Below are 54,666 nucleotides of genomic sequence, written 5' to 3' on the forward strand. Positions count from 1 at the left end.
AGAGTCAGCTGCTCTACCAACTGAGCTAATCACCCGTACCGCTTGCTGGCGGCGTGACCGGGCATATAAATAGGATCGGTTTGATTGTCCAGCGGCCAGACGAATTTTCTTTGATTATTTGTCAAAAAAATTTCAGAGACCGCCGAAAAGCCAGCAAAATCAAAGCTCAAGAATTCCGGACCCGACGCGCACGGCCTGGCCGCCGATGCGGGCGTTGGCGATCAGGCCGTCGTCGACATCGAGGTGGAGATGAATCAGCGAGGGCCGTCCCATCTCGATACCCTGCTCTATGATGATGGGATGATGCCCGTCTGGGAGCGCGTCGAATTGATTGATCGCGCCCGACAGCGCCGCCACTGCCGAACCCGTCGCCGGATCCTCGACGATACCCATTCCCACGGGAAACATGCGCGCATGGAACTTGGCGGCATGATTCACGCCACCGCGACAATAGATGAAGGCTGAGGCCAGCGCGCCATCGACGAAGGGAACCGTCTTCTCCCAAAGCTGCAGATCGAATTCCAACCGCTCCGCCGCGCCGACATCATGCACCGGCACCAGCAGGAAAGGTACGCCGGCGCTCCAGATGGACGGCACGTGATTCTCGAAGCCGATCTCGGTGATCTTCAGGCTGAGCGCATTGGCGATATCGGCCCTGTCGAGCGGCAGCAGGATCTGCTGCGATTTCCTCGGCAGGTCGAACTCGGCAAAGCTCGCCTTGTCCTGACGCAGCCTGATCGCGCAGCGTACCGGCCCGACCCGTTCGTCCAACACGGAAACGAGATCGATGTCGCCGCCATGCGTGGCATGGGCCTTCTCAGCAAGTGCGATCGCCGTGCCCACGGTGGGATGCCCGGCAAAGGGAAGTTCGCGACCAGGCGTGAATATTCGCAGACTGGCCGTATGCGCCGGATTCTGCGGCGGCAGCACGAACACCGTCTCGGAAAGGTTCATCTCCCTGGCGATGGCCTGCATCGCCTCGTCGCTCAAGCCCTCGGCATCGAAGATGATCGCAAGGGGATTGCCCGCCAGCTTCCTGTCGGTGAACACATCATAGACACTGTAGCTGCGCGCCAATCCGGCCTCCATCCAAGTTTCCAGACTTAACCATTCATACCGGCAAGCGACTCCAGCGCAAGCCCAAGCTATTCCGCTTCGCCGAAGAACCAGGCGAGAATAGGCAGCATCGCAACATTGTAACGATGCGCCGTGGGATCGGCCGAGCGGATTGCGATCGCGCCGCCGATCTCATCCTCCTCGGCGACCAACATATGCGCTTCGATCCGCCGCAGCATCTCCTCCGCGGTCCATTGGAAGCGGAAAACGCGAAAAAGCGTTACGGAACGGTTCGCATGTGTAGCATAATAGCCAGGCTCGGCGGCTGCCTCATTCAGATCCAGGCCAGTTTCTTCCAGAACCTCGCGGCGCATGTTACCCTCGACATCGCAATGCCCATCCACGATATCGTTTTCATCCATCGATCCGGCGGCGCAATAGACCTGGCCCGGATTGGCCGTATGCGGCGCCATGCGAATCGCGATGATCGCGCCGTCGGACGACACCGCCACCGCAAATGCAAAGACGTGAAAGCCGCCCCGCTCCCTCTGCTTGCGCCACCAGAGGAATGTGGAAAACGGCGTCACATAGGCTTCCCCCTTCACCACACCATCGGCAAGCGAAAGCCGATGCTGGAAGATCATGCGGCCATCAAAGAGCGCAGGGTTGGCGGCGATCTCCTTCATCCAGTTCTCTCTTGCCGCTTCCAATTCGCTCAGATGGAAAGGATGCTCGCCAGGCAGCACGGCGAGATCGATCCGGGAAACTGGAAACACTGTACTTTCCGGCGGCCAGCCAGCCATGTTGCTCTGCAATTTCGGGGCGGTCATACGAGATCCAATGTGATGACAACGGGGCAATGGTCGGATGCCTTCGGCCGGTCCCAGCCGACGCGCGGATAGCGCTCCACCTCCTGTCCCGGCGGAAATATGGTCCGGAAAGGCTGGCCCGAGCGGACAATGTCGGGGACGCGCGTAGCATTGGCGCGCGCCAGAGCGGGAGACAGCCAGATGTAATCGAGCTGACAGAGCCGTTGCTCCTGCGGCCCCCGCGCATGATAAAGCGTCCAGCGGTCGAGCTCCTCCCGACGATGCATGACATTTTCGATAAAGCCGTCGCGACTGAAAACGTCGAGCGCACTTTCTCCTTTTTCTGTTCGGTACTCGAAACTATAACCGGTGCGGCGCGTGCCGATGACGTCGATCCACTCCTGATAGTCGTTCATGTCGCCGCAGATAGCGAAGTTCTTGGTCGCCGTATGGCCGGCGCCGAACCGGTCTTCGATGATGCGGCGAACGGCCATCGTCTCGGCACGGCGTATCGGTATGGTCGCCCGGCGGCCATCGACGCCCTCCCGCGCCGGCCCCATCGATTTCAGATGCACTACATAAAGCGAAAAAGGTACGCCGCCGATATGGAGATGGAGTTCCAGGCAATCGCGCTTGAAGATCTTGTCTTCCGAATGAAGGCCAAGTTCCGCCAACTCGTCATTGAAAAGGCCGAAATCGCCATAAGTCACCATGGCGTGACTCTTGATGTCATTAAGCACGATCGGCTGGCCGTCACGCGTTTCCTCGCGCATCATCACGGCGACATCGATGCCACGGCTGTCATTGCCTTCGATCAGGAATTTTTGCCGATAGCCATTGCCGACCATGCGGTAGAGATAGCCATATTCGAATGCCTGCAGCGCCGCCATGTTGTCGACCTCCTGCAGGCAGATGATGTCGGCATCCGCGTCGGCAATCGCGAGCGCCGTCATCTGCCGGGTGTCGTCAGCCGCGGCGACCACGCGGGCAGCTTCCAGCTGCTGATAGACATTCTCGTTGCGGACATCGAAGAGCTGCAACACGCGATCCTGGCGCAACTGATTGCGAAAGCCGGTGTAATCAAAACGGGTCAGCAGGTTTTCGACATTGAAGGTCGCAAGGCGCAGGGACATGAAGCATTCCAATTTCTGAAGAAGACTGAGAGCCGGCTTATCCTGCTCGCATTAGCCGGCCTTGGCGGTGACCGTCGATTTGAACTTACCCATGAGATAGGGGCCGGAAAGAACAGGTGCATATTTCGGCGCCTCTCCCGGCTTCAGGCACGAAGGCAGGCAGGCGATTTCGGCAAACCAGTTCGGCTGATGGAAGAATGCCAGCGACTGCCGCCGCTGCATACCGCCCTCTTCCGGCGGCGGATTGACGACGCGATGCACGGTCGAAACCCAGCGATCATTGGTCCAAAGCGCCATCAGGTCGCCGATATTGATGACGAAAGCTCCCTCCACCGGCGGCACCGGCGTCCAGCGACCGTCAGGTGCAATGATCTCCAGCCCCTTGGAACCCGGCTGCGGCAGCAGGATCGTCAGGCTGCCGTAATCGGTATGGGCGCCAGCACGCAGTTGGCCCGGCTGCGGCGGCACATGCTGCTCGGGATAGTTCAATGCCCTCAGCGCGCTGATCGGCGCGTCCACGTAAGTATCGAAGAAATGCTCGTCGAGACCGAGCGCCGTCGCAAACACCCGCATGATCCGCGCCGCCAGATCCTCCATGGAGCTATAATAGGCCTTCCATGCCTCCGTGAAACCCTCCGGTCCCTCGGGCCAGATCGTCGCGGCATAGCAGAAGCCGAGCGCCTCCGGATCGCTCATGCCTGATGGCACGGCGAGCGGACCGCCATTGAAGCTTTCCTTCAAGTCCGGCGGCGTGTCGACATTGCGCGATTTCGCGAGGGCTTCCGTGCCGGGGCCGAGATAACCGTAGGGATAGCCCGGATAGAGCGTCTTGGCCCGCTGCTTCGTCTCGGCAGGCAGATCGAAGAAACTGTGGGTCTTGTCCCAGACATTCGCAATCACCGCATCCGCGACGCCATGATTGGCAATCGCCAGGAAACCGGTCGAGCGGCATATCCGGTCCACCTCGGTCCCAAGACGTCTCTTGTCCTCGAGATGTGCCGCCTCGAAGGCGCCGAGATCGAAAATCGGGAAGCTCTGACTGGACATGCGCGACTCCCATTCGTGACATCGGTCAAATCAAGCATAGGCGGCGGCGGCGAACAACCATCTTGTCTCCCGCCGCACAATCAGAGCCTCCAGGCCGAGCGGATGGCGACGGGATAGACGTCACCCGCCTTTACCACCTCGCGGCTATAGGCCCTGAGCATCTGCCCGTCCGGCAACGAGAGCCGTATCGCGTAACGCTCGCCCTCATAGAGAACCGAAACGACCCGACAGGAAATGCCCTGCGCGTCGGCGATCACATCCTCCGGCCGCACAAGGATATCGGCATGCTCAGAGGCGCCCTCCTGTTCGTTCCAGATCTTCTTCAAGGCGGACCAATCGATGAGACGGGGCCGACCATCGGGCAGGATCAGCGACAGGATGGCGCCCTGCCCGACCAGGCTGCCGACCATCCGCCCTTCGGGCCGGGCATAGATCTCCGCCGGAGGCGCCACCTGCAATAGCCGCCCCTCGGACATGACGGCGACATCGGTCGCCAGCGCCATGGCTTCGCTCTGATCATGCGTCACGTAGACCATCGTGGCACCCGAGCGCTGATGAAATTCACGGAACGTCTCCTCCATTTCTTTCTTGAGATGACGGTCGAGATTGGCAAGCGGCTCATCGAGCAGCACGACGTCAGGCGATGTCACCAGGCAGCGCGCAAGCGCTACGCGCTGGCGCTGGCCGCCGGAGAGATCGGCGGGCCGGCGCTCGGCATAGTCGGCCAAACGCACCGTGGCGAGCGCTTCACGCACCTTCTCGCGGTAACGTTCGCCGGAGATGCCACGCACCTTCAGCGGGTAGCCGACATTGTCTGCGACGTTCATATGCGGCCAGAGCGCATAGGACTGAAATACCATCGCCATGTTGCGCCGCTCCGGCGGCAACATGTTCGCCGCATCCGCCAGCAATCGCTCGCCGAGATGGATGGAACCATCCGTCGGCTGTTCGAAGCCGGCTATCATTCTGAGCACGGTCGTCTTGCCGCAGCCGGAGGGGCCTAGCAGCGCCAGGAAACCGCCCTCGCGCACGTCGAGCGACAGTGCATTGACGGCGGCGCGGCCGCCCGTGCCGAAATCCTTGCAGAGGTGGTTGAGGATCAGCTTCGCCACGGCACCACTCCTTTCGGCAGGCGCTTGGCCATGACTTCGAGCAGCACCATCATGATCACGACCATGGCAATGACGATGACGGACATGGCAGAGGCAAGATCGGCGCTGCCGCCATCGTCGAGATTGTAGATGACGACGCCGAGCGTCTGCGTGCCCGCCGACCAGAGCAGCGCCGAAACCGTCAGCTCGTTGCAGGCAATGAGGAAAACCAGGATCACGGACGCGCCCGCCGCCGGCGCGATCAGTGGCACGATGATATCCGCAAGGCGGCGGAAGAAGCCGGCGCCCGAAAGACGCGCCGCCTCTTCCAGCGCCGGATCGAGCTGCAGGAAAGCACTCATGACCGGCTTCAAGCTGACGGCGAAGTAGGCGGAGAAATAGGCCAGCAGAATGATCCAGATCGTGCCGTAGAGCGTGACGTTGAGGATCGGCAGGGGTGCTGCAAACACCAGGATGAAGCAGACGGCGATGATGATGCCGGGGAGTGCGTAGGGTATCTCGATCAGGCCGCCGACGATGCGGCTCAGCATGTCCTTGCGCCGCGTCAGCGCATAGGCGGCAAGAATTGTCACCAGCAGGAGACCGAGCGCCGTCGTCGCGGCGAGAAACAGGGAATTGGAAAAGGCCGTGCGTGTCACCGTCTGCCGAAACAGGATTTCCACGAAGGCGTTCAGCGACGCCGTCTTGAACGTCAGCGGCACGCCATAGGCCGGCACCAACGCGCCTGCAACCAGCGCCAGAAAGGGCGCGACGAGCATAATGAACAGGATCGCCCAGAGCACCGGCACGGCAACATAACGCCAGCGGCCGAGCGAAAAGGCAGCGGACGCGCCGGAAAGGCCGATGACACGATAGTCCCGCCCTTTCAATGCCTTGGCCTGCACCGCAAGTCCCGCAACGGCGATGACGGCGATCATGGTCGAAAGCACGGCGATATCGCCGAAAGTCCGTGGGCCGAAATTGGAGAATTTGGTGAAGATCAGGGTAGAGAGCGTATAGATCGAGGCGGGAATACCAAGAATCGCCGGAATGCCGAAATTGCCGATCGAGGAGACGAAGGCGATTGCCGCACCGGCAATGACGCCGGGCAGCGACAGAGGCAGGATGATATCCCTGAAGACGCGCAGGCCCGAGGCTCCCGAAAGCCTTGCCGCCTCAACGCCATCGCGTGGGAGTGCCATCAATCCGGCCCTGAGCGCCAGATAGACCAGCGGCGCATGCTGCACGCCGTAGAGAAGCGCGATGCCGCCGATGGAATAGAGCGGCTGCGGCGAGCCGAGCGGCGGCGCGATATGCAGCGCCTTCAGCAGCGGGCTCGACGGACCGGACATCTGCACCCAGGCAAGCGCCGTCACCTGCGGCGGGATCATCATCGGCAGTACGAAGAGGAAGCGGAGCGCGCCCCTGCCCGGCATGTCGGTCAATGTCAACAGGAATGCGAAGAGGCAGCCGAGAGCCACGGAAATAATCGTGCCCAGCACGGCCGTTTCGATCGTGTACCAGCTGGAGCGCCATAGCGCGGGATCGGTGATGAGCTCATAGGTGCCGCCGCGCAGCAGCGCCTCGATGCCAACCATCGCCAGCCGCGCCAGCGGCAGAACGCTAAGCAGCAGCACGACGGCAACAACAAAAGGAAACAGCCAGGCCGGCTGGCTGTTTCCCTTACGCACATATCCGTACATTTAAAATCCGGGCCGGATCACTTCGACTTGAAGTAGGTGGAGAAGGTCTTCAGGTCCTGATCCGCATTCTTGAGAGCAGCGGCGGCATTCAACGGCAAAAGCTTGATGCTGTCACGTGCCGGAAAACCTTCCGGCAGCGGCGTACCGCTGCGGGCCGGAATATAGCCGAGCTTCAGGAAGCCTTCCTGGCCCTTTTCGGACAGGACGTAATCGACGAACTTCTTGGCGGCGTCGGCATGCTGCGTGCTGGCGAGGATGCCGACCGGCTCCGTCACGGCCGAAACGCCTTCGGTCGGGAAAACGAATTCCAGGGGTGCGCCTTTAGCCTTTTCGCGGATCGGCATGTAGTCGACGATCATGCCATAGGCCTTCTCGCCGGAGGCGACCGCCTTGAGCACTGCGCCGTTGCCGCCCGAAGCGATAGCGCCGTTGTCGGCAAGATTCTTGTAATAGTCCCAGCCCAGGCTGCCGACGCCGGCGAGCGTCTGTGCGTGAATGAGAGCGGCACCCGAAGCAAGCGGGCTCGGCATGGCGACGAGACCTTTCGCTTCCGGCTTGACCAGATCCTGCCAGCTGGCCGGCTTCATCGACGCGGCTGTGTTGTAGACGATGCCTGTGGTGATCAGCTTGGTGGAATAATAGTAGCCATCGGCATCGTAGAGTGACGCGTCGTAGTTCGCGGCTTCCGGCGACTTGTAGGCCAGCAGCTTGCCGGCTTCCTTCAGGCGCTCCAGCGTCACCGTGTCGGCAATCAAGAGAACATCGGCAGCGGGAGCGCCGGCCTGCATTTCCGCCTGCAACTTGGCGATGATCTGCGGCGTGCCGTCACGAACCCAATCGACCTTGATGCCCGGATTGGCAGCCATGAAACCATCGACGGTCGCCTGCGCGTCGGCGTTCGGCTGGCTGGTATAGAGGACGAGGTCGGCGGCGGTGGCGGTGCCGGAGAAAAGAGCGACGGCCAGCAGGCCGGCGAAGGCGGAAACAAAGGTCTTCATAAGACGTCCTCGGCTAGGTTGTAGGAAGGTTCCTTAGACGTGCGGCTTAACATGATTGTGACAGTTGAATTTGAAGAAGATGCGTTTCATATGATGATTAAACCTTGACCGTCGGCGCCTCACGCTATTTCTTGGCACTCGAATTTCAGATGGGATCCGGGAGGACATATCCATGGAATATCGCCTGCTTGGCCGCTCCGGCCTCAAAGTTTCCACCATCACCATGGGCACCATGACCTTCGGCGGGGTCGGCTGGGCAAAGACTGTCGGCGATCTCGGCGTCAAGGATGCAAAGAAGCTCGTGGACATGTGCGTCGATGCCGGCGTCAACCTGCTGGACACGGCCGATGTCTACTCGCAGGGCGCCTCGGAGGAAATCCTAGGCGAGATCATCGGCGGCCCGCGCAAGGACGGCGTGCTCATCGCCACCAAGGCCCGCTTTCCCATGGGGCCTGGTGTCAACGATGTCGGCTCTTCCCGCCAGCATCTGATCCAGGCTTGCGAGGCAAGCTTGAAGCGCATGAAGACCGATGTCATCGACCTTTATCAGCTGCATGAATGGGACGGTCAGACGCCGCTGGAAGAGACGATGGAAGCGCTCGATACATTGGTTCGCCAGGGCAAGATCCGCTACATCGGCTGCTCGAACTTTTCCGGCTGGCACATCATGAAGGCGCTTGGCGTCAGCGAGCGTGACAAGCGCGAACGTTTCGTCAGCCAGCAGATCCACTATACGCTGGAAGCCCGCGACGCCGAAAACGAGCTGGTTCCGATCAGCATCGACCAAGGCCTTGGCATCCTCGTCTGGAGCCCGATCGCCGGCGGGCTGCTGTCGGGCAAGCATCGCCGCAACCAGGCAACGCCTGAAGGCACGCGCCAGTTCGCCGGCTGGACGGAACCGCCGATCCGCGACGAGAACCGCCTGTGGAATATCGTCGATACGCTGGTGGAGATTGCCGATGGCCGCGGCGTCTCGGCCGCACAGGTGGCGCTCGCCTGGCTGATCGGTCGCAAGGGCGTGACCTCGGTCATCATCGGCGGCCGCACGAAAGCCCAGTTCCAGGACAATCTCGCCAGCGCCGAACTGAAGCTAACCGATGAAGAACGCAAGCGTCTTGATGATGTCAGCCTGCCGCCGCTGATGTATCCCTATTGGCATCAGCACAACACCGCCAGCGACCGTCTAAGCGAGGCCGACCTTTCGCTGATCGGCCCACATCTGGCGAAGTAAGAAACTGCTTCTCCCCCTCGGGGAGAAGGTGCCCAAAGGGCGGATGAGGAGGTGGCGCGGCACATTCAGCGTCCACCATAACGGTGCAGCGCCTTAACCAGCGCCCCGTCGATAAGCTGCGGAGCGCATCCTTCTCCCCATCGGGGAGAAGGTAAATCAGGCGGCCAATGCCCCGATCTCGCCTGATATCAACTTGCCGAGCCGCGAAATGCCCTCTTCGATCATCTCGTCATTGGCGCAGGAGAAGCTGACGCGGAATGTATTCGCACCAGTGCCGTCGGCGAAGAAGGCCTGACCGGGAACGAAGGCAACCTTCGCGGTTTCGAGCGATCTTGCCAGCAGCTTGGCGCCATCCATGCCCTTCGGCAGGGTGACCCACACGAACATGCCGCCCTGCGGCTTCGTCCAGCTCGTACCTTCAGGCATATACTTCGCAAGCGCCGCCAGCATGCAGTCGCGACGGTGGCTATAGGTCTTGCGGACCTTGGCAACCTGCGCATCAAAACCGCGTTCGGCGACCTGATGGATGGCGATCTGGTTGATCGTCGAGGAATGCAGGTCCGCCGCCTGCTTCATCAGCACCAGCTTGCGGATGACGGGCGCATTGGCAACGACGAAACCGACGCGAAGACCCGGCGCCAAGGTCTTGGAAAAGCTGCCGCAATAGATCGTCCGCGTGTCGTTGATATTCCCCTTGCGCGCGATCTCCAGCGCCAGGATCGGCGGGATCGCCTCACCATCGTAGCGCAGCGATTGATAGGCGGCGTCTTCGATGATGGCGATATCGAGCTCGTCGGCGAGGTCGATGAGTTTCTCGCGGGCAACCAGATCGACCGTTTCACCGGTCGGATTGGCAAAATCAGCCGAGAGATAGGCGAATTTGACCCTGCCTCCGGCCTTCGTGGCAGCGGCGCTATAGGAATCCGGCGTCCGGTTCCCGTTCGGCGTCAGCTGGTCATAGGTCGGCTCGTAAGCATTGAAGGCCTGCAGCGCGCCGAGATAGGTCGGCGCTGTCACAAGCGCCGTATCCTTCGGCGACAGAAAGAGCTTACCGAGATAATCGAGCCCCTGCTGCGAGCCGGAGACGATGAAGACGTTATCGAGTTCGCAGGGAACGCCGAGCGCCTTCATCTGGCCAACCAGCCACTCGCGCAGTGGTTTGTAGCCTTCGCTGACCGAATATTGCAGGGCGGCATTGACGGTCGGGCCGGAAAAAATATCGGCATAGGCCTGCTTGAATTCTTGATCCGGAAACAGCGCAGGGTCGGGAATCCCACCGGCAAACGAGATGATATCCGGCCGCTCCAGCAGCTTCAGCAATTCGCGGATTTCGGAGGCGCGCATACGGCTCGAGCGGGTCGCAAAGATATTTTCCCAATTCAACATGGGGCTTCCTCGTAATTTTTGGTCTTTCCGGCACAAGATCACGCAACAAAAGATAAGTCAACAATACTGACCTAATTTGTTTTCATTGCCTCTCAGAATCGCAATCTTTCCTGATAGGAATGAGCTTCTGAACCCGAGTAACAGAGTCAAAAGAGATCATGAGCACGGATCCGACATCATCGTTTTACGCCGACAACGCCGCCCTCTATGCCGCGCGTAAACGCAATCTTCCGACAAGCCGACTCGACGCGTTTCTTGCCGCCCTTCCGGCCGGAGCGTCTATCCTTGAGCTGGGATGCGGAGCCGGTCAGGATGCGGCCTACATGCTATCGCGTGGCTTCGACATCACGCCGACAGACGGTTCGGCAGAACTCGCCAATGAGGCTGAAAAGCTAATCGGCAGACCTGTCCGGATCATGCGGTTCGAGACCCTGGACGCCAGTGCCGCTTTTGACGGTATATGGGCGGAGGCCAGCCTCCTTCATGTACCGCGATCAGACCTCCCAAATATCTTCGATCGGATTCTACGTGCTTTGAGGGACGGCGGCATCTTCCATAGCAGCTTCAAGGCCGGCGCTGCTGAGGGGCATGACACGCTCGGCCGCTACTATAATTATCCTTCGGCCGAATGGCTGGGGGCTCTTCTGAATGAAGGCGGATGGAGAGATGTAGCGATAACCGAAGCCGATGGAGGTGGCTTCGACGGCAAGCCGACGAAATGGCTCTATGTTAGCGTACGGAAATAGAAATCGGTCTGAACTTAGTTGTTGCTCTCATCGCCCCAAGCGGCTTGGAGTTGGCTCTGTTGACCCAAGCAAAACTTGCCCTGCCGGCTACTCCAAACCTGCGTTAACGGCAGGGCATCGCACGCAAAAGGGCCAAAGCAGCCTCAATGGAATCGATGCGCCACATATCTCTATCGGCTACATTGTCGACAACCGCCACTATGGCAGCTTGCAATCCATCGCCGCAAAGCCAATCGGCGATCGTCCGCCTTGTCGCCAAATCAAGATCTTCCCAAAAAGAGCGACCATATGGCAGCCCGTCCGACCGACTGATGACGTCAGCGAGTTGAAGGGCAGAATTCGGTGTCAGATTGGACAGCCATGACTTCAGAACAGAATCAATATCCTTTTCGAGACGAATTACGCAGGCGAACCAATTCGTCGCATCGAACTCGTCTGGATGCTGCAATCGTGCCCAGTGCCACGACGCGCGATAAACGTTCTCGATCGCAGAACGCTCTGACACTGGCCATCTACGCCAGTTAGCATATTCCAGCTTCGACAAGATTATCAGCGGATCAAAGCCTGGCTCACTCGGGGTCAAAAAAGCGTGCTGCAGAATGCGCGGCAGATAATGTCTGTATTCCTTGACTCCCCCAACGGTGGTCATGGCGCTCGTGGCGTAGCCACTCAGAGCGTTCCCACTTAAGTTCGCTAAAGGTGCAGAACGCAATTCGAGCAAAATCTTCTCCGCGTCAAGCAATGGCGACGCATCCAGAATTTCAGGAGATGGATATTCAGCAAATGCTGCATAGGCTGCCTGCCAATATCCATGGAGCTTGGTCGCCGCTCGAGCCAAATTGGTTTCATCGGAGTTCATATACAACCCTATAGCGAATTCGCGAATAGCTCGCCAGCCCGGATTAGGTCGCAGAAAATGAAAGGCCGAGGAAGTTTCCCTCCTCGGCCCCGCTTTCAATGCTTCATCGTACGGAAAGCTTAGTTGACGCTCTTGTCGACCAGCTTGTTCTTGCCGATCCAGGGCATCATGCCGCGCAGCTTGGCGCCGACTTCCTCGATCTGGTGGCTGTCGTTGTTGCGGCGGATGCCCTTGAAGCGGGCAGCACCCGAACGGTATTCCTGCATCCACTCGGAGGTGAACTTGCCGGTCTGGATGTCTTTCAGGACGCGCTTCATCTCAGCCTTGGTCTCTTCAGTGATGATGCGCGGGCCAGTGACGTATTCGCCCCATTCGGCCGTGTTCGAGATCGAATAGTTCATGTTGGCGATGCCGCCTTCATAGATCAGGTCGACGATCAGCTTCACTTCGTGCAGGCACTCGAAATAGGCCATTTCCGGAGCGTAACCGGCTTCGACCAGCGTTTCGAAACCAGCGCGAATGAGTTCGACGAGACCGCCGCAAAGAACGACCTGTTCGCCGAAGAGGTCGGTTTCGCACTCTTCGCGGAAGTTGGTTTCGATGATGCCCGAACGGCCACCGCCGACGCCGCAAGCGTAGGAGAGAGCGAGTTCAAGCGCATTGCCGGAAGCATTCTGGTGAACGGCAACGAGGCAGGGAACGCCGCCGCCCTTCTGGTATTCGCCGCGAACCGTGTGGCCCGGGCCCTTCGGCGCGATCATGACGACGTCGACCGAAGCCTTCGGCTCGATGAGGCCGAAATGGACATTGAGGCCGTGAGCGAAAGCGATTGCAGCGCCGTCGCGGATGTTCGGAGCGATGTCGGCCTTGTAGATGTCGGCCTGCAGCTCGTCCGGGGTCGCCATCATCATCAGGTCGGCCCATGCGGCAGCTTCGGCAACGGTCATGACCTTGAAGCCATCGGCTTCAGCCTTCTTGATGGTCGGCGAACCGGCCTTCAGCGCAATCACAAGGTTCTGGGCGCCGCTGTCCTTGAGGTTCAGCGCATGAGCGCGGCCCTGGGAACCGTAGCCGATGACGGCGACCTTCTTCGACTTGATGAGGTTGAGATCGGCATCACGATCGTAATAGACGCGCATTGTTTGTCCTTCCCTTTGCTTGTCTGGGTATAATTTCGATGTCTCAGACGGTCGCCGCTGCTTCCGCCAAAACCTTTTCCGTGCCGTAAAGCTTGAGGAAGGCTGTAACAGCCCTCTCCGCCTGACGGCTGGAATCCTTCAAACCGGGCTCGCCGAGCAGCATGCGGACATGCAGATCGGAAACGATGAGCCCGTAAAGCGTGTGATATGCCTCGTCGGCATCGGTGAAACGGAGCAGCCCTGCCCGCTTGCCAGCGTCGATCAAGCCGCTGGCGCGGCGGTCGATCTGCCGGCGGCCGCGCTCCAGCAAAAGCTTGCCGAGCTTCGAGCCATCGCGGTTAGACTGGCCGATCGCCAGGCGGTTCAGCGCCAGCGAGACGTCGCCCGCCAGAACTTCCAGCAGATCGCGGGCGAAGACAACGAGATGATCATGCAGGCTCGACACCGTCAGCCGCTCGCCATTGCGCTCGAAGGTGCGCACCTTGCTCGCCTGATAGGCGATCATCGCCGACAGCAGACCGTCACGGTCGCCGAACCATTTATAGAGACTTTCCTTCGAGCAATTGGCGGCGCGTGCGACGCCCGAGGTCGTCAGCGCCTTTTCGCCGCCGTCGACGAGCAGACGCAGCGCCTGCTCCAGAACGGCGTTCTGGCGCGGCGAAAACTCGCTCGACTGTCCTACTTCGCTCAGCACGATGGCCACTCCCAAATGCGTACCGTACGGTACGGTTCGTGCCGCGTTATGCAGCACGCCGAAGCGGTCGTCAAGCGGAATTCGTTGCTGCACTGCGCCAAAAATCGGAGCGCGCTTGTCATGGCCGGCGCGTGGTGGATAGAGCTTGCCGGCACATCCGTTTCCTTTCGAGATCCTTTGATGAAAGCCGCGTTCAACCTTCATTACGAGACGTCACCTCCCCGCTTCCCGGCTGGCAGCGGCACGGGCGGGAGCAAACAGCGGGCACCTACCCGCATTGTAAGGATCTGCCTTGTGCTCGGCCTGTTTCCCCTTCCCCTGTTTCCCCTTACAGTGTCGGCACATGCAACGACAAAGCCGCTTACCGGACCCGACGGACATTATTGCGGCAAGCTTCTATCTAGTGGGTTGCTGGTGGATGTCGAGACTTCGCTACAGGCCGACCCAAAGGGCCACATATCGGGGACCTATCGCTTCGATGATGACGGCAATACAACGGCCGGCACCTTGTCGGAAATCGGGACAGCGCACGGCACCGCGCGAACGCTGCGTTGGTCCGACAAATATGGAATGGGTTCGCTGACGATCCGGTTCGATGCCGGCTACGGTCGTTTCGAGGGCCTGTGGGGACCTCAGGATGCCGTTCCCAGCTACACTTGGAACGGCGGCAATTGTGGCGCACCCATCAGCTAGGCCTATTCGGCCGCCACAGCATTATTGCGCATGGCCTCGACATCCTTGAGCGGCGGCAGGCCGTAGAGGCGGCTGTACTCGCGGCTGAATTGCGAGGGGCTCTGATAACCGACGCGATGGCCGGCCGAGCCGACGTCGAGCTGCTCGACGATCATCAGGCGACGCGCTTCGTGCAAGCGAAGCTGCTTCTGATACTGCATCGGCGACATGGCGGTGACAGCCTTGAAATGATGGTGCAGTGAGGAAACGCTCATGCCGACACGCTCAGCCAGTTCCTCGATGCGCAACGGCTGCTCGAAATTGCCGCGAAGCCAGGCAACGGCACGCGCCACCCGGTTGCTCTGGCTTTCCGCCATCGCGACCTGCAGCAGCCGGGGACCGTTCGGCCCGGTGAGCAGGCGATAAAGGATCTCCTGCTCGATCAATGGCGCCATGGCCGAAATATCCTCGGGCTGATCGAGCAATCTGAGCAGCCGCAACGAGGCATCGAGCAATTCTGGCGACGCCGCATTGACCGCAAGCCCACGCAAGGGCTCCGCCGTCACCGCTTGGCGTGGAACGTTGACGCGCGACAAAAGCTCCTTCAGGCGCTCACCGTCCAGCGCCATGCTGAAACAGAGATACGGCGTGTCACTGCGGACATTGGTTACCTGGCTCGATACGGGCAGGTCGAGGGCAGTCAAAATATACTCGCCGACACCGTAATGGTACGTATCAGTGCCAACAGTCAAAGTCTTCCGCCCCTGGACCACAATGGCGTAGCAAGGCCGATAAGCCCCATGCTGCCATACTGTCGCAGCCGACTGCCGGTATAGGTTGAGACCATCTATCGGCGTGCGGTATTCTCCGTCCTCCGTGGCGAAACGGGCAATGATGGATGCGAGTTCCTGATTGGGATTGAAGGGAAGTGTCATGCGCAACCAACTGTTTTTCGAGGAGCTGTTGAGGCTTATCTAGGGAACCTACCCCGAGTGCGAAAGGGTAGCCGCGCATTTAGATTCGCAGGATCGTACATAAAGCTTGCAGGATCGCTCTAACGCTCCGGTCCGCTCCCGATGCATAGTGCGCCATCCCAATTCCACTCCCACCCCATCCGAAAACAAGGAAGTCTCCCATGCCTATCGCAAAGGGTTATGCTGCCACCGACGCGTCGAAGCCGCTCACGCCGTTCACCTTCGAACGCCGCGAGCCGAACGACGACGATGTCGCGATCTCCGTCAAATATTGTGGTGTCTGCCATTCCGACATCCACCAGGCCCGCAATGAATGGGGCTTCTCCAAGTACCCGATGGTGCCGGGCCACGAAGTTGCCGGCATCGTGACTGCCGTCGGCTCCAAGGTGACGAAATTCAAAGTCGGCGACCGCGTCGGCGTCGGCTGCTTCGTCGATTCCTGCACGACCTGCGCCACGCGCGACCTGGATTACGAACACTACATGCCTGGCCTCGTCCAGACCTATAACGACGTCGAAGCCGACGGCAAGACGCCGACTTTCGGCGGCTATTCCGACTCGATCGTCGTCAAGGAAGGTTATGTCCTCTCCTTCCCGGAGAATATCCCGCTCGACGCAGGTGCGCCGCTGCTTTGCGCCGGCATCACGCTTTACTCGCCGCTGCGTCATTGGAAGGCAGGTCCGGGCAAGAAAGTCGCGATCGTCGGCATGGGCGGCCTTGGTCACATGGGGGTCAAGCTGGCGCATGCCATGGGCGCTGACGTGACGGTTCTGAGCCAAACGCTGTCGAAGAAGGAAGACGGTCTCAAGCTCGGCGCTGACCACTACTACGCCACCAGCGATGCCGAAACCTTTACCAAACTTGCAGGCAGCTTCGACCTTATCCTCAATACGGTCGGCACCGCCATCGACTGGAATGCCTACCTGAATCTCCTGAAATACGACGGCAGCATGGTGCTGCTCGGCGTTCCGGAACATGCCGTCCCGGTCCATGCCTTCTCGCTGATCCCTGGCCGTCGCAGCCTTTCCGGCTCAATGATCGGCTCGATCAAGGAAACCCAGGAAATGCTCGATTTCTGCGGCAAGCACAACATTGTCTCGGAGATCGAGGTGATCAATATCGATCAGGTCAATGAAGCCTATGAGCGCGTCCTGAAGAGCGACGTCCGCTATCGCTTCGTCATCGACATCGCATCGTTGGCCTAAGCGTCACGGCGCAACGGCTTATAAGAAAGGGCAGCCACTGTGGCTGCCCTTTTTCATTCCTCGCGCATGGTTTCCTTCTGCGTGATCAGCCGGGCGCTGTGCTGCCGGCTGATATAGATCCACAGCCAGCTCCAGGCGACCGCGATGCGCCAGCGGGTGCCGATCAGGAAATAGATGTGGGCAAGGCCCCAGACCCACCAGGCGAGCCATCCCCTGAGCTTGATCCAGCCGAAATCGATGATCGCGGCACTCTTGCCGATCGTTGCAAGGCTGCCCTGATGCCGATAGCGAAACGGCCCGGGTGCCGGCTTGCCCGCCAGCTTCGCCTTGATGACCTTGGCGACATAATCTCCCTGCTGCTTGGCGGCCGGAGCGATCCCCGGCACCGGACTGCCATCCTCGCGCAGGACGGATGCGGTATCGCCGATGACAAAGATATCTTCCTTGCCCGGCGCCCGCAGCTCCTTGTCAACAACGGCGCGACCGGCACGGTCGGCCGGGATATCCAGCCATTTCGCCGCCGGCGACGCTTCGACACCCGCCGCCCAGACGATTGTGCGGCATGGCACGAAGCTATCGCCGATCGTCACCCCTTCCGCACTGCAGGAGGTGACAGGTTTGCCGAAGCGGATGTCGACGCCGAGCGCCTCCAGCGCCTTGAGAGCATAGGCGGACAGGTCTTCGGCGAAGGCCGCCAGCACCCGCGGCCCGGCTTCCACCAGGATGATCCTTGCCTTGCTGGTGTCGATGTTGCGGAATTCCTTCGGCAGCGTCGTCCTTGCCAGTTCCGAGATGATGCCGGCCAGCTCGACCCCCGTGGGACCCGCGCCGACGATGGTGAAGGTCAGGAGCGCGTCGCGCACCGCCGGGTCGCTCTCCAGTTCCGCCTGCTCGAAGGCCAGCAGGACGCGGCGGCGAATGGTCGTCGCATCCTCCAGCGTTTTCAGGCCGGGCGCCACCGGCTCCCATTCGTCATGGCCGAAATAGGCGTGGGTCGCCCCCGTCGCCAGCACCAGCGTATCGTAGGCAATGGTCTGGCCGCCCTTCAGCAGCACCTGATGCGCCTCGCTGTCGACGCCGACGACCTCAGCCAGCAACGTCGTCACCTCGGGCCGATCCCTGAAGAAGCTGCGGATCGGCCAGGCGATTTCGGAGGTGGCAAGCAAGGTGGTCGCGACCTGATAGAGAAGCGGCTGAAACAGATGGTGGTTGCGCCGATCGATCAGCGTGATGCGGACAGGCGCACCCTTCAGATCATTGGCGAGTTGCAAACCGCCAAAACCGCCCCCGACGATGACAACGTGATAATCCTGCATGGCGACCCCTCATGTCTGCGGTTCATCGAAAACGTAGAGTTGCGAAGGATGAGCGGCAATCATCTTTTATGCATGGCACCCCTGCGGCCGCCAGCTGTGATACAAATTAAGATGGTTTCGTCGACTGTGCTTGTTGGATGAGATTGAATGTTTCACGCGCCTCGGTGATACCAAGAAATTGAGGAGCATTTGAAAGCGCGGGAGTCCAGGCGCTTATGCCGTTGCGGCGGCCATAGCCAACTTGGGCATCGCTTCCAAAGCTGATTGTCCCCGTGCCATCGCCTCTCTGATCCAAATCAAGAGCCGGCAACCTCTGCAACGGCAAGGTCAGAAGCTTGGAAAACCAGCCTTCGCGCAAGATTATTATGCGCTGATCGCTGACCGCATACTGTGTCCTGGCGCGAACAAACGCATCCAGCGCAAAACGGCCGATGATGAGGTACAGGCCAATTAATATAAACGGCACGCCCCATAATCTAAAAAAGAGCGGAGCATTGGCCTGGCGCATGGCCATACTTTCCCAGAAGACTGCAAAACCGCCCCATATGAGCGAAAACGGCACTTGCAGCATGTCTTTCTTGCTAAACATGAGGCCTTGTTTCGGCCGGCCTAGCCACAACAACTTTTCACCGGGCAGAAAGTAGTTTTGAATATCTGCATTGCTCATTGCGAATTGCCTCCACGGCGATAACCACGCATGTGATTGTACAACCCAAAAGCACTTGCTCCCCATGACACCTTTAACAAGGTGATATGCAAAATCAGCACGTGATTGTGGCGAACTTACTGCGCATAGCCGACGGGAACGGAAGCACCGCTTTTCAGCTCTTCCATCGAGATTGACGCCGAAACATCGAACAGCTCGACCCTGCGCACAAGCTGCTTGTAGACGACGTCGTAGTGCTCGACACGGGGCAGAACGATCTTCAGAATGTAGTCGTAGTTGCCGGTCAGCCGATGCGCCTCGACGATCTCGGGAATGTCGCCGATCGCCTTGCGGAACGTCTCTATCCATTCGTCGGCGTGATGCGCTGTTTTGATCATCGCATAGACCGTCGTCGGTACGCCCATCTTCTCGCGGTCGAGCACGACGATGCGCCTGGCGATGTGGCCGCTCTCCTCCAGCCGCTGGATGCGACGCGAACAGGCGGAGACTGATAGAGCCACGCGATCGGCAAGTTCCGTCACCGATATGCCGGCATCTGCCTGCAAAAATTCGAGAATCTTTCGGTCGCGCTCATCAAGCATGTGCAGAAATCCTTATCATCACGCCGTCATTTTGCACAAAACATGAAATATGCGCAAATCATTGCAGATTCAATTGCAGGCATCACAAAGTTTGCAAACACAAGGCGCATGAATTGCGGCACCATTTCTCCATTCACAGACAAGAGCGGAGAACAGCAATATGCGCACCATAGGCCTGATCGGCGGCATGAGTTTCGAGAGTTCGGCGGTCTATTATCGCCAGATCAACGAAATGGTTCGCGACCGGCTGGGTGGCCTCTCCTCCGCCGAACTGCTGATGTACTCGGTCAATTTCGAAGAGATCGTGGCCTTGCAGAAGGCCGGGCGCTGGGGTGATGCCGCCGCCCGCCTCGGCGATGCCGCACATCGCCTGCAGACAGCCGGCGCCGAATGCGTGCTCATCTGCACTAACACCATGCATCTGATCGCGCCGGAAGTTGCCGCCCGCATTTCCGTGCCGCTCATCCACATTATAGACGAAACCGCTGCCACGCTGAAGGCTGCGGGTCGCGTCAAGCCGCTGCTGCTCGCCACGCGCTACACCATGGAGCACGGTTTCTATGCCGAACGCATGGCTGAGAATGGCGTCTCCATCATGGTGCCCGGCCCCGAAGACCGCACGGTGACCCACGACATTATCTTCAACGAACTCTGCGCCGGCGTCATCAAGGACGAATCGCGCCGAAAGCTGCATGACATCATCGAGCGTGCCAAGGCCGAGGGCGCCGACAGCGTCATTCTCGGCTGCACCGAGATCTGCCTCATCCTCGATCCGAATGCGCTGATCCTGCCCGGCTTCGACACGACGACCATCCATGCTCAGGCAGCCATCAATTTTGCGCTCTCGGACGAAGCTACCCGCAATAGCCGCGCCGCATAGGTAAAACCAATTTACTTGACTCAGTCCAATAGATGATGGACATCGTCTCTTATATCTGAGGAGACGATGTTCCATGACTGTTGCTGCAGAATTCGCGACCATAGATGCCGTCCGCGACTTCAATCGCTTTTACACGAACTTTCTCGGCGTGCTGAACAAGGCCTATCTCGATAGCCCCTATACGCTGACGGATGCGCGCGTCCTGTTCGAAGTCGGCTCTCGCGGTGGCGTCGCCGCTTCGACACTGACGCGCGAGCTACATCTCGATCCCGCCTATCTCAGCCGCATCGTAAAGCGCTTTCGCGAGGACGGGCTCATCGAGACGGAGCCCGACCCGAGCGATGCGCGCAGCCAGATCATGAATGTCACCGATAAGGGGCAGGCTCAGTTCGAGGAATTCGTCCGCCGCTCCCGCACCCAGATCGCGGGATATTTCGACAGGCTTGCCATCGGCGAGCCCGAGCGCATCGTCGAAGCGATGCGGACGATCCAGGATACGCTCGGCACGGACCAGGCCGCTGCGCCCCCTGCCATCATCCGCGCCCCGCGGCCCGGTGACATCGGCTGGATCGTCCAAAGTCAGGCGCGGTTCTATACCGAGGAATTCGGCTGGGATCATCGGTTCGAGGCATTGGTCGCCGACGTCGCGGGCAAGTTCCTGTCCAACTTCAATCCGGCAAAGGACCGGTGCTGGATCGCCGAACGGAGCGGCCTGAATGTCGGCTCCGCCATGGTCGCCGACGGCGGCAATGGTGTCGCCAAGCTCCGGCTGCTCTACGTCGACAAGGCGGCGCGCGGCCTCGGCCTCGGCAAGCTTCTGGTCGACGAATGCATCCGCTTCTCGCGCGATGCCGGCTATGACAAACTTTCGCTGTGGACCAACGACATCCTCGATATCGCTCGCGGCATCTATGTCAAAGCCGGATTCAGGCTCGTCGCAGAGGAAAGGCATCGTATGTTCGGCCCGGAATTGAACGGCCAGACATGGGAGCTCGACCTGTGAGCATCGATCGGATGCGGAGATAGACAGGGTAAGGGTTGAGCCCTATCCTCGATACATCCCTGATTTGCATCAAGATATCCATCCATGATCGCCAGCGCCGATATCCTTATCCAGCCCATCGCCAGCGAGCACATCGAAGGCTTTCACAAGGCGCTCGACACCGTAGCGCGCGAGCGGAAGTACCTGACATTGCTCGAAGCATTCCCGCTGGAAGAGACGCGTGCCTTCGTGCTCGGCATGATCGTGAAAGGCAATCCGCAATTCGTTGCTTTGGCTGGCAGCGATGTTGTCGGCTGGTGCGATATCAGCCGCCATACTTTCCCTTCCCATGCCCACGCAGGTCATCTTGGAATGGGAATCATCCCGTCCTATCGCGGTCAGGGTCTGGGCCGCAGGCTCATAGAAGCGACATTGCAGGCTGCCCACGATACCGGTATCGAACGCGTGGAACTCAGCGTCCACGCCGACAACAGCCGGGCCATCGCGCTCTACGAAAAGGTCGGCTTTGTCCGGGAAGGGCTTGCGTGCAGAGCCGTGCGTATAGACGGGCACTACAAGGACGCGATCCATATGGCGATCATTTATCAATAGCGGCAACGAAACCCGCGATTTGCCTTCGTAGGATGCCCATCGTGAGTGACAATTCTGTTGCAACGCAAAAATCCGCTTGATTTGGAAACGATCATTTCCTAAAAGAGTCGCATGACAACGGACACCATCGATATCGCGCCCAGACTTCGCGGCCGCCCCAGGGAATTCGATATGAACGCAGCGCTCGACGAAGCACTGCGGGTCTTTTCGGAGCGCGGCTATTATGCCGCCTCGATCAGCGAATTGACTGAGGCCATGGGGCTGACCGCAGGCAGCGTCTACAAGGCTTTCGGCGACAAACGCGGCGTCTTCCTGGCCGCTTTCGATCGCTATCGTCATGTGCGCCAGCAACTGATCGACGAGTCTTTGGCGAGCGCCACAAACGGCTATGAGAAGCTGCGCGCATTGGTGACATTCTTCGCTGAAGCCTCGTGCGGCGAGGTCGGCCGAAGAGGCTGCCTCGTCGTCGGCAGCGCGACAGAACTCGCGCTCTTCGACGAGGAGGTCGCCGGCCGCGTCGGCGTCGCTTTCGATTTTGACGAGCGGCGTATCCTCGATCTGATCCACCTCGGACAAGCGGATGGTTCCATACCACAGCATGTCGATGCCGAGGGCGCCGCCTGCGCGATGCTCTGCCTCACGAAAGGCATGCGCGTAGTCGGAAAGACCGGCCGTAAGCATGAAACAATGCTCGCGGTTGCCGAGGTCACCATGAAACTGCTGGATTGATTTTTCGCTAGAATTTCGGGGAGCCCACTCTCCTGCCCGCCCCCATCAAGGAATAGAGCCATGACTGCAAGTGCCGCCGCCAGGACCGAGAGCATGCCGCTCCCTGAGAAGACCATTTCGCCGCTGATGACCTTCATGTTCGCCGCCGCCTGCGGGCTGGTGGCTGCCAATCTTTATTACGGTCAGCCGCTGGCTGGTCCCATCAGCCAGTCGCTCGGCTTCTCTCCGGCGGCAACCGGCCTGATCGTGACCCTGACCCAGATCGGCTATGGTCTCGGCCTGCTGCTGATCGTGCCGCTCGGCGATCTTTTGGAGAACCGTAAGCTGGTACTGACGCTGGTAGCGCTTGCGGCGATTGCACTTGTCGGCGCCGCCCTCGCCTGGTCGCCGTCGCTGTTCCTGCTCGCCTCGCTCTGTATCGGCCTTGCATCTGTCGCCGTGCAGGTCCTGGTGCCCTTCGCAGCCCATATGGCGCCGGATGCCAGCCGCGGCGCGGTCGTCGGGAACGTCATGAGCGGCCTGCTCTGCGGCATCATGCTGGCCCGCCCGGCGGCAAGCTTCCTGTCAGAACTCCTTTCGTGGCACGCCGTCTATATCATCTCGGCCGCCATCATGATCGGTCTCGCCGTCATACTACGCGTCGTGCTGCCGACCCGGGTACCGCATACGAGGCTGCATTACGGTCAGCTGCTCTCCTCCATGGGTCACCTCGCCCTGCATACGCCGGTGCTGCAGCGGCGCGCGCTCTATCAGGCCTGCATGTTCGGCGCCTTCAGCCTGTTCTGGACGACGACGCCGCTCTTGCTGGCGAGCCCCGCTTTCGGCCTGACGCAGAACGGCATTGCCCTCTTCGCGCTCGCCGGCGCGGCTGGCGCAGTCGCCTCGCCGATTGCCGGCCGGGTCGCCGATCGCGGCTGGACAAAACTTGCCACCGCCTTCGCCATGGCGCTCGCCATCGTCGCCTTTTTTATCGGCCATGTCTCAGGCAGCGGTTCGCTGCTGGCACTGATCACGCTGACGCTCTCCGGCATCATGCTCGATTTCGGCGTGCAGACCAATCTTGTCCTCGGCCAACGCGCCATCTACGCGCTGAGCGCCGAACATCGCAGCCGGCTGAATGGCCTTTATATGGCAACCTTCTTTGGCGGCGGCGCCATCGGTTCGGCGCTCGGCGGCTGGGCCTATGCCGCCGGTGGCTGGAATCTCGCCTCGTGGTTCGGCATCGCCTTCCCGGTGATTGCGCTCCTCGCCTTCCTGACCGAGCGGGAAAAGTGATCAGGACGGCTGAGGAGCGGAAGCCCGCAGCCAGTCGCATTCGCTGAGGCCGGCGGCCGCGGAGGGATCGACCAAGGTGCCGGAAACGATCGCCGCGAGGATCTGCGGCGCCGGGGGCACCTTGGCGATGGTCGCCACCAGCCGGTCCCGGATCCAGGCCAAAGCGGCCGAATCCGACTGATAAAATGGCGTGAATGCCAGCGACAGCAGCTGAAACAGCCGCACATGCATCCGTCGCGCTCCGGCATAGGCAGAAAGTGCTGTTTCTATCGTGTCATGGCTCGCAAGCGCATGCGCCAGCGCCGCCACATCAAGCAGCGCCATGTTGGCGCCCTGCCCGAGTTGCGGGCTGGTGGAGTGAGCCGCATCGCCGACGAAGACCGTTCGCCCGCTATATGGTACTTTCACGGTGCGGTGCGCATAGCGCGCCAGCGTCAACTGCTCCCAATCCGTCACCTGCTCCAACAACGGCTCGCATTCAGGCCAGTAACCACGGATGGTCTGCTTCCAGCGGTCGAGCCCGCGCCTGCGAACTTCGTCGGCATCGGCGACCTTCAAGCTCCAGAACAAAGCCGCCTGCTTCGGCATATCCGGTTTTCTGCTGCCGATCGGCAGAACTCCGATCATCACGCTCGCCTTGTCGTAACGCTGCGTCAGCGCCGCCTGATCCACGAGCCCATCCGGACAATCGAGCGTCGCCCAGAAGGCACCATAGACAAGATTGCGCGCCCGCGGCGCCACCGGTGAAGCCGCTGCTAGCTCTGACCGCGCGCCGCTGGCATCGATGACAAGATCGTATGGTCCGAGACGCTCTGCACCCTCGACAGAGAGATAGCTGCGATCACCCTCTTCCATCACGCCTACGATCTTCTGTCCCGTGAAGATCGGGTGTCTCCTAGCGGAGACTTCATCGTAAAGCGTATCGAAAAGAGCCGCCCGATGGACGCCGAGCCCATAGCGCCCGCTCGGCAGCGCGTTATAGCGCACGTCGAGGACGGTGCGGCCACGGGTGGTTTCCGTGCCGAACAAGCGGTCGATGCGGTTGCCGGTTGCGTGGATGGCCGGGCCGAGCCCGAGTGTTTCAAGCACGGTCAATCCGGTCGGCTGCAACATCAGCGCCGAGCCGACCGGCGCCGGGCTGTCGAAGCGTTCGATGATGTCGGTCATATGACCGGCACGCGTGAGAAAGAGAGACGCGGCAAGGCCGGCAGGCCCGGCGCCGACAATGGCGATCGTCAAAGGCTTCACTGCGAGGCTCAGTCCGGCGATTGATCGAAACGGGCGCGCGCGGCGCGGACGGCGGCGTGATTGGCCTCTGCCCAGTTCAAAAGCTGTGCCAGCGGCTCGTAAAGCGAATGGCCGAGATCGGTCATCCTGTATTCGACGCTCGGCGGCTTGGTGGGAAACACCTCGCGGTCGACATAGCCGTCGCGCTGCAGGTCGCGCAGCGTCTGCGTCAACATGCGCTGGGAAATATCGGGCACCAGGCGGCGCAATTCGCCGAAGCGGTAAGGCCGCTTTGCCAACGTTTCCAGCAACAGCACCGACCACTTGCCGCCGATCTGCGATATCAAATCGCGCACCGGACAATTGCTGAAATCGAGATTGCTGAGGTCGACGTCGCGCAGCGGCGGATCTATGCTGCGCAGATTGACGACGGTGCTGGCGCTCATGCCGGTTCCCTTTTGGTAACTTGGAGCCGAAAAACTGCCTCCTTTACATCTAGAAGTCAATTCCTATTCTAGTGCTAGTCTCTTTTTGAGAGCAACCCAGACCCTTGCAATGCGCGGCGGTCAAACAAGGATAAAGACATGAGCAGCACTCTTCTCGTCACCGGTGCCGCAGGCCAGCTCGGCCAGCGCGTCATTCATCACCTACTGGAGACATATAAGGTAGCCCCCGGCCGCATCATCGCTGCCACACGCAGCCCGGAGAAGCTTGCCGATCTCGCCGCCAAGGGCGTCATCACCCGCAAGGCCGATTTCGACGATGCCGCCACGCTGCCCACCGCCTTTGCCGGCGTCGACCGCCTGCTGATCATCAGCACCGACGCACTCGCCGTTCCCGGTCTGCGCCTGAAGCAGCACACGGCTGCCGTCGAAGCTGCAAAGAAGGCTGGTGTGAAACACATCCTTTATACCTCCATGCCGGCTCCGGAAAACTCGCTTGTCTCCTTCGCACCCGACCATCTCGGCACGGAAAATGCCATCAAGGCGAGCGGTATCGGCTACACGATCCTGCGCGACGCCTGGTATTTCGACAACTATATGATGGGCTTGCCGCATAGTCTCGCCGTCGGCAAGTGGTACACAGCGACCGGCGGCGGCCGTACCAGCAACATCAGCCGCAACGATTGCGCGCTCGCTATCGCTGCAGCACTTGCCTCCGACACCACCGACAACGCGACCTATACGCTGACGGGCTCCACATCCCTGACGATCGAAGATGTCGCAAGCGTCGTCAGCAAGATCACCGGCCGTCCTCTGGAAGTCGTACAGGTCAACGACGAGCAGTTCGCCGCGGGCCTGACCGGCGCCGGCCTACCGAAATTCGTGGTCGACATGCTCGTCTCCGCCGACGCCAACGCCCGCGCCGGCAAATTCGACATCCTCACCAACGACTTCAACAAGCTGACCGGCAAGGAGCCGCAGACGCTGCGCAGCTTCTTTGAGGAACACAAGGCCGCATTGCTCGGTTGAGTTATTGGAGCGGCCAGGCAAGACTTTCTTTGCCGCAGCCTCAAGCATAGCCCCTCACCCCAGCCCTCTCCCCGCAAGCGGGGCGAGGGAGTTTTCACGCTCTCAACGCGAATTCTAACCGCGTCGCGTCGGCGAACCTGTTCGGTATTCATACAAGAAATACCACCAGCCGCTTCCCGGCGCTCCTGAAGACCATTTTGCGTGATTTGCGGCCCTTCGTTCACTGGCGGCCCTCCCAGCCAAACGCACCGCTGTTACGGGCACGCCCGGCAACGGGGCATGCGCGGCTCGCTCGGACTGTCGCCCGGTCAACTCAATCCCTCCTCTGCGAGCGCCTGGATCACGGAAGGCATCGCCTTCATGCGATCCAGGCAGTTCCGCAGATTTTTCGGCAGCTCGATGCCGCTTCTCGGCGCGGCCATCAAGACCCAGAAGAGATAGCAATCGGCGATCGTCATCTCGTTGCTCACCAGGAATGCCTTGTCGCCCATCTGATCGGCGAGAATGGCGAAGGCCTTCTTGAGCTTCTCGCGGGCGCGCTCCTTCTCCGGCTCTGGGAAATCCCTGAAGAATGGGTTGTAGGTTCCATGGATTTCGGAGGACATGAAGGCGAGCGCCTCGAAGGTCCGCCACCTGAGAATGCTATCGTCGGGCAGAAGTTTGCCGCTCTGTTCCGCAATATAGGCGAGGATGATCTGGTTCTCCGTGAGGATCGTTCCGTCGTTCATCTCGAGGGTCGGGATATAGCCCTTCGGATTGATCAACAGAAAATCCCGGCCATCTTCCGTCCTTTTTTCGCGGTTGATGCTGAGGAGCTTGTAGGGAAGCCCGGCCTCGATGAGCGCTATGTGATCGGCCAGGCTACAGGCGGCGGGATAATAGAAGAGATTCATCGTGGTCTCCGTGGGTGACCCCATCTCGATATTTCCGGGTCGAAAATAAGGTCTACAATGTTGACCACAGCCATTTATGAGACCAAGAAGTAACCGTCAAAAGCATATTTTTAGGAGCAGGTCAGATGGATGTGACCGGCACGCCCGCAGGAGCTGACTGCAAGGGGGTAAGCGAGATCCTCAGCCGCGTCGGCGACAAGTGGACGATCCAGGTGGTCGTCACGCTTCGCGCCGGTTCACAGCGTTTCAATGCAATCAAGCGGCAGGTGGGCAGTATTTCGCAGCAAATGCTGACGAGAACACTCAAGACACTCGAACGTGACGGCATGGTCGAACGCACCGTTCGCCATAGCACGCCGCCGCAGGTCGAATACACGCTGACACCGCTCGGACATTCCTTGTCGGAAACCGCGCGGCATCTCGCCGATTGGGCGGCAGCTCATCGAGGACAGATCGAAGACAACCGCCTTCATTACGACGCCCGCCAGCTTTGATGGATCCGCGATCCCGATGCTTGCAGCCGCTGATTAAACCGCTTGCCCGCAGGCTCGGCGGAAGCGCCGCACCGTTTCGGCCATGCCATATTCCAGCGCATCGGCGGTCAGCCCGTGGCCGATCGACGTTTCGGCAAGTTTCGGAATCCGCTTGAGGAGCGCAGGCAGGTTGGCAACCGTCAGATCGTGGCCGGCATTGACATCAAGGCCATTGGCGAAGGCGGCATCAGCTGTTTTGCCGAGCGCTTCGAGAATGACGGCAGCGCGTTCCGGGGCGTCGTAGCAGCCGCCGTAGGGACCTGTGTAAAGCTCGATGCGATCGGCACCGACCTCCTTGGCAATTTTCACGGCGTCGGCATCGCCATCGCCATCGGCAAACAACGACACACGGCAGCCGATCTTCTTGTACTTGGCAACGACGTCGATCAGCAGATCGCGGCTCTTGCGGAAATCCCAGCCGTGATCCGAAGTCGCCTGCGAGGGATCATCAGGCACAAGCGTCACCTGCTCAGGCTCTGCCGAAGCACAGAGATCGAAGAATTCGTCGCTCGGATAGCCCTCGATGTTGAACTCCGCCTCCGGAAATTCGTCATCGATCAGCGCCCGGATCTCGGGCAGGTCGGAGAAGCGGACATGCCGCTGATCGGGCCGTGGATGCACCGTGAGGCCGCTGGCGCCGGCAGCAAGCGCGATACGACCGAGCCCCGTGACGCTCGGCCAGGGAAGGTCACGCCGGTTGCGCAGCATGGCTATGGCGTTGAGGTTCACGGAAAGCTTGGCAGGCATGATCGAAATCCCTGATTTTCGAAGAGGATAATACCGTCGTTTTATGCCATTGCGGACAGCAAGACCAACGAGATTCGAACATCGACCCATGCAAAAGATTGATGAAGCGCTCGGCGGTCCATCACCGCCCAGTGACACCCGGACAGAGACTGGCCCTATCGCGGTTTGCACAGAAAAAAAGCGGTTCTAGCGGACGATGGTCAGCGTCTCGGCGGCGCGGGTGATGGCCGTATAGAGCCACCGTTCGCGCGTGTCGCGGAACGCCCAACTCTCATCGAACAGCACGACATTGTTCCATTGCGAGCCCTGCGCCTTGTGCACCGTCAGGGCATAGCCGTAGTCGAACTCGTCGTATCGCTTGCGCGTCGACCAGGGGATCTCGCCCTCGACATCCTCGAAGGCCTGCTTCAGCAGCTTGATCTTTGCGGCACCCCTGTCCATGTCGTCGTCTTCCGGGCGCACCAAAAGATTGATACCCGGTTTCGCCGTTTCCCTGGATGAGGTCATGACCTGCCAGAGTGAGCCGTTGAGCAGGCCCTTGGCGGGATCGTTGCGCAGGCAGACGAGCTTATCGCCGGATTGTGGATACTCGGCCGTAAAGCCCTTGAGCTCGCGCAGACGTTGATTGTAGCGTTTGCGGGTGCGGTTGGTGCCAACAAGCACCTGATCCGCCTCCATCACCAAAGGCTGCGTAACCTCGTTCTTCGAAATCACCTGCGCCGTGCCATAGTCGCCATGCATGATCTCCTTGCCCTCGCGCACATGCATGGCGAGTTGGATGATCGGATTGTCGCGGGCCTGTCGGTGAATATCCGTCAGCAGATAATCCGGCTCCTCATTGGTGAAGAAGCCGCCGCCGGAGATTGGCGGCAACTGACCGGGATCGCCGAGCACGAGGATCGGCGTGCCGAAGCTCATCAGATCCTTGCCGAGCGCCTCATCCACCATCGAGCATTCGTCGACGATGATGAGCGCGGCCTTCGCAACCGGGCTCTGCCGGTTGATGGTGAACATCGGCGCGATCGAGGTCTTGCCGGTTTCCTCATCCTCGACGGCCTCTTCGCCACGCGGACGATAGATGAGCGAATGGATTGTCTTGGCGTTGCTTGCCCCGCGCGAGCGCAGCACTTGCGCCGCCTTGCCCGTAAAGGCCGCAAACAGAACTTCGCCATCGACATTCTCGGCAAAATGCCGCGCCAGCGTCGTCTTGCCCGTGCCGGCATAGCCGAACAGGCGAAACAGCGGTGAACGCCCTTCCTTCAGCCATTTGGCCACGGCCTTGAGCGCTTCGTCTTGTTGCGGCGCGAATTGCATGGGCCGACTTGGCAGGATTCGGCCTCAGGAAGCAAGCCGTAAAAAAACACCTGGCGGGCGGGAATAAAATCGGGGCGGAGCGTGTCTCACATCCGGCAGCGCAGAATGCGAGGCCTGGACGAATACCCGTTCATCACCCGAGGAGAGATATCATGAAGACCGTGACATTCCTGGCTGCGCTCGCCGCGGCATCGGCCTTTGCCACAGCCGCCTTCGCCGCAGCACCGGTAAAGACAGTCGAAAGCGCCAAGGGCAAGGTTCTTGCCGGCGAAAACGGCATGACGCTTTACACCTTCAAGAACGACAAGTCGGGCGAGTCCAATTGCAACGGTGATTGCGCGAAAGCCTGGCCGCCGCTCATGGCCGATGGCAAAGCCAAGGCGGAAGGTGCATATTCCATCATCACCCGCAAGGATGGGATGAAACAGTGGGCAAAGGACGGCATGCCGCTCTATTTCTTCGTCAAGGATGCAAAGTCCGGCGACGTCGCCGGCGATGGCTTTAAGGGCGTATGGGATGTCGCAAAGCCCTGACGGGAGCGGAAAGGGCGCGGCGGCAATGCCTTCCGCGCCCGATAGTTTCGAGGCGGAGGTGCTGGCGCTCCTCCCCTCGCTGCGACGCTATTCGCGCAGCCTCGCCCGTTCCGACGCCGATGGCGAGGACTTGCTTCAGGACTGCGTGGAGAAAGTGCTGGTGCGGCGCGGCCAATGGCGCGGGCTGAACCTGCGCGGCTGGGTTCTCACCATCATGACCAATCTCTATCGCAACGGATTGCGCCAACAAGCCAACCGCAATTTCGTCGACATCGACGACAACAGCCATTTGCCTGCGACCGAGACGGACAGCGACCCGCTGCAACGGTCGCAGCTGGAAGCGGCCCTCAACAGCCTGGCCGAGGACTATCGCGCGGTACTGATGCTCGTCGTCGTCGAAGGCTACAGCTATCAGGATGTCGCCGGCATGCTTGATATCCCGATCGGGACCGTCATGTCGCGTCTCTCACGCGCGCGCCAGAAGATGACCAGCCTATTGAGCGCCGACAATGTCATTACGCTTCGGAGACCAAAATGACCGAACGCAACCTGACCGTGACCGAAGCGGACCTCCACGCCTTTGCTGATGGTTTACTGCCGCCGGAGAGACACGCGCAGCTGGAGGCATGGCTTACCGAGAACCCCGAAGACGCCGCTGCGGTCGCCGCATGGCAGGCCCAGAACGAGGGCATCAAAGCCTTGTTCCAACCATATGCGATATCGAAGGACGGCGATCCGGATCTGATCGCGAAAGGCAAGGAAACTTCGCCGAAAAACGAGGCAGCGCAGCATCGGTTTCGCCGCTTGACTGCGGTCGCAGCCGCGCTGACGCTCTTCCTTGCCGGCGCTGCCGCAGGCCATTTCGGCCCGGATCTGTTTGCGCGGCCTGAATTGCAATTGACCGCCATGGAAGCATGGCCACAGCAGGCGCATTCGGCCTTCATCGTCTATGCCAGCGAGGTGCGCCATCCCGTCGAAGTCGGCGCGGATCAGGAAGCGCATCTCGCCACATGGCTCGGCAAACGCATGAATGTCGCCGGCCTCAAGGTGCCGGGCCTGCAAGTGCTTGGCTTCCAACTCGTCGGCGGCAGGCTCTTGCCGATCAACGGCACGCCGGGAGCCATGTTCATGTATCAAAACGCCGCCGGCCAGCGCCTGACCGTGCTCGTCGGGCACAATACCGAAAATACCACGACCAGCTTCCGTTTCGCCAGCAGCGGAGATGTCGAGACCTTCTACTGGATTGATGGCAGTCTCGGCTACACCGTGACCGGCGAGATCTCCCGCGAGATGCTTCAGCAGGTTGCCGACGAGTGCTACAAGCAGTTCTCGTCCTAGACCAACCTTTAGGCAGTTGTTTTACGCAATTCCGAACGGAAAACCGCTGCGCACTTTTCCTGGAACTGCTCTAGCGCTGCGGATCGTTTTCCAGAACGATCGGCTTGCCGTGCGGCGTGGCCTCCGCCGCCCGCTGCCAGCTTCTCTGCAGGTCGGCGATCACGTCCGCATCAGCAATGTCTTTCGCCACCAGCAGGCCGGAGAGAGCCGCCACCCAGCAATCGAAATAATCGCTGCCGTCAGGCGCGCGGCCCGGTTTGTGCAGCTCGGCCGAAAGCCGTTCCGCCCATTCGCTCCAGGCAAACAAGCCTCTCTCATGCAGATGCACGGTCATGGCGAAAGCTTCGGCAGCCCACGGCTCGGGAAAAACCGGCGCGCCATCATCGGACTTCGGCATTTCAGGCGATTGCGCCAGAGGCGAGACGATCTCACAGGCGCTCAAGATAGCTCTCCCAGGCATCGATGGAGACCGTGAGCGAGGGATCGGCACCCTCGCCCCATATTTCCAGCGCGTCGAAGACAACGGTATAGACCCATTGCGGATTCTCGCCCCGGCCATGGGCATTGTCATCGGGGAACACGAAGGAGCCTTGTACGGCCTCGACCACGCCGGCCTTGGCGCGAGCATAACGCGGCAGCCTTGTGTGGCCAGTCGGATTGAAATTCCTGGTGCGCACGCGCTCGCCGACGGCAAAGAGCGGTGCGGAATCAACGGGCCGATCGCAAGGGCCACCCTTGTTGAGCGCCGCATCGACCATGTCAGCCTTCAGAACCCGCTTCGGCACCGCACCCTGCTGGAGAGAATGGCCGGTTTGCAACTCCTCGGCCGTCGCGAAACCATGCCGCTCCAGCAGCATGTCGATGGCTCGGGTCCAGATCTCGTAGTAGCTGGCGGCAAGATAGTTGGCCGGCGGAATATTCTCGCGCGCATGCCGGCTCTCGTCGATGCTCCAGGCCCCAAAGGCACCACAGGAAAGCGTGATGCCAAGAGCGCGTTTTTCCCACTCGGCATGGAAATACGGCTCGTTCGGTTCCGGCGCAACCGGGCCGAACCCCATTTGCCCGCCGAGATCATGCGGCCCGTTCATATCGCTGCCTCCGGGGATCTGGCGAGCGCCGTTCCGATCATGGCATCGCGGCTGACGAGATCGGCCAATTCAGCCTCGTCCAGACGCTCAGAGCCGGCGGGCCGCTGCGGGATGACCAGATAGCGCAGCTCTGCCGTCGAATCCCATACACGGATTTTCGTTTCCTGCGGCAGCGTCAGGCCGAATTCGGCCAGCACGCTGCGCGGATCGATCACCGCACGCGAACGATAGGCCGGCGCCTTGTACCAGACCGGCGGCAACCCGAGCACGGACCATGGATAGCAGGAGCAAAGCGTGCAAACGACCAGATTGTGCGTATCCGGCGTATTGAACACCGCGCGCATATGCTCGCCCTGCCGGCCGGTAAAACCGAGGCTCGCAATCGCTGCCGTCGCGTCACGCCGCAGCCAGTCGGCAAAGGCGGGGTCGCTCCAGGCCCTTGCCACCACCTGCGCCCCGTTTCGCGGCCCGATCTTCGTTTCATAGGTTTCGACGATGCGATCGATCGCCGCCGGATCGATCAGGCCCTTTTCCGTCAGCAGCGTTTCCAGCGCTTTCACGCGCGCCTGCATGTCGGAATAACTGTTGTCGTGATCATGGTGATGGTGGTCGTCATGATCGTGCATCATGGATCTCCCTATCGGATGGGACTCGAGCTTAAGCTTTAGCCAGACGGTCGCCAAGCATCTTCTTCATTGTTTCAACCGCGCCTGGATGCCGCAACCCACTGCCTTTGCTAGCGCTTTTGGCTAATCTGCCTGTCATGAACATTCTGATTCTCGGCGCAACTGGTTTCATCGGCTCAGCGGTCGCGGCGCGATTGCACGCGGAAGGGCATCTGGTTACGGGTCTTGCCCGCAATCCCAGCCGGGCGCGGATCAAATATCCTTCGATCACCTGGATCAAAGCCGATCTGGCGACGATGACGGATCCTTCGAACTGGCAAGTGCCGCTGAGCGGTCATCAGGCCGCTATCAATTGTGCAGGCGCGCTTCAGGACGGGCTTTCGGACGATCTTGCCGCCACACAGGAAAGGGCGATGCACGCCCTTTATGTCGCAGCCAAACAATCGGCGATCGACCTCATCGTGCAGATTTCCGCGCGTACCGATGGCGGCGGCAAGGAGCAACCATTCCTGACGACAAAACGCAACGCCGATGAGGCACTTGCGGCCAGCGGGCTCAACCATGTGATCCTCCGACCCGCCCTTGTTCTCGGCCGTAATGCGCATGGTGGTACGGCACTGTTGCGCGCGCTTGCCGCCATGCCCTTTGCCTTCCCGCTCATCCATGCCCAAAGCCCGATGGAAACGATCTCGGTCGATGATGTCGCAGCGGCCGTCTCAAAAGCAATCGCCGGTCAATTTCCATCCGGCGCAGATATCGATCTTGCCAACGACGATGTGTTGACGCTCCGCGAATTGGTCACACTTCATCGAAACTGGCTTGGCCTAGCGCCAGTGCCAGTCGTAGCTATACCGGCCGGCCTAGCAAGACCGGTCACATGGGCTGCCGATATCGCCGGACGGCTCGGATGGCGCTCTCCGCTCCGCTCCACCGCTATGGCGGTGATGTCCGAAGGTGTTCTCAGCCGTCGGAGTGCGCAACATCGTCTCAGCCAGCGTCTGACGACGGCGGCGGAGATACTCGACGCCAATCCTTCCGGCATTCAGGATGTGTGGTCCGCCCGTCTTTACCTGCTGAAGCCCCTGATGATCGCTGGCCTGGCGCTGTTCTGGATAGTGTCCGGAATTGTGCCAATACTGGCTCCGATCACCGCAAGCCGGCATTTCCTGCCCTTTATGTCTCAGGACATGGCGACGACGCTGACGATCGCAACCTGTTTCATCGACATGGCCCTCGGCGTGCTGATCCTGGTGCGGCCGTTCGCGCGCACGGCGTTATACGGGATGCTCGCGGTCACGCTCGCCTATCTCGCCGGAGGCACCTTACTCGAACCATCCCTTTGGCTCGATCCGCTCGGGCCGCTTGTCAAAGTCCTGCCGTCGATCCTGCTGACGGTTGCCACACTTGCGGTATTGGAGGAACGCTGATGCTGCTGGAGGAATTTCTTCGTCTCGCGCATGTCGTCGGCGCCACCGTGCTTTTTGGCACAGGCGCGGGCATCGCCTTCTTCATGGTCATGGCGCATCGCACCGGTGATCCCAAACTCATTGCACATGTCGCTGGCACGGTCGTCATCGCCGATACCATCTTCACCGCGACCGCTGCCATTCTCCAGCCGGTAACAGGCTATCTTCTGGCGCAATCGATCGGCTGGTCGCTTCAGGAGGGGTGGATCGCCTTGTCCCTGCTGCTCTACGTTCTCACAGGGATTTTCTGGTTGCCGGTCGTCTGGATACAAATCCGGCTGCGCAATCTCGCACGGTCCGCGTCAGCGGCAGGATTGCCGCTGCCCTCAGCCTATCACCGGCTCTACCGTGTCTGGTTCGCCTGCGGCTTTCCCGCATTTTTTTCCGTAGTCGGCATATTCTGGCTGATGCTCAATAAACCATCCATAGCGCTATTTTAGCATTGGCCAGAGACTGAGCACCAGCAGCACCGCCATTGTTATGTTGAACCATTTGAGGCGAACTGGGTCGGACAGCCAGTCGCGCAGCGCCGAGCCGAAGCCGGCCCAGGTCGAGACGCTCGGAACATTCACAGCAGCGAAAGCCAGGCCGACCAGCAGCACGCTGAAGAGATAGAGCTGCTCATTGGTGTAGGTCGCCATGGCGGTGACGGCCATCACCCAGGCCTTGGGATTGACCCATTGAAAGGCGGCGGCACTCATGAAGCTCATAGGCTGGGCACCGCTTTCGCGCTCGCTGAGGCTGCGCGACGTGCCGATCTTCCAGGCAATCCAGACGAGATAAGCCCCGCCGGCGAATTTCAGCGCGGTATAGAGCAGCGGCACGGTATGCAGAAGCGCGCCCAATCCCAACCCCACGGCAATCAGCAGCACGAAAAAGCCGACGCCGATGCCGAGCATATGCGGGATGGTGCGCCGAAAGCCGAAATTCACGCCCGATGTAAACAGCATCATGTTGTTCGGCCCCGGCGTGATCGAGGTCGTGAATGCGAACAGAAGAAGAGCCAGAAATGTATCCAGCGCCATAAAGCCTCCCCGGACACCGTATTGTGACAAGAACGGCCTCCAAAATTTTTCTCGTGATTCTTGTCATGCACGCCGAGTATGGCGACGCATGTCTGGCTGACACTAATTCGCGCGCAATCCGAAAGCCATAATGCGATTGTCACGGTGACATCAGCCGTGTCGATTGAAATCCGGCGGAATGAAACTATCCTTCCGCTCTCTGCAGTGAGGACATACCATGCGAGACCCCATTCCTACCGTCACCCTACCCTCCGGTGTCACGGTTCCCGCACTCGGTCAGGGAACGTGGAACATGGGAGACAATGCCGTCCAGGCCCGGGATGAGATCGCCAGCCTGAAGATCGGGCTGGATCTCGGTATGACGCTGATCGACACTGCCGAAATGTATGCCGATGGCGGCTCGGAGGAGATCGTCGGCAAGGCGATCGAGGGGCGGCGCGACGAGGTTTTCCTGGTCAGCAAGGTCTATCCGGCCAATGCAAGCCTCAGAGGTGCTGTCGAAGCCTGCGAGCGCAGCCTGAAGCGCCTGAAGACGGATCGCATCGATCTTTATCTGCTGCATTGGCGCGGAAATCATCCGCTTGCCGAGACGGTGGAAGCCTTCGAACACCTGAAGGCGGTCGGCAAGATCGAAGCCTGGGGCGTGTCGAATTTCGACGTTGCCGATATGGACGAGCTTCTAGGCGTGCCGAACGGCGGCAATGTCGCCGCCAACCAGGTGCTGTACAATCTTGCCCGACGCGGCATCGAATATGATCTGCTGCCCTGGTGCCAGGAACGCAGCATCCCGATCATGGCCTATTCCCCTATCGAACAGGGCCGGCTGACCCACCATCCGGATTTGATCCGCATCGCCAAAACCTACCAGGCCACCCCTGCCCAGATCGCTCTCGCCTTTCTGCTGGACCGCGATGGCGTGATAGCTATTCCGAAATCCTCGAACCCGCAGCGCATCGAGGAAAATCGTGGCTCCGTAGACCTCGACATTACCGACGAGGACTGGGCCGTCCTCGATGCCGCGTTTCCGCCGCCATCGCGAAAGAAGTCATTGGAAATGCTGTAGGCTCAGGCCGCCGCCCTCTGCTGCGCGACGATCAGCTCGATAGCCCGGAAGACGGCGATCTCTCGCCAGTCCGCCGGATCGCGATAGGTCGGATAAAGCGAAAAGGCGGCAGCTGCGATCTGGTCGACTGATCGCAGCTTCGTGCGCCTGCCTGCCAACGCCGCTTTCGTATAGACGCCGAAATGATCCTGCGTCACACCCCAGCCGGCATAGAAGGGTGCGGCGTAGCAGCGAACCGGAATGCCGCGCAGCAGCGCATCGAAACCGAACTGGCTCGAAACCGTCCAGACCTCGTCGATGACCTCCAGGATCGACGCCACCGAAACGGCATCATCGATCAGTACCGCCCCACCCTTCGCAGCAGCGTCAGACGTAAGATATCCCTTACGAAGTCCCGCCATGACATCGGGATGGGTGCGGATCAGGCATTGCGCACCGCTTTTCAGCCCATCGGCAAGCATCCGCTCAAAGGAGGCCTGCGAACCGAGCGCCCTGCCAACCGAGACATCGCCGACGACCTGGTCGACCAACAAAATGCGGCGCTTGCCCGTCCGCTCGACTTGGGGCGGCCGATGCGGCAGGTGATTGTACTTCGAGAGCCTGTTGAGAATGATCTGCTCTCGAATGGCCCGGCCGAGCTCGCCCGCCTCGCCGGCGCCCTCGATCAGACGCTCCAGGCGCGACGGCCGGCTCGCATCGACAGGTAGTCCGAGATCGTCAATGACGATGGAAAGCGGGATGGTCCCGGCCTTGCCGAGGCCGACGGAACGAAGAAAGCCGTCCTCCAGATGCCAGTGCGGCAGCCGACGAAACCGGGCGATCGCCGCTGCCGTCTTGGCCGGCACGCGACCACCCCAGGAAACGATGCCGCCTATGCCAGGCGACAGGGTGGATGCGAACTTCTGTGAACCGAAATAGTGACCGAGCCAAGGGAAGTCGTTACGCACGAAGAAGGTAGCGCCGAGGCGCATTCCGGCCGGCGGATGCCAATGCTTCTCGCCGAGATCAGGCAAAATTTCCCCGACGACGAATGCCACCCTTCTTACCCCGCTGCAAATGCGGCCATCGATCCGGCCCGAGCGTCGCAAAGGCTAGGCGACGCCCGCAAACCGGTCAACGACGGATAGGTATCACATACCCTGCGGGCCGCGATTCATCGCCGCGATGCCCGTACGGCATACCTCGATAAGACCAAGCGGCTTGATGATGGCGATAAACTGATCGATCTTCGACGACTTGCCGGTGATCTCGAGAATGAAGTGCTCGACGGTCGCGTCCACTACCTTGGCGTGGAAGGCGTCTGCCAGCCGCAATGTTTCGGCACGCAGCTCCCCGCTTCCGGTCACCTTCAGCAGCGCCACTTCGCGCTCGATCGGCCGCTCCTGGCCGAGTTCGCGAGCACGCACCGTGAGATCGACGACGCGGTGAACCGGAACGATGCGTTCAAGCTGCGCCTTGATCTGCTCTAGCACCTGCGGCGTGCCACGCGTTACCACCGTAATCCGCGACAGATGTGCCTGATGCTCGGTCTCCGAAACCGTAAGGCTTTCGATGTTGTAACCGCGACCGGAGAACAGGCCGATGACGCGGGCAAGCACGCCAGGCTCGTTGTCAACAAGCACCGAAAGCGTGTGGCTCTCCGCTGCCGCCGTTTCCGGCGAGATGAAGTAGGCGGAGCCCGTGGGTTGAAGGTGTGCGTTCATTGTCCTTGTTCCGTTTCCTCTGTTCTTGTTCGGTATGCCAACACGACATTGGTAAGCTCGACGGTCCGGGACGCGGCGTCTGCCGCGCCCCGGCCATTCGATCAGACCAGCTGACGGCCCTTGGCGTCGATGGCGTTGGCGACGGCTTCGTCGGTGGCTTCGTCCGGCAGCAGCATTTCGTTATGCGCCTTGCCCGAGGGGATCATCGGGAAGCAGTTGGCGAGATTGGCAACGCGGCAATCGAAAATGACCGGCTTGTCGACGTCGATCATCTCCTGGATCATCGCATCGAGATCGCCGGGCTTTTCGCAACGCAGGCCGACCGCGCCATAGGCTTCCGCCAGCTTGACGAAATCGGGCATCGCTTCCGTATAGGAATTCGACAGGCGGTTGCCGTGCAGCAGCTGCTGCCACTGGCGCACCATGCCCATGTACTGGTTGTTCAGGATGAAGATCTTGATCGGCGCGTTGTGCTGGATCGCCGCCGACATTTCCTGAATGCACATCTGGATCGAGGCATCGCCGGCAATATCGATGACCAGGCTCTCCGGATGGGCGATCTGCACGCCGAGCGCTGCCGGCAGGCCATAGCCCATGGTGCCGAGGCCGCCCGAGGTCATCCAGCGGTTCGGCTCCTCGAAGCCATAGAACTGCGCCGCCCACATCTGATGCTGGCCGACTTCGGTCGTGATGTAGGTGTCGCGATGCTTGGTCAGCTCGTAGAGGCGCTGAATGGCATATTGCGGCATGATGACATCGTCGCTCGGCTTGTAGGCGAAGGAATTGCGCGCGCGCCAGCGGGCGATGTTCCCCCACCAGTCGCCAAGACGATCCGCCGCAGGCTTCTGTGGCAGTGCCCGCCACAGGCGAACCATGTCTTCGAGAACATTGCCGACATCGCCGAGAATGCCGACATCGACGCGAACGTTCTTGTTGATCGAGGACGGATCGATATCGATATGGATCTTCTTCGAATTCGGCGAGAAGGCGTTCAGGCGGCCGGTAATGCGGTCGTCGAAGCGCGCGCCGATACAGACCATGACGTCGCAATCATGCATCGCCATGTTCGCCTCATAAGAACCATGCATGCCCAGCATGCCGAGCCAGTTCTTGCCGGACGCCGGATAAGCGCCGAGGCCCATCAGGGTCGACGTGATGGGGAAGCCGGTCAAGTCGACCAGCTCCCGCAGCAGCTTGCAGGCTTCGGGGCCGGAATTGACGACGCCGCCGCCGGAATAGATGATCGGCTGGCGCGCATTCTTCATCAGTTCGATGGCCTGGTTGATCTTATTCAGATCGCCCTGAACCTTGGGCTGGTAGCTCTTCTGGACATCATGCGCTTCCGGCGGCGTGTAGGTGCCGGTAGCGAACTGGACATCCTTCGGAATGTCGACGACGACCGGGCCTGGACGGCCTGATTGCGCGATACGGAAGGCTTCGTGAATGACGGCTGCGAGCTGGTTGACGTCCTTGACCAGCCAGTTGTGCTTGGTGCAGGGCCTAGTGATGCCGACCGTGTCGCATTCCTGGAAAGCGTCGGAGCCGATCAATGAGGTCGGAACCTGACCGGTCAGGCAGACCAGCGGGATCGAGTCCATCAGCGCGTCCTGCAGCGGCGTGACCGCATTCGTTGCGCCGGGACCGGAGGTGACCAGCATAACGCCGACCTTGCCGGTCGAGCGGGCATAACCTTCGGCCGCATGACCGGCGCCCTGCTCGTGGCGTACGAGAATGTGCTGGATATCGTCCTGCTGGAAAATCTCGTCGTAGATCGGAAGCACCGCGCCGCCCGGATAACCGAAGATGTGTTCGACGCCATTGTCCTTGAGCGCCCGCAACACGATCTCCGCGCCTGTCATTCGATTGTCGCTCGCCTGATTATCTGTGCCGGTCATACGTTTGTTCCGCTATCTGCTGGAGGTTTGGAAAGATGAAATCTCGATTTCGGGCATAAAAAAAGGCTCCTTGGGGAGCCTGTCGTCTAGCGCATGGGTGGCTGTCGCCGGATGGTTACACCATCCTGCCCATGCGCTTTCCCACCACGATAAGAACCGTCGAAATTTTCATGGGGTCGAGTGATAGACAGAAAATTTCGAAGCGTCAACGCATCAAGCAATAAAAAATCGCGCCCTCTCCCGATCCAAGTAAAAAGCATGGCTTGCCGACAGGATTTTGTTAAGCCGCCGACCCTATGCTCCGCTATCTAACGCTCGAGGTAGCCGTTTGCTCAATAATGATCTGCAGACGTCCGGCAAGGCTGGAGATTTTGATCGCCGCGACAAACTAAAGCCGGGAAATCGCTTTCTCGGTCGCGTTGTCGCGTGCAACGGCTCTAGCGCGACCATTGCCGCCGTCGCCGAGAATGGCGGCACCGATCTCACGGAACTTTGGTCGGTCGGCAAGCTGATCTCCATCAGCGTCGGGGCCAATCGCGTCGCAGCCATGGTCTACGCCATGAACACCAGCAACATCGGCTGGGGCGAAGAGCAGGACAACCTCTTCCGTATCGAAGTGGAGCTGCTGGGCGAAGTCCGTGTCGAGCCCGATGGCCGCGAGGAATTCTCAAGCGGCATTTCCGCTTATCCTTATCTCGGCGCCATCGCGCATCGCATCCGCGCCAGCGACCTGATGCGTATTTTCGATGCCGGCAAAGACAGCAGCTGCGTCATCGGCAAGTTGACGCAGGACGAAAGCATCGATGCCGCCATCCACATCCCGTCGATGCTGTCGAAACATTTCGCCGTGGTCGGCTCCACAGGCGTCGGCAAATCGACCGCCGTCTCGCTTCTGCTGCATAAGGCAATCGGCGCCGATCCGAAGCTGCGGGTGCTGATCCTCGACCCGCACAACGAATTCGCCGCCGCCTTTCCGAGGCACTCCGTCGTCATCGATACCGATACGCTCGACCTGCCCTTCTGGCTGATGCGGCTCGAGGAATTCAGCGAAGTCGTCTTCCGTGGCCGTCCGGCGGTACCGGAAGAGCTCGATGCGCTGCGCGATCTCATTCCGGAGGCAAAACGCGCCTTTCGCGGCAGCGATTCAACCTTGATGCGTCGCCAGTCGGAAAAAGCATCGGTGACGGCGGATACGCCGGTTCCCTATCGCATGGCCGACCTGCTGGCGCTCATCGACGAACGCATCGGACGGCTGGAGGGGCGCCAGGAAAAGCCGCACCTGCGCTCGCTGAAAATGCGCGTCATCTCGGCAATCAACGATCCGCGCTATAATTTCATGTTCTCCAACAACACGATCACCGATACGATCATGGAGACCATTGCCGAGATCTTCCGCATTCCGGGCGATGGTAAGCCGATTTGCACCTTCCAGCTCGCCGGAATTCCTTCGGAAGTCGTCAATTCCGTCGCGTCAGTCCTATGCCGCATGGCGTTCGAGCTGACGCTCTGGAGCGATGGCGCGATCCATATGCTCGTCGTCTGCGAGGAAGCGCATCGCTATATCCCCGCCGATCCGACGCTCGGCTTCCTGCCCACTCGGCAGGCCATTTCCCGCATCGCCAAGGAGGGACGCAAATACGGCGTTTCGCTTGGCATCATCACCCAGCGTCCGGGCGAGCTCGACCAGACGATCCTGTCGCAATGCTCGACGCTGTTCGCCATGCGCCTTGCCAATGATCGCGACCAGGAAATCATCCGTTCGGCCATACCGAACTCCTCCATATCGACGACGAGCTTTCTATCATCCATAGGCAACGGCGAAGCCATCGCCTTCGGCGAAGCCATTGCCGTGCCGATGCGCATGCGTTTTTCCCGCGTGGCGGAGAATCTGCTGCCGAAAGCCAATGGCAGCGTGGCGAAAGCCAGCGAGGAATCGCCTGATACCGTCGACCTGCGGACCATTGTCAGCCGCATGCGCTCGATTTCCGCTCCCGATATTTCCGCCCTGCAGCAGAGCTACAATGCCGCGAGTGAAGTTACGCCTGAGATCAGGAACGATCTTGGCGATGCCCCTATCGAACAATCCGCAAGGCGCCCGATCGAGGCGACCTTGCCATCGATTGAACCCTATCGCCCGGACATGCTGCCGCGCGCCGACGCTCTGCCGCAGACGGCGGCCTCCATGCAGACATCGATCGACAGCAAGCTCGCGGAACTGCGCCGCGAAATCCGTGGCGACGACACGGCTGGCGCTCGCGCGATGCCGACGAGAGACCCCGCTCCGTCCCTGCGGCGGGAGCCCGGCCTTTCGCTGCGTGACAGTATCCTGAAGAAGCCGCTGAGCAGTCTTTACGACAAGGATTGATCGGTCAGCCTATGGGCTGATGCGCTCCCAGCTTTCGTCCATCTGATTGCGAAACCACGTCATCTGCCGTTTGGCATATTGCCGTGTAGCTGCCGCTCCGGTTTCCAGAACGTCCTCTCGCGTCATCTCGCCTCTTAGCATCGCGGCAATCTGCGACACGCCGATCGCCTTCATGACCGGCATCTCCGACGACAGTTCCAGCGCCAGCAGAGCCTGCACTTCGTCCGCAGCCCCCATCGCCAGCATCTTTTCAAAGCGGCTGTTGATGCGCTCGTGCAGCAAGGCACGGTCCGGCAACACCACGATCTTCCGGGCGCGCTCAGGATCGATCACGACTGGCCCGGTCTTCCCCTGAAAGGCGGCGATGGATTGGCCTGTCGCTTCGATCACCTCCAGGGCGCGAACGATGCGCTGGCCGTCCTGAGGATTGAGAGTTTCAGCAACGGCACCGTCGCGATCGGCAAGCTCGCGATGCAGCGCCTCGGCTCCCTCCGCCAGGAGTCGCGCGCGCAGACGGTTACGAATCTCAAGAGGAATGCCGGGCATGTCGGAAAGGCCACCTGTCAACGCTTTGAAGTAAAGCCCTGTTCCGCCGACGAAAACAGGCATTCGCCCCTCATCGCGCAATCGTTCCACCAATACGGCGGCCTCGCGCAGCCAGACGCCGGTGGAATAGGCTTGCGCTGCCGGCACATGACCATAAAGATGGTGCGGAATGCCCTCCATATCCGCCTGCGAAGGCCGAGCAGTCAGCACGCGTAACGTATCATAGACCTGCATGCTGTCGGCATTGATGACCACGCCGCCATGCGCACGCGCCAATTCAACCGCCAGTGCGGACTTGCCGCTGGCGGTCGGCCCGGTTATCAGGATCGCGTCGATATCGCTCACAAGGTTTCTGCTCATGGCCTTCGTTGCCACGCTTATTGCCAATCCGTCAAATCCCGTTCTTGCTCCGGCCATCGCTGAACAGGCAGCAGATGCCGTCAAGGCCTCAGGGCTCTATTGGCTGGCCGACGGCATCGCTTGCGATATCGCGCTGCGCGACGATGCCGACCTGCGGGCGGCGGAAGCCAACATCCTCGCCGTCATGGGCGGCGCGCCGATCGACCTGGTGATCCAGGAAGCCGAAACACGTCGCAAGAAACTGCTGATCGCCGACATGGACTCGACGATGATCGGCCAGGAATGCATCGACGAACTCGCGGCCGAAGTCGGCCTGAAGGAGAAGGTCGCCGACATCACGGCCCGCGCCATGAACGGCGAAATCGCCTTCGAGCCCGCCCTGCGCGAGCGTGTGGCCCTGCTGAAGGGCCTGCCGATTTCCGTGGTCGACGATGTCATCGCAAAACGCATCACCCTGACGCCGGGCGGTCCTGAGCTGATCGCCACGATGAAGGCGAAGGGGTATTACACTGCCCTCGTTTCCGGCGGCTTCACCGTCTTTACGAACCGCATCGGCGCGACATTGGGCTTCGACGAGGATCGCGCCAATATCCTGCTGGAAGAAAGAGGCGTCCTCACCGGCCTCGTCGAAGAACCGATCCTCGGCAAGCAGGCCAAGGTGGATGCGCTGACCGAGATCGCCGAAAAACTCGGCATTTTGACCGACGACGCGCTCGCCGTCGGTGACGGCGCCAACGATCTCGGCATGTTGCAGCTCGCCGGCTCCGGTGTCGCACTGCACGCCAAACCAACGGTTTCGGCACAGGCTCGCATGCGCATCGATCACGGCGATCTGACCGCCCTGCTCTATCTCCAGGGCTATCGAAAGAGCGACTTCATCAAACCATAGAAACGGCGGAAGCCGCCAATATCGGGTGCCATCGATGATCATCACCGAAACCGAACGCCTCATCATCCGCAACTGGCGCGAGACGGACCGCGATCTGGTCTTCGAGATCAATTCCGACGAGGCTGTGATGGAGTTCTTTCCCTTCCGCCGCAACCGTGCGGAAGCCGATGCCTTCTTCGACCGCGTCCACTCGATGATCGCCGAAACCGGCCTCGGCTTCTATGCACTGGAGGAAAAAGCCAGCGGCGAGACGATCGGCTTTTGCGGGCTGGCACGTGTCGATCACCTTGAGCCCCCCATAGCCAAGGGCACAATCGAAATCGGCTGGCGGCTCGCGGCTCGCTACTGGGGCAAGGGATTTGCCAGCGAGGCAGCGCGGGCGCTGCTCGCGCTTGGCTTCGAAAAGCTCGGTCTCGACCAGATCGTTTCCTTTGCCGTGCACGACAATACCAGGTCGACCTCCGTGATGGAGCGGATCGGCATGCATCGCGTCGCCGGTGGCGATTTCGACCATCCCAACGTGCCGGACACCTACCCACATTTGAAACGGCACGTGCTCTACCGCCTGACTGCGGATGAATGGCGCGTCGGGCGATGACCCTCCTCGAGACGTCCCGGCTGACCCTCCGGCCCTGCCGGGAAGAGGACCGCGATCTGTTCTACGAGCTCAGCTCCGATCCCGCCGTGCTTGCGTTCTTTCCCTTTCGCCGCAGTCGAGCAGATGCCGATACCGTCTTCACCATGATCCGGAGCATCGTCCCGGAACCCGGCTTCGATCTTCTGGTGATGGCTTTGAAGCAGAGCGGCGAAGCGATCGGCCTTTGCGGGCTGTCGAAGCCGCAGCTCGATCCCTATTTGCCGAAGGACGCGGTGGAAATCGGCTGGAGGATGTCAGCACGCCACTGGCGCAATGGCTATGCCACAGAAGCGGGTCTGGCGGTCCTGCGCCACGGCTTCGCGACGCTGAAGCTTGATGAAATCCTGTCGATCGCCGTTCACGACAACCGTCGCGCCCTGGCGGTCATGCGAAGGATCGGCATGCATCCTGATCCGGCGATCGACTTCGACCATCCGCAGATCCCGGACACGCATCCGCAATTAAGACGCCACGTCGTCTACCGCCTGCGTGCCGCCGAGTGGCGGTCGCAGCGGCAAACGGAAAACTGAAGTGTCTACTCGAGAGCAACAGCGATAAAGCGCAAGTCACCACTTGGAGACGCAATCATCAACTGCGCGTTTCGGCGCCCTTCCCGCTTCAGCGAGGCCACTTTTTCCGATGCGGCACTCGGCGTCTGCACGAATTCCTGCGCGACTTCGACGACAACATCCCCGGGCTTCAGGCCCTTCTCGGCGGCAGCCGAACCCGGTGCAACTTCCGTGATGACGACGCCATCGACGCTATCGGCGATACCGAAGCTCTTGCGGTTCTCGGCCGTCAGCGTCGCCAGCTTCATGCCGAGGATACTTGTGTTTGCCTGGGCCGGTGGCTGAGCCTGCGGCGACTGCTGCTGGTTGTCACCCTGGTCCTGTCCATCCATGCCATCATCATTGCCGCCATCGCCCCCGTCCGGATTGATGACGCCGTCATGATTGCCGTCGCCATCAGGCGCGAGCTGAGGCTGCTTGTCCTTGTCGGTGCTCGCCGCTGCCGCCTGATCGCTATTTTCCAGCCGGCCAAGCGTGACCTTGACGGTCTGCTCCTTGCCGTCGCGGAAGATGATCACATCCACTTCCTTGCCGACCGGGCTTTCAGCGACGACACGCGGCAGGTCGCGCATTTCAGCCACATCCTTGCCGTCGAATTTCAGGATGACGTCACCTGCCTTGATGGTGCCGTTGTCGACGGGGCCGCCCTTGATGACGCCGGCCACGAGTGCGCCCTTCGCGCTGCCGAGACCGAGACTGTTGGCGACATCATCCGTCACCGGCTGAATACGAACGCCGAGCCAGCCGCGACGGGTTTCGCCGAAATCCCTGAGCTGCTTGACGACGCCCTCGGCCAGCTCCGAAGGCACGGCAAAGCCGATGCCGATCGAGCCGCCGCTCGGGGAGATGATGGCCGTGTTGATGCCGATCACCTCACCCTTCATATTGAAGAGCGGGCCGCCGGAATTACCCTTGTTGATCGCCGCATCCGTCTGGATGAAGTTGTCGTACGGACCGGCATTGATGTTGCGCCCGCGCGCAGAAACGATACCGATGGTCACGGATCCACCCAGGCCGAAGGGATTGCCGATCGCCATCACCCAGTCACCGATCCTCATCTTGGAGGAATCGCCGAACTTCACCGCCGTCAGCGGATGCTTCGGCTCGACCTTGAGGAGCGAGAGATCGGTCTTCGTATCGGTTCCGATCAGCTTCGCCTTCAGCTTCGTCCCGTTCGGGAAGATCGCCTCGATATCATCGGCGCCTTCGATGACGTGGTTGTTAGTGACGATATAGCCGGCCGCATCGATGACGAAGCCAGAACCGAGCGAGCTTACCTTGCGGTTGCTGTCCTCGTTATTCCTGTTCTTGAAGAAATCGTTGAAGAAATCCTGGAACGGCGAATTGTCCGGCACCTTCGGCGTCGCCGGGCCGTCCCCCTCGTCCTTCACCTTCTGCGAGGTGGAGATGTTGACGACGGCATCGAGCAAACCGGAAGCAAGATCTGCAACCGAAGCGGGGCCGGCATTCATCGCCGGGTTCATCGTCATCGTCGGCGTGTCCGCAGGCGGCGTCTGGTTGTTGGTGGCTGCCGGTGCCTGAGCGCCCGCAGCCGCGCCGCTATTCTGCGTCTGCGCATAGGCCTGTTCGGCGCCACCGACGACGGGACCGGCAATCAGCGCCATGCTGGCCAGCAAAGCGAACGAACGTCTGAAAGGCAGGCGAATGGTCGGGGCCATCAGGCATCCTCATCGATAAAGGGAAATCTTGAATAAGCATCAACATAAGGCGGAATGATGAAGCGCGAAATCACCTTTTTGCGAAATCCCCGAACCTCAATCCGACCAAGGCATTTATGGCAAAGGTGATGTCGTTTCCGATAAAGAAAAGGGCCGCCGTGAGGCAGCCCTTGGATTTCAGCGGGTTGACGCCTCAGTTCGCCGGAGTCGTCGTCGGACTGGCCAGCGCCGGCGCGCCGGAATTGGGCGCGGTACCGTTGGGACTATCGAAGAACTTGAAGAAGTCCGACTTGTTCGGCGGCAGGACCAGCGTCTTGCCACCGGAAACGAACGCCTTGTTGTAGGCGGCCATCGTGCGATAGAATTCGTAGAAATTCGGATCGCGCGACGAGGCATCGGCGAAGATGCCGTTGCGCTCGGCTTCACCCTGACCACGCAGGACTTCCGAATCCTTCTGCGCATCCGCGATAAGCTCGACGACCTGACGGTCCGCGATCGCGCGGCGGCGCTGGCCTTCTTCGTTACCCCGTGCGCGGAGGAGCTCGGCTTCCGCCAAACGCTCGGCCTTCATACGATCGTAAGTATTCTGCGACACTTCCTGAGACAGGTCAGTGCGGCGGATGCGGACATCCTCGATGTTGAGACCAAGCGTCTCGGCATCGCGGCGCAGATCGTCGCGCACTTCGGTCATCATCGACGCGCGTTCGTTGGAAAGCGCCGCTTCGAAGTTGCGCAGACCGTAGACACGACGCAGCGAGGCGTCGAGGCGGGTTCTGAGACGGGATTCCGCCGCATCACGATCGCCCGACACCGCCTCGCGGAACTTGCGAGCATCGGTGATCTTGTAGACCACGAAAGCATCGACCTCGTAGAACTTGCCGCCCGACACCTGGACGCGGATATTGTCCAGATCGAAACGGAGTTCCTGCAGCTGTATGTATTGAACGCGGTCAGCATCCATGAAGGCGAAGGGCAGCTTGAAGTAGAGCCCCGGCTCCGCCTTGACTGCGCGGATCTGGCCGAAACGCAGGACGATAGCCTGCTCCCGGGCATTGACCACGAACACCGACGAATAAACGAGCAGCAGCAGCACCGCGAGCGCGATGAGAATGGTTGGTAAACGGCTGGACGTCATTATTTGGCCTCCGGCTGAGCTGCAGTGGCGGGCTTGCCCGCCCGCGTCGCGGGCTGCTTGCCGATGTCGTTCAGCGGCAGATAGGGCACGACGCCCTGCTTGTCGTCGATGATGACACTGTTGGAATTGCCGATAACGGTCTCCATGGTTTCAAGGAACAGCCGCTTGCGGGTGACTTCCGGTGCCTTGATGTACTCGTCGTAGATCGAGATGAAGCGCTGCGCCTCACCCTGAGCTTCCTTTACGACACGATCCTTGTAGGCAGCCGCTTCTTCGCGGATCTGAGCCGCGCGACCGCGGGCCTGACCGAGCTGCTGGTTGGCGTATTGATTGGCCTCTTCAACCTGCTGGTCTTCGTTCTGCTCGGCGCGCTGTACTTCTTCGAACGCATCGGCCACTTCGCGCGGCGGTGCTACATCCTCGATCGGCACGGCAGTAATGGCGAGGCCGGCGCCGTAGCGGTCCAGCGTATCCTGGATGATGGCCCTCACCTGAACGGCGATTTCCTGGCGGTTATCGCGATAGATGTCCTGGGCGGGACGGCGGCCGACGACTTCGCGCATGGCGCTTTCTGCAACCTGCTGCAGCGTTTCGTCGGGACTTTCGAGATTGAAGAGATAGGATTGCGGATTGGTTACCACAAAGAGAACCGAGAATTGGACGTTGACGATGTTCTGATCGCCCGTCAGCATCAGGCCGGCAGTCGAACCGGCGGCCGAGCGACCGCCGATATTGCGCTGCTGTTCCGTGACCTTCACGAACTCAACGCGATCCATCGGCCAGAAATGGAAATGCAGGCCGGGCATCGAGACTTCCGTGTTCGGCTTGCCGAAACGCAGTTCCACACCGCGCTCATCCGGCTGCACCGTATAGACGCACTGAATCAGCCAGAAAACACCGATAACCGCAGCGATGATAAGAAAGACGCCTGCATTGAAGCCACCAGGGATAAAGCCTTTCAACCGGTCCTGGCCGCGGCGAATAATATCCTCGAGATCCGGAGGCCCTCCGTTGCCGCTTCCCCGCGGCCGGTTCGGTCCTTGCCCCCAAGGTCCCTGATTATTTCCACCGCCGCCGCCGCCGCCCCACGGGCCACCGCCGCCGCCATTCTGATTGCTCCAAGGCATCAAAACCTCTTTGTTTGTTGACTCCCAGCACCGCGCCGAACCCGCAAAATTAGCAGGCGGCAGCGATTGCATCCCGTTATAGGTATCGACGCACCTGCTTTCAACGCAACTTCAGGAAGTTCGGCGGATTAACTGGAAAATATTTGAATTTTCAGGGCAGCCCTTATGCATTTCGCCTAAAATAACTGACGAAACGTGTCGGATAGGTGTCCTTCTCGCCGGCGGGCACGGCAAGCTCGCTGTCGACCTGCCAAAGGGCGGGATCGATGGCCGGGAAGGAGGTGTCGCCATCCACCTCCGCCTCGACATGCGTGATGAGCAACCGGTCGGCCAGACCGATCGCCTGCCGATAGATCTCGCCACCGCCCAGAATGCAGATCTCGTCGACGCCGCTCTCGGTCGCAAGGCGGGACGCGGCATCGATGGCTTCGCTCAGCGAATGCACCACCGTTACGCCTTCGGGCGAAAAGCTTTCATCGCGAGTGATGATGATGTTCGGTCGGCCGGGCAGCGGCTTGCCGATCGACTGGAATGTCTTGCGTCCCATGATGACGGGCTTGCCAAGGGTCATCGCCTTGAAGCGCTTGAGGTCAGACGACTGTCGCCAGGGCATGTCGCCGTCACGCCCGATAATGCCATTGCGCGAAACGGCAACGACGATGGTCTTGATCGGCTGGGTCATGCTTCCTCCCTCAAACAACGTCACCATCGCCATAGGCGAGTCGGCCTCATGATTCCATTGCATGATAGCGCTGACAGACCTTGGAAAGCACCCACCCGCCTGTAATCAACCGCCATTGTTGAGTTTATCGAGCTGTCCGGCCAGCACGCCGCCATCCTCGCGATCATCCGCCATCTTGCGGTAAAGACCGGCCATGCCTTTGAATATCAGCGCGGCCGGATCATCTTCGCCGAGGAAATCCGAAATCTCCTCCATCTCCGCGACCCAGCGATAGGCTTTCGGATACATGTCTGGGATGCCCTGCACAAATTTCGCATCGAGATCCGGCAGGCTTTCCTGGAGCTCGCGTTTCAGGGCCTCATCCGCTCCGGAGCGGATGGCGGCGAGCAGCATGGCGGTCCCAAGGCCCGTCACACCCTTGTTGATGCCGGCATAGCACATCTTCAGCGCCGATGCGGCGCCGATCGGCCCATCGATGCGGCGCACCTGAAGCCCGCGTTCGGACAGCATGGCGCTGCTGTCGGCCGCATCTCCGCTGACATAAAGCTTGGGTCCCTTCTGGCCGGGCTTCGGCGGGCCGCCGATGATGGAACCATCGAGAACCACGCCGCAATCGCTGGCAAAGATCGAGGCGACCTGCACCATCGTCTGCGGCGAAATCGCATTGCAATCCATGAACGTCGTCTTCGTGCCGCGTCGACGTACGGCTGCTGCGATCTGCTCCGCCACGCCGGTGGCGGCGGCGGGTGGAACGATGGAAAGGATGAGGCCGGCTCCGGCGATAGCGTCCAGCCCGACAACCTCCGTGCCCGCAGACTTCGCTCGATCGATCGTTGTCGCCGAGCGGCCCTCGAGATAGGTCAGCACCTTCGCGCCATTCTCGACCAAACGCCTCGCAATGGCGCTGCCCATCGCGCCGGCTCCGATGACTGCGATATCCACGACCGATCTCCCTCTTCACGCAAGGACGACAACATAGCGCCTCGCGATCAGGCCGACGAGCGGAATGCGGCGCGGTAACGATAAGTTTTGCGCATGGGCGATGGGCCAAAAAGCGATCGGCCAAGACAGGCACCATAGCTTTTTCTTATAGGCTGCCGACCATTTCGAAATGGGCAATCGTCGCGCTTCCCGTCATCCCTAGTCGCCAGTCAAGACCTATCAGGGCTCGTCAAACACGGTACGGCACCGCATCCGGACCGAGCGGTCTCGACGCGGTGTTGGCCGGAGACGGAGGAAAATGCTGATCCATTTATTTGATGGCCTCGCCCACGGCATGCTGCTGTTCGTGCTTTCGTGCGGGCTGGCCGTGGGAGAGCCCGTGCCGCAGCACGGCCCTCCTTGCAGGCCTTATCTGCAATCCGCCCCACCGACTTTTCGCATCTGGAACCACCAGTCGCATGTCGACGATCGCATTCATCGGCTTCCCCAAGACCTGTTTCTGCGCTTCGTCCGCGAAAGGGTGAACGCATCGCCGGAAGCAACTTAGCCGCCGCGACGCTTGCTCTACGCGTTGCGGAGAACAAGAACGGCATAGATGCAGGGCCTGCCGCTCTCGTTCTTGAACACGCAATTCGTCGGCGGGCCGAGCTCGAGGCAATCGCCTGCCGACATCCGATGCCTTGCATCGCCTTCGAGAAAAATCAGCTCGCCCTCCAGCACCCAAATGAGCTGCCGCATGAAAGCATAGGCCGATGCCGGCATGGGAACATCGGCTCCCGCGGGCAATTCGATGCGAACCAGATCCAGCGGCAGGTCCGACTTCGGGGACACATGCCGCCGCTCGTAGCCGGTCTGCGGATCGACCCACACGGGCTGATCCTCCTTCTTCAGGAAACGGCCCTGCTGCATTTCAGCACGTGCCATCAATGTCGACATGCTCAGGCTGAAAGCACCCGACAGCTTGCCGAGCAGCGTTGCCGTCGGACTGCTCTCGCCACGCTCGATCTTGTGGATCATGGCGCGGGAAACGGCGGAACGTTCGGCAAGCTCTGTCAGCGACCAGCCGCGGCTCTCGCGTTCGATGCGAATGCGCGCACCGATGCGCTTGTCGATTTCATCAAGTTGAGACATCGTTTTACTATAGTAGACTTTCCTGAGGATGGCAATATGGAAATCCACAACAATTCTATAGCTAAATAATTGATATATTGACGTAATATGTAAAAGTTAATTCATGCCTTAGGCCGCCCCGTTATCAGCTTGCCGGTTTTTATGATAACATAGTGGACAAGCGCAGAAATCGGCGTATGACAAAGTGAAACGATCAATCACACCAGAATCCAATTTAGTGGATAGCTTCACGGAGCAATCGATGCAAATTCGCGATGCCAATGACGAAGATGTCGCGGGAATAACCGCGATCTACAACGACGCCGTCGTCAACACAGCCGCGATCTGGAACGAGACACAGGTCGATACGGACAATCGAAAGCGATGGCTGCAGGATCGACGCAGGCTGGGCTATCCGGTGCTGGTCGCCATTGACGATCGCGGCGAAGTCGTCGGATATGCCTCATTCGGCGATTGGCGGGCCTTCGACGGCTATCGGCATACGGTCGAGCATTCCGTCTATGTCCGAAATGATCAATATCGAAGCGGAATCGGCAGGGCGTTGATGGTCGAGCTGATCGAGCGCGCCAAAACCATCGGAAAGCATGCGATGATCGCCGGCATCGAGGCCGGAAATGTCGCTTCGATCAGGCTCCATGAGAAGCTCGGCTTTCAGCAGGTCGGCCTTCTCCCGGAAGTCGGCACGAAATTCGGCCGATGGCTCGATCTGGCGTTCCTGCAACTGCTGCTCGATCGGCGCACTGAGCCCGATTCCCCACCGACAGCCTGAAAGCGCCGGATACAATGGCAATCACGGTCGCAACGTTCGTTCTCTCGGGCTAACATTCGTTGCCGGCCGAAACGCCGCCTAGACGGCAACCTCAGCCGCAATCGCCGCGTGCGGCTCGTAGCCTACGACTTCGAAATCCTCGATGCGGTAGCCGTCTATGCTGTCGGGCCGACGCAGCAAGCGCAGGGTCGGGAACGGCCTGGGTTCGCGGCTCAACTGCTCACGGATCGCATCCAGATGGTTGAGATAGAGGTGCACGTCGCCGCCCGACCAGACCAGTTCCCCCACGTCCATATCGACCTGCTGCGCAACCATGGCCAGCAAGGCCGCCTGCTGCGAGATATTGAAGGGGTTCCCCAGGAACAGATCGCACGAGCGCTGGAAGACCATCAGGCTGAGGCGCGGACGCCGGCCTTCGGCGCCGGATATGTTCGACACATGGAACTGATAGACCATGTGGCAGGGATGCAGCGCCATGTCGGCCAATTCGCCGACATTCCACGCATGGAAGATCATCCGGCGGCTGCTGGGATTGGTTTTCAGGTCGTGAATGACCGATGCGAGCTGATCATGCACCCGGCCCTCGGCATCGCGCCACTGGCGCCATTGCTTGCCATAGACCGGGCCGAGATCGCCCCATTCGAGCGCAAAAGCCTCGTCAGCCAGAATCCGCGCCTCGAAAGCGATCTGATCGATGTTCTCGCCGGTGGCCTTTCGATATTTCGCCAACGGCCAATCGGTCCAGATCCGCACGTTTTCCTTAAGGAGGTTGCGGATGTTTGTGTCACCCGTCAGGAACCAGAGCATCTCCTTGACGGCGAGCTTCCAGTAGACGCGCTTGGTCGTGAAGACCGGGAACTGCCCCTTCGAGAGATCGAAGCGCATCATCGCTCCGAGACCGCTCAGGGTGCCGACGCCCGTTCTATCGATCCGGCGATCACCGTTCTCGAGCAGGTGCGCCATCAGGTCGAGATATTGATACTCCGGGTGGCGAACCATCTTCAGCTCCGAAATCGCTCTTGAAGTTTTCCGGGCAGCGCGAGTGCCGCCAGCGGCAGTTCGCCGCCGCGCGCCCGGCCGATTCCTTTTTCGCAATTCTAGTGACAAGCTGGTGGGAAACCAACCGC

General features: G+C 60.4%; 58 protein-coding genes and 1 tRNA gene (1 of these 59 only partly in view). 23 read left to right on the forward strand and 36 right to left on the reverse strand.

Annotation, left to right across the window (positions count from 1 at the left end):
- The 8 genes from AB8B29_RS08930 to AB8B29_RS08965 all read right to left on the reverse strand — a co-directional run.
- Positions 1-35 (reverse strand) — tRNA-Lys (locus AB8B29_RS08930); it reaches 41 nt to the left of the window's first position.
- A 124-nt stretch (positions 36-159) separates the two neighbouring features.
- Positions 160-1,077 carry a PhzF family phenazine biosynthesis protein gene (locus AB8B29_RS08935; RefSeq protein WP_037202868.1) on the reverse strand — a complete coding sequence of 306 codons (918 nt, stop codon included), beginning with the start codon at positions 1,075-1,077 and terminating at the stop codon, positions 160-162.
- 68 nt (positions 1,078-1,145) lie between these two features.
- Complete coding sequence (locus AB8B29_RS08940; protein WP_439006426.1) at positions 1,146-1,886, reverse strand: NUDIX hydrolase; 741 nt, start codon at positions 1,884-1,886, stop codon at positions 1,146-1,148.
- The gene (locus tag AB8B29_RS08945; RefSeq protein ID WP_037202624.1) at positions 1,883-2,998 is read right to left on the reverse strand and encodes an endonuclease/exonuclease/phosphatase family protein; all 1,116 of its coding nucleotides are present in this window, start codon (positions 2,996-2,998) and stop codon (positions 1,883-1,885) included. The genes AB8B29_RS08940 and AB8B29_RS08945 overlap by 4 nt, the downstream gene beginning before the upstream one ends.
- A 51-nt stretch (positions 2,999-3,049) precedes the next feature.
- A complete protein-coding gene (locus AB8B29_RS08950) occupies positions 3,050-4,045 on the reverse strand; it encodes an isopenicillin N synthase family dioxygenase (protein ID WP_037202626.1) in 996 nt (331 codons plus the stop codon).
- Between the two features lie 80 nt (positions 4,046-4,125).
- Complete coding sequence (locus AB8B29_RS08955; protein WP_037202628.1) at positions 4,126-5,157, reverse strand: ABC transporter ATP-binding protein; 1,032 nt, start codon at positions 5,155-5,157, stop codon at positions 4,126-4,128.
- Positions 5,145-6,839, reverse strand: a complete 1,695-nt coding sequence (locus tag AB8B29_RS08960) for an ABC transporter permease (RefSeq protein ID WP_037202630.1) — start codon at positions 6,837-6,839, stop codon at positions 5,145-5,147. The genes AB8B29_RS08955 and AB8B29_RS08960 overlap by 13 nt, the downstream gene beginning before the upstream one ends.
- A 17-nt stretch (positions 6,840-6,856) precedes the next feature.
- Complete coding sequence (locus tag AB8B29_RS08965; RefSeq protein ID WP_112441301.1) at positions 6,857-7,837, reverse strand: ABC transporter substrate-binding protein; 981 nt, start codon at positions 7,835-7,837, stop codon at positions 6,857-6,859.
- A gap of 172 nt (positions 7,838-8,009) precedes the next feature.
- Here AB8B29_RS08965 and AB8B29_RS08970 point away from each other — a divergent pair, with 172 nt between their 5' ends.
- The gene (locus AB8B29_RS08970; protein ID WP_112441299.1) at positions 8,010-9,068 is read left to right on the forward strand and encodes an aldo/keto reductase; all 1,059 of its coding nucleotides are present in this window, start codon (positions 8,010-8,012) and stop codon (positions 9,066-9,068) included.
- 156 nt (positions 9,069-9,224) lie between these two features.
- Here the strand turns inward: AB8B29_RS08970 and AB8B29_RS08975 are convergent, their stop codons facing one another.
- On the reverse strand, positions 9,225-10,454 hold the full coding sequence (locus AB8B29_RS08975; protein WP_037202637.1) for a PLP-dependent aminotransferase family protein: 1,230 nt from the start codon (positions 10,452-10,454) through the stop codon (positions 9,225-9,227).
- Between the two features lie 158 nt (positions 10,455-10,612).
- Here AB8B29_RS08975 and AB8B29_RS08980 point away from each other — a divergent pair, with 158 nt between their 5' ends.
- A complete protein-coding gene (locus AB8B29_RS08980; protein WP_037202639.1) occupies positions 10,613-11,200 on the forward strand; it encodes a class I SAM-dependent methyltransferase in 588 nt (195 codons plus the stop codon).
- A gap of 103 nt (positions 11,201-11,303) precedes the next feature.
- On the opposite strand, the gene AB8B29_RS08985 is transcribed toward AB8B29_RS08980, so the two are convergent.
- The 3 genes from AB8B29_RS08985 to AB8B29_RS08995 all read right to left on the reverse strand — a co-directional run bounded on the left by AB8B29_RS08985 (position 11,304) and on the right by AB8B29_RS08995 (position 13,892).
- Positions 11,304-12,059 (reverse strand): hypothetical protein, encoded by a 756-nt coding sequence (locus tag AB8B29_RS08985; RefSeq protein ID WP_051964424.1) that lies wholly within the window; start codon positions 12,057-12,059, stop codon positions 11,304-11,306.
- Between the two features lie 119 nt (positions 12,060-12,178).
- Positions 12,179-13,198 carry a ketol-acid reductoisomerase gene (gene ilvC, locus AB8B29_RS08990; RefSeq protein WP_037202641.1) on the reverse strand — a complete coding sequence of 340 codons (1,020 nt, stop codon included), beginning with the start codon at positions 13,196-13,198 and terminating at the stop codon, positions 12,179-12,181.
- 43 nt (positions 13,199-13,241) lie between these two features.
- Entirely contained in the window at positions 13,242-13,892 is a 651-nt protein-coding gene (locus AB8B29_RS08995) for a TetR/AcrR family transcriptional regulator C-terminal domain-containing protein (protein WP_037202871.1), read from the reverse strand.
- Positions 13,893-14,186: 294 nt separating this feature from the next.
- On the opposite strand from AB8B29_RS08995, the gene AB8B29_RS09000 reads away from it, so the two are divergent.
- Positions 14,187-14,585, forward strand: coding sequence for a hypothetical protein (locus AB8B29_RS09000; protein ID WP_439006431.1), 399 nt, complete (start codon positions 14,187-14,189; stop codon positions 14,583-14,585).
- A 2-nt stretch (positions 14,586-14,587) separates the two neighbouring features.
- On the opposite strand, the gene AB8B29_RS09005 is transcribed toward AB8B29_RS09000, so the two are convergent.
- Positions 14,588-15,499: an AraC family transcriptional regulator gene (locus AB8B29_RS09005; RefSeq protein WP_092574099.1), complete on the reverse strand. Its 912-nt coding sequence runs from the start codon at positions 15,497-15,499 to the stop codon at positions 14,588-14,590.
- Between the two features lie 200 nt (positions 15,500-15,699).
- Between AB8B29_RS09005 and AB8B29_RS09010 the strand changes: the two genes are divergently transcribed.
- Complete coding sequence (locus AB8B29_RS09010; RefSeq protein ID WP_037202644.1) at positions 15,700-16,743, forward strand: NAD(P)-dependent alcohol dehydrogenase; 1,044 nt, start codon at positions 15,700-15,702, stop codon at positions 16,741-16,743.
- A 53-nt stretch (positions 16,744-16,796) separates the two neighbouring features.
- Here AB8B29_RS09010 and AB8B29_RS09015 read toward each other — a convergent pair whose 3' ends face one another.
- From AB8B29_RS09015 to AB8B29_RS09025, 3 genes are all read right to left on the reverse strand, one after another.
- The gene (locus AB8B29_RS09015) at positions 16,797-18,059 is read right to left on the reverse strand and encodes an NAD(P)/FAD-dependent oxidoreductase (RefSeq protein WP_037202645.1); all 1,263 of its coding nucleotides are present in this window, start codon (positions 18,057-18,059) and stop codon (positions 16,797-16,799) included.
- A gap of 106 nt (positions 18,060-18,165) precedes the next feature.
- On the reverse strand, positions 18,166-18,726 hold the full coding sequence (locus tag AB8B29_RS09020) for a PH domain-containing protein (RefSeq protein ID WP_047557983.1): 561 nt from the start codon (positions 18,724-18,726) through the stop codon (positions 18,166-18,168).
- Between the two features lie 116 nt (positions 18,727-18,842).
- Positions 18,843-19,307 carry an Lrp/AsnC family transcriptional regulator gene (locus tag AB8B29_RS09025; protein ID WP_047557986.1) on the reverse strand — a complete coding sequence of 155 codons (465 nt, stop codon included), beginning with the start codon at positions 19,305-19,307 and terminating at the stop codon, positions 18,843-18,845.
- 160 nt (positions 19,308-19,467) lie between these two features.
- Here AB8B29_RS09025 and AB8B29_RS09030 point away from each other — a divergent pair, with 160 nt between their 5' ends.
- The 5 genes from AB8B29_RS09030 (at position 19,468) to AB8B29_RS09050 (ending at position 23,785) form a co-directional block, all read left to right on the forward strand.
- Complete coding sequence (locus tag AB8B29_RS09030; protein WP_113119322.1) at positions 19,468-20,187, forward strand: aspartate/glutamate racemase family protein; 720 nt, start codon at positions 19,468-19,470, stop codon at positions 20,185-20,187.
- Between the two features lie 73 nt (positions 20,188-20,260).
- On the forward strand, positions 20,261-21,190 hold the full coding sequence (locus tag AB8B29_RS09035) for a bifunctional helix-turn-helix transcriptional regulator/GNAT family N-acetyltransferase (protein WP_092574102.1): 930 nt from the start codon (positions 20,261-20,263) through the stop codon (positions 21,188-21,190).
- A gap of 84 nt (positions 21,191-21,274) precedes the next feature.
- Positions 21,275-21,781 (forward strand): GNAT family N-acetyltransferase, encoded by a 507-nt coding sequence (locus tag AB8B29_RS09040; RefSeq protein WP_113119324.1) that lies wholly within the window; start codon positions 21,275-21,277, stop codon positions 21,779-21,781.
- Between the two features lie 111 nt (positions 21,782-21,892).
- Positions 21,893-22,510 carry a TetR/AcrR family transcriptional regulator gene (locus AB8B29_RS09045; RefSeq protein ID WP_113119325.1) on the forward strand — a complete coding sequence of 206 codons (618 nt, stop codon included), beginning with the start codon at positions 21,893-21,895 and terminating at the stop codon, positions 22,508-22,510.
- A gap of 60 nt (positions 22,511-22,570) precedes the next feature.
- On the forward strand, positions 22,571-23,785 hold the full coding sequence (locus AB8B29_RS09050) for an MFS transporter (RefSeq protein WP_092574106.1): 1,215 nt from the start codon (positions 22,571-22,573) through the stop codon (positions 23,783-23,785).
- Here the strand turns inward: AB8B29_RS09050 and AB8B29_RS09055 are convergent, their stop codons facing one another.
- The gene (locus AB8B29_RS09055; protein ID WP_113119326.1) at positions 23,786-25,033 is read right to left on the reverse strand and encodes an FAD-dependent oxidoreductase; all 1,248 of its coding nucleotides are present in this window, start codon (positions 25,031-25,033) and stop codon (positions 23,786-23,788) included.
- Between the two features lie 8 nt (positions 25,034-25,041).
- The gene (locus AB8B29_RS09060; RefSeq protein ID WP_113119327.1) at positions 25,042-25,458 is read right to left on the reverse strand and encodes a winged helix-turn-helix transcriptional regulator; all 417 of its coding nucleotides are present in this window, start codon (positions 25,456-25,458) and stop codon (positions 25,042-25,044) included.
- 138 nt (positions 25,459-25,596) lie between these two features.
- On the opposite strand from AB8B29_RS09060, the gene AB8B29_RS09065 reads away from it, so the two are divergent.
- A complete protein-coding gene (locus AB8B29_RS09065; protein WP_113119328.1) occupies positions 25,597-26,484 on the forward strand; it encodes an SDR family oxidoreductase in 888 nt (295 codons plus the stop codon).
- A gap of 308 nt (positions 26,485-26,792) precedes the next feature.
- On the opposite strand, the gene AB8B29_RS09070 is transcribed toward AB8B29_RS09065, so the two are convergent.
- Positions 26,793-27,377: a glutathione binding-like protein gene (locus AB8B29_RS09070; RefSeq protein ID WP_113119329.1), complete on the reverse strand. Its 585-nt coding sequence runs from the start codon at positions 27,375-27,377 to the stop codon at positions 26,793-26,795.
- Positions 27,378-27,502: 125 nt separating this feature from the next.
- Between AB8B29_RS09070 and AB8B29_RS09075 the strand changes: the two genes are divergently transcribed.
- Entirely contained in the window at positions 27,503-27,871 is a 369-nt protein-coding gene (locus AB8B29_RS09075; protein ID WP_113119330.1) for a winged helix-turn-helix transcriptional regulator, read from the forward strand.
- 33 nt (positions 27,872-27,904) lie between these two features.
- Here AB8B29_RS09075 and AB8B29_RS09080 read toward each other — a convergent pair whose 3' ends face one another.
- Positions 27,905-28,657 carry a pyridoxine 5'-phosphate synthase gene (locus AB8B29_RS09080; protein ID WP_113119331.1) on the reverse strand — a complete coding sequence of 251 codons (753 nt, stop codon included), beginning with the start codon at positions 28,655-28,657 and terminating at the stop codon, positions 27,905-27,907.
- A gap of 186 nt (positions 28,658-28,843) precedes the next feature.
- Positions 28,844-29,971: an ATP-dependent DNA helicase gene (locus tag AB8B29_RS09085; protein WP_037202659.1), complete on the reverse strand. Its 1,128-nt coding sequence runs from the start codon at positions 29,969-29,971 to the stop codon at positions 28,844-28,846.
- A 152-nt stretch (positions 29,972-30,123) separates the two neighbouring features.
- Between AB8B29_RS09085 and AB8B29_RS09090 the strand changes: the two genes are divergently transcribed.
- From AB8B29_RS09090 to AB8B29_RS09100, 3 genes are read left to right on the forward strand one after another with little or no spacing between them, the layout of a single operon-like run.
- The gene (locus tag AB8B29_RS09090) at positions 30,124-30,504 is read left to right on the forward strand and encodes a COG4315 family predicted lipoprotein (protein WP_047558010.1); all 381 of its coding nucleotides are present in this window, start codon (positions 30,124-30,126) and stop codon (positions 30,502-30,504) included.
- 25 nt (positions 30,505-30,529) lie between these two features.
- Positions 30,530-31,042 (forward strand): RNA polymerase sigma factor, encoded by a 513-nt coding sequence (locus AB8B29_RS09095; RefSeq protein WP_047639906.1) that lies wholly within the window; start codon positions 30,530-30,532, stop codon positions 31,040-31,042.
- The gene (locus tag AB8B29_RS09100) at positions 31,039-31,842 is read left to right on the forward strand and encodes an anti-sigma factor family protein (RefSeq protein ID WP_037202662.1); all 804 of its coding nucleotides are present in this window, start codon (positions 31,039-31,041) and stop codon (positions 31,840-31,842) included. Before AB8B29_RS09095 ends, AB8B29_RS09100 begins: the two co-directional genes overlap by 4 nt.
- A gap of 70 nt (positions 31,843-31,912) precedes the next feature.
- Here AB8B29_RS09100 and AB8B29_RS09105 read toward each other — a convergent pair whose 3' ends face one another.
- Genes AB8B29_RS09105 through nthA form a run of 3 tightly spaced genes read right to left on the reverse strand, consistent with a single transcriptional unit; the run spans position 31,913 to position 33,556 of the window.
- Complete coding sequence (locus AB8B29_RS09105) at positions 31,913-32,284, reverse strand: nitrile hydratase accessory protein (RefSeq protein ID WP_113119332.1); 372 nt, start codon at positions 32,282-32,284, stop codon at positions 31,913-31,915.
- A complete protein-coding gene (nthB, locus tag AB8B29_RS09110; RefSeq protein ID WP_047558016.1) occupies positions 32,271-32,930 on the reverse strand; it encodes a nitrile hydratase subunit beta in 660 nt (219 codons plus the stop codon). The genes AB8B29_RS09105 and nthB overlap by 14 nt, the downstream gene beginning before the upstream one ends.
- Positions 32,927-33,556, reverse strand: coding sequence for a nitrile hydratase subunit alpha (gene nthA, locus AB8B29_RS09115; protein WP_037202665.1), 630 nt, complete (start codon positions 33,554-33,556; stop codon positions 32,927-32,929). Before nthA ends, nthB begins: the two co-directional genes overlap by 4 nt.
- Before the next feature lie 137 nt (positions 33,557-33,693).
- Here nthA and AB8B29_RS09120 point away from each other — a divergent pair, with 137 nt between their 5' ends.
- Together AB8B29_RS09120 and AB8B29_RS09125 are read left to right on the forward strand one after the other, a co-directional pair.
- Complete coding sequence (locus tag AB8B29_RS09120; RefSeq protein WP_113119333.1) at positions 33,694-34,983, forward strand: SDR family oxidoreductase; 1,290 nt, start codon at positions 33,694-33,696, stop codon at positions 34,981-34,983.
- 2 nt (positions 34,984-34,985) lie between these two features.
- Positions 34,986-35,462: a DUF2269 family protein gene (locus AB8B29_RS09125; protein WP_092574196.1), complete on the forward strand. Its 477-nt coding sequence runs from the start codon at positions 34,986-34,988 to the stop codon at positions 35,460-35,462.
- Here the strand turns inward: AB8B29_RS09125 and AB8B29_RS09130 are convergent.
- Positions 35,454-36,047, reverse strand: a complete 594-nt coding sequence (locus AB8B29_RS09130) for a LysE family translocator (protein WP_047639863.1) — start codon at positions 36,045-36,047, stop codon at positions 35,454-35,456. The genes AB8B29_RS09125 and AB8B29_RS09130 overlap by 9 nt on opposite strands.
- Before the next feature lie 217 nt (positions 36,048-36,264).
- Between AB8B29_RS09130 and AB8B29_RS09135 the strand changes: the two genes are divergently transcribed.
- Positions 36,265-37,110 carry an aldo/keto reductase gene (locus AB8B29_RS09135; RefSeq protein ID WP_047639864.1) on the forward strand — a complete coding sequence of 282 codons (846 nt, stop codon included), beginning with the start codon at positions 36,265-36,267 and terminating at the stop codon, positions 37,108-37,110.
- A 2-nt stretch (positions 37,111-37,112) separates the two neighbouring features.
- Here the strand turns inward: AB8B29_RS09135 and AB8B29_RS09140 are convergent, their stop codons facing one another.
- The 3 genes from AB8B29_RS09140 to AB8B29_RS09150 form a co-directional block, all read right to left on the reverse strand.
- Positions 37,113-38,147, reverse strand: a complete 1,035-nt coding sequence (locus AB8B29_RS09140) for a capsular polysaccharide export protein, LipB/KpsS family (RefSeq protein WP_047639865.1) — start codon at positions 38,145-38,147, stop codon at positions 37,113-37,115.
- Positions 38,148-38,240: 93 nt separating this feature from the next.
- The gene (ilvN, locus tag AB8B29_RS09145; RefSeq protein WP_037202670.1) at positions 38,241-38,813 is read right to left on the reverse strand and encodes an acetolactate synthase small subunit; all 573 of its coding nucleotides are present in this window, start codon (positions 38,811-38,813) and stop codon (positions 38,241-38,243) included.
- 101 nt (positions 38,814-38,914) lie between these two features.
- Positions 38,915-40,708, reverse strand: coding sequence for an acetolactate synthase 3 large subunit (locus tag AB8B29_RS09150; protein WP_037202671.1), 1,794 nt, complete (start codon positions 40,706-40,708; stop codon positions 38,915-38,917).
- A 328-nt stretch (positions 40,709-41,036) separates the two neighbouring features.
- Here AB8B29_RS09150 and AB8B29_RS09155 point away from each other — a divergent pair, with 328 nt between their 5' ends.
- On the forward strand, positions 41,037-43,073 hold the full coding sequence (locus AB8B29_RS09155) for a helicase HerA domain-containing protein (RefSeq protein WP_113119334.1): 2,037 nt from the start codon (positions 41,037-41,039) through the stop codon (positions 43,071-43,073).
- Positions 43,074-43,082: 9 nt separating this feature from the next.
- Here AB8B29_RS09155 and miaA read toward each other — a convergent pair whose 3' ends face one another.
- Positions 43,083-43,979 carry a tRNA (adenosine(37)-N6)-dimethylallyltransferase MiaA gene (miaA, locus tag AB8B29_RS09160; protein WP_113119335.1) on the reverse strand — a complete coding sequence of 299 codons (897 nt, stop codon included), beginning with the start codon at positions 43,977-43,979 and terminating at the stop codon, positions 43,083-43,085.
- Here miaA and serB point away from each other — a divergent pair.
- From serB to AB8B29_RS09175, 3 genes are read left to right on the forward strand one after another with little or no spacing between them, the layout of a single operon-like run.
- Positions 43,978-44,868, forward strand: coding sequence for a phosphoserine phosphatase SerB (serB, locus tag AB8B29_RS09165; RefSeq protein WP_113119336.1), 891 nt, complete (start codon positions 43,978-43,980; stop codon positions 44,866-44,868). The genes miaA and serB overlap by 2 nt on opposite strands.
- Before the next feature lie 34 nt (positions 44,869-44,902).
- On the forward strand, positions 44,903-45,466 hold the full coding sequence (locus AB8B29_RS09170) for a GNAT family N-acetyltransferase (RefSeq protein ID WP_037202675.1): 564 nt from the start codon (positions 44,903-44,905) through the stop codon (positions 45,464-45,466).
- Positions 45,463-46,035, forward strand: coding sequence for a GNAT family N-acetyltransferase (locus AB8B29_RS09175; RefSeq protein ID WP_037202874.1), 573 nt, complete (start codon positions 45,463-45,465; stop codon positions 46,033-46,035). The genes AB8B29_RS09170 and AB8B29_RS09175 overlap by 4 nt, the downstream gene beginning before the upstream one ends.
- 5 nt (positions 46,036-46,040) lie before the next feature.
- Here AB8B29_RS09175 and AB8B29_RS09180 read toward each other — a convergent pair whose 3' ends face one another.
- The 5 genes from AB8B29_RS09180 to AB8B29_RS09200 all read right to left on the reverse strand — a co-directional run bounded on the left by AB8B29_RS09180 (position 46,041) and on the right by AB8B29_RS09200 (position 51,639).
- The gene (locus AB8B29_RS09180) at positions 46,041-47,753 is read right to left on the reverse strand and encodes a DegQ family serine endoprotease (protein WP_037202676.1); all 1,713 of its coding nucleotides are present in this window, start codon (positions 47,751-47,753) and stop codon (positions 46,041-46,043) included.
- Between the two features lie 193 nt (positions 47,754-47,946).
- Entirely contained in the window at positions 47,947-48,888 is a 942-nt protein-coding gene (hflC, locus tag AB8B29_RS09185) for a protease modulator HflC (protein WP_037202677.1), read from the reverse strand.
- On the reverse strand, positions 48,888-50,015 hold the full coding sequence (gene hflK, locus AB8B29_RS09190) for an FtsH protease activity modulator HflK (protein WP_113119337.1): 1,128 nt from the start codon (positions 50,013-50,015) through the stop codon (positions 48,888-48,890). The genes hflC and hflK overlap by 1 nt, the downstream gene beginning before the upstream one ends.
- A gap of 163 nt (positions 50,016-50,178) precedes the next feature.
- A complete protein-coding gene (locus AB8B29_RS09195) occupies positions 50,179-50,697 on the reverse strand; it encodes a dihydrofolate reductase (protein WP_037202679.1) in 519 nt (172 codons plus the stop codon).
- Between the two features lie 105 nt (positions 50,698-50,802).
- Positions 50,803-51,639 carry an NAD(P)-dependent oxidoreductase gene (locus AB8B29_RS09200; protein ID WP_113119338.1) on the reverse strand — a complete coding sequence of 279 codons (837 nt, stop codon included), beginning with the start codon at positions 51,637-51,639 and terminating at the stop codon, positions 50,803-50,805.
- Positions 51,640-51,937: 298 nt separating this feature from the next.
- Here AB8B29_RS09200 and AB8B29_RS09205 point away from each other — a divergent pair, with 298 nt between their 5' ends.
- Entirely contained in the window at positions 51,938-52,186 is a 249-nt protein-coding gene (locus tag AB8B29_RS09205; protein WP_113119339.1) for a hypothetical protein, read from the forward strand.
- A 17-nt stretch (positions 52,187-52,203) separates the two neighbouring features.
- On the opposite strand, the gene AB8B29_RS09210 is transcribed toward AB8B29_RS09205, so the two are convergent.
- Positions 52,204-52,770, reverse strand: a complete 567-nt coding sequence (locus tag AB8B29_RS09210; protein ID WP_037202681.1) for a helix-turn-helix domain-containing protein — start codon at positions 52,768-52,770, stop codon at positions 52,204-52,206.
- Positions 52,771-53,011: 241 nt separating this feature from the next.
- Between AB8B29_RS09210 and AB8B29_RS09215 the strand changes: the two genes are divergently transcribed.
- Positions 53,012-53,539 (forward strand): GNAT family N-acetyltransferase, encoded by a 528-nt coding sequence (locus AB8B29_RS09215; protein ID WP_037202682.1) that lies wholly within the window; start codon positions 53,012-53,014, stop codon positions 53,537-53,539.
- A 78-nt stretch (positions 53,540-53,617) separates the two neighbouring features.
- Here AB8B29_RS09215 and AB8B29_RS09220 read toward each other — a convergent pair whose 3' ends face one another.
- Positions 53,618-54,538: a thymidylate synthase gene (locus tag AB8B29_RS09220; RefSeq protein WP_113119340.1), complete on the reverse strand. Its 921-nt coding sequence runs from the start codon at positions 54,536-54,538 to the stop codon at positions 53,618-53,620.
- Positions 54,539-54,666 lie beyond the last annotated feature (128 nt).

Source organism: Rhizobium sp. 11_C7_N12_5 (assembly GCF_051811145.1).
Classification (GTDB): Bacteria; Pseudomonadota; Alphaproteobacteria; order Rhizobiales; family Rhizobiaceae; genus Rhizobium; species Rhizobium lusitanum.

Excerpts from the sequence above, each read along its gene's own strand:
- AB8B29_RS08940 (WP_439006426.1), bottom strand. The coding sequence starts at position 1,886 with ATGACCGCCCCGAAATTGCAGAGCAACATGGCTGGCTGGCCGCCGGAA.
- AB8B29_RS08945 (WP_037202624.1), bottom strand. The coding sequence starts at position 2,998 with ATGTCCCTGCGCCTTGCGACCTTCAATGTCGAAAACCTGCTGACCCGT.
- AB8B29_RS08950 (WP_037202626.1), bottom strand. The coding sequence starts at position 4,045 with ATGTCCAGTCAGAGCTTCCCGATTTTCGATCTCGGCGCCTTCGAGGCG.
- AB8B29_RS08960 (WP_037202630.1), bottom strand. The coding sequence starts at position 6,839 with ATGTACGGATATGTGCGTAAGGGAAACAGCCAGCCGGCCTGGCTGTTT.
- AB8B29_RS08965 (WP_112441301.1), bottom strand. The coding sequence starts at position 7,837 with ATGAAGACCTTTGTTTCCGCCTTCGCCGGCCTGCTGGCCGTCGCTCTT.
- AB8B29_RS08970 (WP_112441299.1), top strand. The coding sequence starts at position 8,010 with ATGGAATATCGCCTGCTTGGCCGCTCCGGCCTCAAAGTTTCCACCATC.
- AB8B29_RS08975 (WP_037202637.1), bottom strand. The coding sequence starts at position 10,454 with ATGTTGAATTGGGAAAATATCTTTGCGACCCGCTCGAGCCGTATGCGC.
- AB8B29_RS08980 (WP_037202639.1), top strand. The coding sequence starts at position 10,613 with ATGAGCACGGATCCGACATCATCGTTTTACGCCGACAACGCCGCCCTC.
- AB8B29_RS08985 (WP_051964424.1), bottom strand. The coding sequence starts at position 12,059 with ATGAACTCCGATGAAACCAATTTGGCTCGAGCGGCGACCAAGCTCCAT.
- ilvC (WP_037202641.1), bottom strand. The coding sequence starts at position 13,198 with ATGCGCGTCTATTACGATCGTGATGCCGATCTCAACCTCATCAAGTCG.
- AB8B29_RS09005 (WP_092574099.1), bottom strand. The coding sequence starts at position 15,499 with ATGACACTTCCCTTCAATCCCAATCAGGAACTCGCATCCATCATTGCC.
- AB8B29_RS09010 (WP_037202644.1), top strand. The coding sequence starts at position 15,700 with ATGCCTATCGCAAAGGGTTATGCTGCCACCGACGCGTCGAAGCCGCTC.
- AB8B29_RS09015 (WP_037202645.1), bottom strand. The coding sequence starts at position 18,059 with ATGCAGGATTATCACGTTGTCATCGTCGGGGGCGGTTTTGGCGGTTTG.
- AB8B29_RS09020 (WP_047557983.1), bottom strand. The coding sequence starts at position 18,726 with ATGAGCAATGCAGATATTCAAAACTACTTTCTGCCCGGTGAAAAGTTG.
- AB8B29_RS09025 (WP_047557986.1), bottom strand. The coding sequence starts at position 19,307 with ATGCTTGATGAGCGCGACCGAAAGATTCTCGAATTTTTGCAGGCAGAT.
- AB8B29_RS09030 (WP_113119322.1), top strand. The coding sequence starts at position 19,468 with ATGCGCACCATAGGCCTGATCGGCGGCATGAGTTTCGAGAGTTCGGCG.
- AB8B29_RS09035 (WP_092574102.1), top strand. The coding sequence starts at position 20,261 with ATGACTGTTGCTGCAGAATTCGCGACCATAGATGCCGTCCGCGACTTC.
- AB8B29_RS09040 (WP_113119324.1), top strand. The coding sequence starts at position 21,275 with ATGATCGCCAGCGCCGATATCCTTATCCAGCCCATCGCCAGCGAGCAC.
- AB8B29_RS09045 (WP_113119325.1), top strand. The coding sequence starts at position 21,893 with ATGACAACGGACACCATCGATATCGCGCCCAGACTTCGCGGCCGCCCC.
- AB8B29_RS09050 (WP_092574106.1), top strand. The coding sequence starts at position 22,571 with ATGACTGCAAGTGCCGCCGCCAGGACCGAGAGCATGCCGCTCCCTGAG.
- AB8B29_RS09060 (WP_113119327.1), bottom strand. The coding sequence starts at position 25,458 with ATGAGCGCCAGCACCGTCGTCAATCTGCGCAGCATAGATCCGCCGCTG.
- AB8B29_RS09065 (WP_113119328.1), top strand. The coding sequence starts at position 25,597 with ATGAGCAGCACTCTTCTCGTCACCGGTGCCGCAGGCCAGCTCGGCCAG.
- AB8B29_RS09070 (WP_113119329.1), bottom strand. The coding sequence starts at position 27,377 with ATGAATCTCTTCTATTATCCCGCCGCCTGTAGCCTGGCCGATCACATA.
- AB8B29_RS09075 (WP_113119330.1), top strand. The coding sequence starts at position 27,503 with ATGGATGTGACCGGCACGCCCGCAGGAGCTGACTGCAAGGGGGTAAGC.
- AB8B29_RS09080 (WP_113119331.1), bottom strand. The coding sequence starts at position 28,657 with ATGCCTGCCAAGCTTTCCGTGAACCTCAACGCCATAGCCATGCTGCGC.
- AB8B29_RS09085 (WP_037202659.1), bottom strand. The coding sequence starts at position 29,971 with ATGCAATTCGCGCCGCAACAAGACGAAGCGCTCAAGGCCGTGGCCAAA.
- AB8B29_RS09090 (WP_047558010.1), top strand. The coding sequence starts at position 30,124 with ATGAAGACCGTGACATTCCTGGCTGCGCTCGCCGCGGCATCGGCCTTT.
- AB8B29_RS09095 (WP_047639906.1), top strand. The coding sequence starts at position 30,530 with ATGCCTTCCGCGCCCGATAGTTTCGAGGCGGAGGTGCTGGCGCTCCTC.
- AB8B29_RS09100 (WP_037202662.1), top strand. The coding sequence starts at position 31,039 with ATGACCGAACGCAACCTGACCGTGACCGAAGCGGACCTCCACGCCTTT.
- nthB (WP_047558016.1), bottom strand. The coding sequence starts at position 32,930 with ATGAACGGGCCGCATGATCTCGGCGGGCAAATGGGGTTCGGCCCGGTT.
- nthA (WP_037202665.1), bottom strand. The coding sequence starts at position 33,556 with ATGCACGATCATGACGACCACCATCACCATGATCACGACAACAGTTAT.
- AB8B29_RS09120 (WP_113119333.1), top strand. The coding sequence starts at position 33,694 with ATGAACATTCTGATTCTCGGCGCAACTGGTTTCATCGGCTCAGCGGTC.
- AB8B29_RS09130 (WP_047639863.1), bottom strand. The coding sequence starts at position 36,047 with ATGGCGCTGGATACATTTCTGGCTCTTCTTCTGTTCGCATTCACGACC.
- AB8B29_RS09135 (WP_047639864.1), top strand. The coding sequence starts at position 36,265 with ATGCGAGACCCCATTCCTACCGTCACCCTACCCTCCGGTGTCACGGTT.
- ilvN (WP_037202670.1), bottom strand. The coding sequence starts at position 38,813 with ATGAACGCACACCTTCAACCCACGGGCTCCGCCTACTTCATCTCGCCG.
- AB8B29_RS09150 (WP_037202671.1), bottom strand. The coding sequence starts at position 40,708 with ATGACCGGCACAGATAATCAGGCGAGCGACAATCGAATGACAGGCGCG.
- serB (WP_113119336.1), top strand. The coding sequence starts at position 43,978 with ATGGCCTTCGTTGCCACGCTTATTGCCAATCCGTCAAATCCCGTTCTT.
- miaA (WP_113119335.1), bottom strand. The coding sequence starts at position 43,979 with ATGAGCAGAAACCTTGTGAGCGATATCGACGCGATCCTGATAACCGGG.
- AB8B29_RS09170 (WP_037202675.1), top strand. The coding sequence starts at position 44,903 with ATGATCATCACCGAAACCGAACGCCTCATCATCCGCAACTGGCGCGAG.
- AB8B29_RS09175 (WP_037202874.1), top strand. The coding sequence starts at position 45,463 with ATGACCCTCCTCGAGACGTCCCGGCTGACCCTCCGGCCCTGCCGGGAA.
- AB8B29_RS09180 (WP_037202676.1), bottom strand. The coding sequence starts at position 47,753 with ATGGCCCCGACCATTCGCCTGCCTTTCAGACGTTCGTTCGCTTTGCTG.
- hflC (WP_037202677.1), bottom strand. The coding sequence starts at position 48,888 with ATGACGTCCAGCCGTTTACCAACCATTCTCATCGCGCTCGCGGTGCTG.
- hflK (WP_113119337.1), bottom strand. The coding sequence starts at position 50,015 with ATGCCTTGGAGCAATCAGAATGGCGGCGGCGGTGGCCCGTGGGGCGGC.
- AB8B29_RS09195 (WP_037202679.1), bottom strand. The coding sequence starts at position 50,697 with ATGACCCAGCCGATCAAGACCATCGTCGTTGCCGTTTCGCGCAATGGC.
- AB8B29_RS09205 (WP_113119339.1), top strand. The coding sequence starts at position 51,938 with ATGCTGATCCATTTATTTGATGGCCTCGCCCACGGCATGCTGCTGTTC.
- AB8B29_RS09210 (WP_037202681.1), bottom strand. The coding sequence starts at position 52,770 with ATGTCTCAACTTGATGAAATCGACAAGCGCATCGGTGCGCGCATTCGC.
- AB8B29_RS09215 (WP_037202682.1), top strand. The coding sequence starts at position 53,012 with ATGCAAATTCGCGATGCCAATGACGAAGATGTCGCGGGAATAACCGCG.
- AB8B29_RS09220 (WP_113119340.1), bottom strand. The coding sequence starts at position 54,538 with ATGGTTCGCCACCCGGAGTATCAATATCTCGACCTGATGGCGCACCTG.